General features: G+C 75.6%; 51 protein-coding genes and 1 pseudogene (2 of these 52 running past the window's edge). 22 read left to right on the forward strand and 30 right to left on the reverse strand.

Annotated features, from left to right (window positions below; genetic code table 11):
- The 4 genes in view from BJP59_RS19155 to BJP59_RS19170 are tightly spaced (at most 32 nt apart) and all read right to left on the reverse strand, a layout consistent with a single transcriptional unit that may run on beyond the window.
- Positions 1 to 630: the 5' portion of a vWA domain-containing protein gene (locus BJP59_RS19155; RefSeq protein ID WP_194521777.1), read on the reverse strand. Its footprint begins 465 nt before the window's first position; the window shows 630 of its 1,095 coding nt (coding positions 1–630); it begins with the start codon at positions 628 to 630; its stop codon lies off the left edge, out of view.
- Complete coding sequence (locus BJP59_RS19160; RefSeq protein WP_194521778.1) at positions 624 to 1,127, reverse strand: hypothetical protein; 504 nt, start codon at positions 1,125 to 1,127, stop codon at positions 624 to 626. Before BJP59_RS19160 ends, BJP59_RS19155 begins: the two co-directional genes overlap by 7 nt.
- Positions 1,114 to 2,001, reverse strand: a complete 888-nt coding sequence (locus BJP59_RS19165; RefSeq protein ID WP_076403835.1) for a DUF58 domain-containing protein — start codon at positions 1,999 to 2,001, stop codon at positions 1,114 to 1,116. Before BJP59_RS19165 ends, BJP59_RS19160 begins: the two co-directional genes overlap by 14 nt.
- A gap of 32 nt (positions 2,002 to 2,033) precedes the next feature.
- Entirely contained in the window at positions 2,034 to 3,032 is a 999-nt protein-coding gene (locus tag BJP59_RS19170) for an AAA family ATPase (RefSeq protein WP_021483297.1), read from the reverse strand.
- Positions 3,033 to 3,329: 297 nt separating this feature from the next.
- Between BJP59_RS19170 and BJP59_RS19175 the strand changes: the two are divergent.
- The 4 genes and pseudogenes from BJP59_RS19175 to BJP59_RS19190 all read left to right on the forward strand — a co-directional run.
- Positions 3,330 to 3,746 (forward strand): annotated as a pseudogene (locus BJP59_RS19175) (PPOX class F420-dependent oxidoreductase); the annotation flags it as partial.
- Positions 3,747 to 3,787: 41 nt separating this feature from the next.
- On the forward strand, positions 3,788 to 5,896 hold the full coding sequence (locus tag BJP59_RS19180) for a cytochrome c oxidase assembly protein (RefSeq protein ID WP_194521779.1): 2,109 nt from the start codon (positions 3,788 to 3,790) through the stop codon (positions 5,894 to 5,896).
- 224 nt (positions 5,897 to 6,120) lie between these two features.
- Positions 6,121 to 7,062 carry a type IV toxin-antitoxin system AbiEi family antitoxin domain-containing protein gene (locus BJP59_RS19185; RefSeq protein ID WP_194521780.1) on the forward strand — a complete coding sequence of 314 codons (942 nt, stop codon included), beginning with the start codon at positions 6,121 to 6,123 and terminating at the stop codon, positions 7,060 to 7,062.
- 139 nt (positions 7,063 to 7,201) lie between these two features.
- Entirely contained in the window at positions 7,202 to 9,565 is a 2,364-nt protein-coding gene (locus tag BJP59_RS19190) for a prolyl oligopeptidase family serine peptidase (protein ID WP_442861556.1), read from the forward strand.
- Positions 9,566 to 9,644: 79 nt separating this feature from the next.
- Here the strand turns inward: BJP59_RS19190 and BJP59_RS19195 are convergent, their stop codons facing one another.
- Together BJP59_RS19195 and BJP59_RS19200 are read right to left on the reverse strand one after the other, a co-directional pair.
- The gene (locus BJP59_RS19195; protein WP_061267027.1) at positions 9,645 to 9,851 is read right to left on the reverse strand and encodes a hypothetical protein; all 207 of its coding nucleotides are present in this window, start codon (positions 9,849 to 9,851) and stop codon (positions 9,645 to 9,647) included.
- 130 nt (positions 9,852 to 9,981) lie between these two features.
- Complete coding sequence (locus BJP59_RS19200; protein ID WP_194521781.1) at positions 9,982 to 10,719, reverse strand: alpha/beta fold hydrolase; 738 nt, start codon at positions 10,717 to 10,719, stop codon at positions 9,982 to 9,984.
- 50 nt (positions 10,720 to 10,769) lie between these two features.
- On the opposite strand from BJP59_RS19200, the gene BJP59_RS20075 reads away from it, so the two are divergent.
- Positions 10,770 to 11,675 (forward strand): helix-turn-helix transcriptional regulator, encoded by a 906-nt coding sequence (locus BJP59_RS20075; RefSeq protein ID WP_228485193.1) that lies wholly within the window; start codon positions 10,770 to 10,772, stop codon positions 11,673 to 11,675.
- Between the two features lie 10 nt (positions 11,676 to 11,685).
- On the opposite strand, the gene BJP59_RS19215 is transcribed toward BJP59_RS20075, so the two are convergent.
- Both BJP59_RS19215 and BJP59_RS20080 read right to left on the reverse strand, forming a co-directional pair.
- A complete protein-coding gene (locus tag BJP59_RS19215) occupies positions 11,686 to 12,051 on the reverse strand; it encodes a VOC family protein (protein ID WP_074804981.1) in 366 nt (121 codons plus the stop codon).
- A 41-nt stretch (positions 12,052 to 12,092) separates the two neighbouring features.
- Positions 12,093 to 12,794: a TetR/AcrR family transcriptional regulator gene (locus BJP59_RS20080; protein ID WP_228485194.1), complete on the reverse strand. Its 702-nt coding sequence runs from the start codon at positions 12,792 to 12,794 to the stop codon at positions 12,093 to 12,095.
- Between the two features lie 129 nt (positions 12,795 to 12,923).
- Here BJP59_RS20080 and BJP59_RS19225 point away from each other — a divergent pair, with 129 nt between their 5' ends.
- The 4 genes from BJP59_RS19225 (at position 12,924) to BJP59_RS19240 (ending at position 20,035) form a co-directional block, all read left to right on the forward strand.
- The gene (locus BJP59_RS19225) at positions 12,924 to 16,031 is read left to right on the forward strand and encodes an MMPL family transporter (protein ID WP_194521782.1); all 3,108 of its coding nucleotides are present in this window, start codon (positions 12,924 to 12,926) and stop codon (positions 16,029 to 16,031) included.
- Positions 16,028 to 18,457 carry a YhgE/Pip domain-containing protein gene (locus tag BJP59_RS19230; RefSeq protein WP_194521783.1) on the forward strand — a complete coding sequence of 810 codons (2,430 nt, stop codon included), beginning with the start codon at positions 16,028 to 16,030 and terminating at the stop codon, positions 18,455 to 18,457. Before BJP59_RS19225 ends, BJP59_RS19230 begins: the two co-directional genes overlap by 4 nt.
- Positions 18,458 to 18,563: 106 nt before the next feature.
- A complete protein-coding gene (locus BJP59_RS19235; protein ID WP_194521784.1) occupies positions 18,564 to 19,652 on the forward strand; it encodes a hypothetical protein in 1,089 nt (362 codons plus the stop codon).
- Positions 19,653 to 19,774: 122 nt separating this feature from the next.
- Positions 19,775 to 20,035 (forward strand): hypothetical protein, encoded by a 261-nt coding sequence (locus tag BJP59_RS19240; RefSeq protein ID WP_228485195.1) that lies wholly within the window; start codon positions 19,775 to 19,777, stop codon positions 20,033 to 20,035.
- Positions 20,036 to 20,147: 112 nt separating this feature from the next.
- Here BJP59_RS19240 and BJP59_RS19245 read toward each other — a convergent pair whose 3' ends face one another.
- From BJP59_RS19245 to BJP59_RS19260, 4 genes are read right to left on the reverse strand one after another with little or no spacing between them, the layout of a single operon-like run.
- Positions 20,148 to 20,435 carry a hypothetical protein gene (locus tag BJP59_RS19245; protein ID WP_194523157.1) on the reverse strand — a complete coding sequence of 96 codons (288 nt, stop codon included), beginning with the start codon at positions 20,433 to 20,435 and terminating at the stop codon, positions 20,148 to 20,150.
- A gap of 38 nt (positions 20,436 to 20,473) precedes the next feature.
- Entirely contained in the window at positions 20,474 to 22,792 is a 2,319-nt protein-coding gene (locus tag BJP59_RS19250; protein WP_194521785.1) for a heavy metal translocating P-type ATPase, read from the reverse strand.
- A gap of 46 nt (positions 22,793 to 22,838) precedes the next feature.
- A complete protein-coding gene (locus BJP59_RS19255; RefSeq protein ID WP_194521786.1) occupies positions 22,839 to 23,810 on the reverse strand; it encodes a heavy-metal-associated domain-containing protein in 972 nt (323 codons plus the stop codon).
- On the reverse strand, positions 23,807 to 24,019 hold the full coding sequence (locus BJP59_RS19260) for a heavy-metal-associated domain-containing protein (RefSeq protein ID WP_085951370.1): 213 nt from the start codon (positions 24,017 to 24,019) through the stop codon (positions 23,807 to 23,809). Before BJP59_RS19260 ends, BJP59_RS19255 begins: the two co-directional genes overlap by 4 nt.
- A 96-nt stretch (positions 24,020 to 24,115) precedes the next feature.
- On the opposite strand from BJP59_RS19260, the gene BJP59_RS19265 reads away from it, so the two are divergent.
- Together BJP59_RS19265 and BJP59_RS19270 are read left to right on the forward strand one after the other, a co-directional pair.
- Entirely contained in the window at positions 24,116 to 24,640 is a 525-nt protein-coding gene (locus tag BJP59_RS19265) for an FAD-dependent oxidoreductase (protein ID WP_194521787.1), read from the forward strand.
- Entirely contained in the window at positions 24,637 to 26,667 is a 2,031-nt protein-coding gene (locus tag BJP59_RS19270) for an NHL domain-containing thioredoxin family protein (protein ID WP_194521788.1), read from the forward strand. The genes BJP59_RS19265 and BJP59_RS19270 overlap by 4 nt, the downstream gene beginning before the upstream one ends.
- Positions 26,668 to 26,748: 81 nt before the next feature.
- Here the strand turns inward: BJP59_RS19270 and BJP59_RS19275 are convergent, their stop codons facing one another.
- The 5 genes from BJP59_RS19275 to BJP59_RS19295 all read right to left on the reverse strand — a co-directional run bounded on the left by BJP59_RS19275 (position 26,749) and on the right by BJP59_RS19295 (position 29,064).
- Complete coding sequence (locus BJP59_RS19275; RefSeq protein ID WP_021482232.1) at positions 26,749 to 26,997, reverse strand: hypothetical protein; 249 nt, start codon at positions 26,995 to 26,997, stop codon at positions 26,749 to 26,751.
- A gap of 149 nt (positions 26,998 to 27,146) precedes the next feature.
- Positions 27,147 to 27,611 carry a PTS sugar transporter subunit IIA gene (locus BJP59_RS19280; protein WP_061267011.1) on the reverse strand — a complete coding sequence of 155 codons (465 nt, stop codon included), beginning with the start codon at positions 27,609 to 27,611 and terminating at the stop codon, positions 27,147 to 27,149.
- Complete coding sequence (locus BJP59_RS19285; protein ID WP_061267010.1) at positions 27,611 to 27,841, reverse strand: PTS transporter subunit EIIB; 231 nt, start codon at positions 27,839 to 27,841, stop codon at positions 27,611 to 27,613. Before BJP59_RS19285 ends, BJP59_RS19280 begins: the two co-directional genes overlap by 1 nt.
- 126 nt (positions 27,842 to 27,967) lie before the next feature.
- Positions 27,968 to 28,213 carry a glucose PTS transporter subunit EIIB gene (locus tag BJP59_RS19290; protein ID WP_021482555.1) on the reverse strand — a complete coding sequence of 82 codons (246 nt, stop codon included), beginning with the start codon at positions 28,211 to 28,213 and terminating at the stop codon, positions 27,968 to 27,970.
- Entirely contained in the window at positions 28,210 to 29,064 is an 855-nt protein-coding gene (locus BJP59_RS19295) for a GntR family transcriptional regulator (RefSeq protein ID WP_086149368.1), read from the reverse strand. Before BJP59_RS19295 ends, BJP59_RS19290 begins: the two co-directional genes overlap by 4 nt.
- A gap of 360 nt (positions 29,065 to 29,424) precedes the next feature.
- On the opposite strand from BJP59_RS19295, the gene BJP59_RS19300 reads away from it, so the two are divergent.
- Together BJP59_RS19300 and ptsP are read left to right on the forward strand one after the other, a co-directional pair.
- Positions 29,425 to 30,819, forward strand: a complete 1,395-nt coding sequence (locus tag BJP59_RS19300) for a PTS transporter subunit EIIC (RefSeq protein WP_194521789.1) — start codon at positions 29,425 to 29,427, stop codon at positions 30,817 to 30,819.
- A 101-nt stretch (positions 30,820 to 30,920) separates the two neighbouring features.
- Entirely contained in the window at positions 30,921 to 32,549 is a 1,629-nt protein-coding gene (ptsP, locus tag BJP59_RS19305; protein ID WP_255541898.1) for a phosphoenolpyruvate--protein phosphotransferase, read from the forward strand.
- Positions 32,550 to 32,590: 41 nt separating this feature from the next.
- Here the strand turns inward: ptsP and BJP59_RS19310 are convergent, their stop codons facing one another.
- On the reverse strand, positions 32,591 to 32,860 hold the full coding sequence (locus tag BJP59_RS19310; RefSeq protein ID WP_034650738.1) for an HPr family phosphocarrier protein: 270 nt from the start codon (positions 32,858 to 32,860) through the stop codon (positions 32,591 to 32,593).
- Positions 32,861 to 33,014: 154 nt separating this feature from the next.
- On the opposite strand from BJP59_RS19310, the gene BJP59_RS19315 reads away from it, so the two are divergent.
- Genes BJP59_RS19315 through BJP59_RS19330 form a run of 4 tightly spaced genes read left to right on the forward strand, consistent with a single transcriptional unit; the run spans position 33,015 to position 36,902 of the window.
- Positions 33,015 to 33,983, forward strand: coding sequence for a sugar phosphate isomerase/epimerase family protein (locus tag BJP59_RS19315; protein WP_194521790.1), 969 nt, complete (start codon positions 33,015 to 33,017; stop codon positions 33,981 to 33,983).
- A 16-nt stretch (positions 33,984 to 33,999) separates the two neighbouring features.
- Entirely contained in the window at positions 34,000 to 35,331 is a 1,332-nt protein-coding gene (locus tag BJP59_RS19320) for an MFS transporter (protein ID WP_194521791.1), read from the forward strand.
- A gap of 42 nt (positions 35,332 to 35,373) precedes the next feature.
- Positions 35,374 to 36,042 carry a pentapeptide repeat-containing protein gene (locus BJP59_RS19325; RefSeq protein ID WP_086149365.1) on the forward strand — a complete coding sequence of 223 codons (669 nt, stop codon included), beginning with the start codon at positions 35,374 to 35,376 and terminating at the stop codon, positions 36,040 to 36,042.
- Complete coding sequence (locus tag BJP59_RS19330) at positions 36,039 to 36,902, forward strand: carbohydrate kinase family protein (protein ID WP_194521792.1); 864 nt, start codon at positions 36,039 to 36,041, stop codon at positions 36,900 to 36,902. The genes BJP59_RS19325 and BJP59_RS19330 overlap by 4 nt, the downstream gene beginning before the upstream one ends.
- A 172-nt stretch (positions 36,903 to 37,074) precedes the next feature.
- Here the strand turns inward: BJP59_RS19330 and BJP59_RS19335 are convergent, their stop codons facing one another.
- Entirely contained in the window at positions 37,075 to 37,815 is a 741-nt protein-coding gene (locus tag BJP59_RS19335) for a response regulator (protein WP_194521793.1), read from the reverse strand.
- Entirely contained in the window at positions 37,812 to 39,188 is a 1,377-nt protein-coding gene (locus BJP59_RS19340; RefSeq protein WP_194521794.1) for a sensor histidine kinase, read from the reverse strand. Before BJP59_RS19340 ends, BJP59_RS19335 begins: the two co-directional genes overlap by 4 nt.
- 170 nt (positions 39,189 to 39,358) lie before the next feature.
- On the opposite strand from BJP59_RS19340, the gene BJP59_RS19345 reads away from it, so the two are divergent.
- On the forward strand, positions 39,359 to 40,255 hold the full coding sequence (locus BJP59_RS19345) for a GAP family protein (protein ID WP_194521795.1): 897 nt from the start codon (positions 39,359 to 39,361) through the stop codon (positions 40,253 to 40,255).
- A 94-nt stretch (positions 40,256 to 40,349) separates the two neighbouring features.
- Here BJP59_RS19345 and BJP59_RS19350 read toward each other — a convergent pair whose 3' ends face one another.
- The 7 genes from BJP59_RS19350 to BJP59_RS19380 all read right to left on the reverse strand — a co-directional run bounded on the left by BJP59_RS19350 (position 40,350) and on the right by BJP59_RS19380 (position 49,247).
- Positions 40,350 to 41,819 (reverse strand): flotillin family protein, encoded by a 1,470-nt coding sequence (locus tag BJP59_RS19350; protein ID WP_034652746.1) that lies wholly within the window; start codon positions 41,817 to 41,819, stop codon positions 40,350 to 40,352.
- A gap of 120 nt (positions 41,820 to 41,939) precedes the next feature.
- Positions 41,940 to 42,410: an NfeD family protein gene (locus BJP59_RS19355; protein ID WP_021482495.1), complete on the reverse strand. Its 471-nt coding sequence runs from the start codon at positions 42,408 to 42,410 to the stop codon at positions 41,940 to 41,942.
- Between the two features lie 144 nt (positions 42,411 to 42,554).
- Complete coding sequence (locus tag BJP59_RS19360; protein WP_086149360.1) at positions 42,555 to 43,574, reverse strand: phosphotransferase family protein; 1,020 nt, start codon at positions 43,572 to 43,574, stop codon at positions 42,555 to 42,557.
- Between the two features lie 65 nt (positions 43,575 to 43,639).
- Entirely contained in the window at positions 43,640 to 45,262 is a 1,623-nt protein-coding gene (locus tag BJP59_RS19365; RefSeq protein ID WP_194521796.1) for a RecQ family ATP-dependent DNA helicase, read from the reverse strand.
- A complete protein-coding gene (locus tag BJP59_RS19370; protein ID WP_051028717.1) occupies positions 45,259 to 47,067 on the reverse strand; it encodes a pyruvate dehydrogenase in 1,809 nt (602 codons plus the stop codon). The genes BJP59_RS19365 and BJP59_RS19370 overlap by 4 nt, the downstream gene beginning before the upstream one ends.
- 155 nt (positions 47,068 to 47,222) lie before the next feature.
- Positions 47,223 to 48,209 (reverse strand): NAD(P)/FAD-dependent oxidoreductase, encoded by a 987-nt coding sequence (locus BJP59_RS19375; RefSeq protein WP_194521797.1) that lies wholly within the window; start codon positions 48,207 to 48,209, stop codon positions 47,223 to 47,225.
- Between the two features lie 87 nt (positions 48,210 to 48,296).
- A complete protein-coding gene (locus BJP59_RS19380) occupies positions 48,297 to 49,247 on the reverse strand; it encodes a class I SAM-dependent methyltransferase (protein WP_194521798.1) in 951 nt (316 codons plus the stop codon).
- A gap of 47 nt (positions 49,248 to 49,294) precedes the next feature.
- Here BJP59_RS19380 and BJP59_RS19385 point away from each other — a divergent pair, with 47 nt between their 5' ends.
- Positions 49,295 to 49,870 (forward strand): helix-turn-helix domain-containing protein, encoded by a 576-nt coding sequence (locus BJP59_RS19385; RefSeq protein WP_194521799.1) that lies wholly within the window; start codon positions 49,295 to 49,297, stop codon positions 49,868 to 49,870.
- A gap of 67 nt (positions 49,871 to 49,937) precedes the next feature.
- On the opposite strand, the gene BJP59_RS19390 is transcribed toward BJP59_RS19385, so the two are convergent.
- Positions 49,938 to 51,140, reverse strand: coding sequence for an MFS transporter (locus tag BJP59_RS19390; RefSeq protein ID WP_228485465.1), 1,203 nt, complete (start codon positions 51,138 to 51,140; stop codon positions 49,938 to 49,940).
- A 265-nt stretch (positions 51,141 to 51,405) separates the two neighbouring features.
- Between BJP59_RS19390 and BJP59_RS19395 the strand changes: the two genes are divergently transcribed.
- Positions 51,406 to 51,711 carry a GNAT family N-acetyltransferase gene (locus BJP59_RS19395; RefSeq protein WP_194521801.1) on the forward strand — a complete coding sequence of 102 codons (306 nt, stop codon included), beginning with the start codon at positions 51,406 to 51,408 and terminating at the stop codon, positions 51,709 to 51,711.
- Between the two features lie 57 nt (positions 51,712 to 51,768).
- On the opposite strand, the gene BJP59_RS19400 is transcribed toward BJP59_RS19395, so the two are convergent.
- Entirely contained in the window at positions 51,769 to 52,497 is a 729-nt protein-coding gene (locus BJP59_RS19400; protein WP_194521802.1) for a hypothetical protein, read from the reverse strand.
- 81 nt (positions 52,498 to 52,578) lie between these two features.
- Here BJP59_RS19400 and BJP59_RS19405 point away from each other — a divergent pair, with 81 nt between their 5' ends.
- Both BJP59_RS19405 and BJP59_RS19410 read left to right on the forward strand, forming a co-directional pair.
- Positions 52,579 to 54,591 carry an FAD-binding protein gene (locus BJP59_RS19405; protein ID WP_194521803.1) on the forward strand — a complete coding sequence of 671 codons (2,013 nt, stop codon included), beginning with the start codon at positions 52,579 to 52,581 and terminating at the stop codon, positions 54,589 to 54,591.
- The gene (locus BJP59_RS19410; RefSeq protein ID WP_194521804.1) at positions 54,588 to 55,460 is read left to right on the forward strand and encodes a 2Fe-2S iron-sulfur cluster-binding protein; all 873 of its coding nucleotides are present in this window, start codon (positions 54,588 to 54,590) and stop codon (positions 55,458 to 55,460) included. Before BJP59_RS19405 ends, BJP59_RS19410 begins: the two co-directional genes overlap by 4 nt.
- A gap of 119 nt (positions 55,461 to 55,579) precedes the next feature.
- Here the strand turns inward: BJP59_RS19410 and pgm are convergent, their stop codons facing one another.
- A protein-coding gene (pgm, locus tag BJP59_RS19415; protein WP_194521805.1) for a phosphoglucomutase (alpha-D-glucose-1,6-bisphosphate-dependent) crosses the window boundary here: on the reverse strand, positions 55,580 to 56,392 show its 3' portion. 882 nt of this gene lie beyond the right edge of the window; 813 of the gene's 1,695 nt are visible here — the last part of the coding sequence; the start codon falls outside the window, past its right edge; it ends in the stop codon at positions 55,580 to 55,582.

The raw sequence follows: 56,392 nt of genomic DNA on the forward strand, positions 1-56,392 counted from the left end.
CGTGAACTGCGCGTACTCGAGGATCTCCGCGTCGTCGGTGCCGCCCGTGTAGTCGAACGTCGCCGGGTCCTGGTCGAGCGCGGCGATCCCGGCCTGGAGCTCCTCCTGGACGAGCGTGTAGTCGTCCGTGAGCGGGAAGACCGTGCGCGACGACGAGTTGAAGATCGACAGCGCGATCCGCTCGCCCTCGAAGTTGTCCACGAGCTCCTGGAAGACCTTGAGCACCGCGCCGTCGTACTCGATCATCGACCCCGACACGTCGAGGCACAGCACGATGTCGCGCGTGCCGAGGCGGTCGACGACGACGTCCGTCTCCACCGGGCGGGCGGCGACCGCTCCCGCGCCGACGACCGCCACGAGCAGCCCCGCCGCGGTGAGGCCCTGCAGCACGCGGTAGCGGCGCACCCACGCGGCGAACGCCGGGACGCGCGCGAGGTAGTCGGAGTTCGCGACCCAGAGCACGCCCGCGTCAGCGTCGCGCGCCCGGCGCCGCCGCGCGAGCCACCACGCCACCGCCGCCGCCGCGAGCACCGCGACGACGAGGACGACCCACAGCCACGGCCACAGGATCGACGGGCCCTGCGGCCCCGGGACGACGGCGGTGCTCGCCGCGACGGGACGCGTCACCATCCGCGCACCACCGCCCGGGCGCGGTCGATCGAGTCCTCGCCGTCCGTCGAGCGCGCCGCCGGGTCGTTGTCGTGGTCCGCGAACGACGGCCGGTAGTAGCGCGCGATGAGCTGCGTGAGCCGCCCGGCCTCGGCGAGCTGCTGGATCTCCGAGAGCGTCATGGACGACGCGTCCTGGCCGAGCCGTCCGGTCGCGAAGCCGCGCATCTCCGCCGAGAGGGCGAGGTGCAGGGTGCGCTCGTCGAGCTCGCCCGCGCGGAACCGCTCGGCGACGGCGTCGAGACGTCGCTCGTACTCCGCCCGCAGCGACGCGTACGGGTCGTGCGGGCCGGTGGGGAGCAGCGGAGCGGCGCGCGGGGCATTCTTCTCCTCCGCGCTCGCGCGCGTCAGCCAGATCACCAGGAACACGACCGCGGCGGCCGCGAGGACCAGGACGATCCCCAGGGCCGTCCACCACCCCGAGTAGCCGACGGGGTCGACGAGCTCATCGACGGGCACGCTTCTGCCTCCCCAGGAGCTCGACGAACCGCTGCAGCACGTCGTCGGACCCCTCGACGAGCACGCCCTCGACCTGGAGGGCGCGCAGCCGCTCGGCCACCTCGGCGCGCCGCGCGGCCAGCGCCTCGGCGGCCGGCGCCGCGAGCGCGGCCCGGCCGCGCAGGAACGGCGGCAGGCGCAGCGTCCCGTCGACGTCGGCCACCTCCCCGGTCCCGGCGCCCACCGGCGAGAGGTCCGCGACCTGCACGACCATCACCTCGTGACGCACGCGCAGCGAGCGCAGCAGCTGCTCGTGCTCGGCAGCCGGGCGGGCCTCGTCGGTGACGACGACCACGAGCGATCGGCGCCGGAACGCCGTCTGCGCGCGGTCGAGCGGCCGGGACAGGTCGCTCCCGGGGGCGTCCGGGCGCCACAGCCCCTCCACGGTGCGCAGCAGCACCTCGAGGTCGCGCGTGCTCGCGCGCGGCGGGAGCTGGACCAGGCGCTCGGCGTCGCCCGCGACGAGCGCGACGCGGTCGCCCCGGTCGCGGGCGAGGTAGGCGACGAGCGCGCAGCAGAAGCTCGCGATCTCCGCCTTCGTCTCCCCGCTCGGCGCCGTCGCGCCCATGGTGCGCCCCGTGTCCACGACGAGCACGAGGTTGAGGTTCGACTCGCGCACGAACCGGCGGATGATCGGCAGCCCGGCGCGCGCCGAGGACTTCCAGTCGATGTCGCCGACGTCCTCGCCCGGCGCGTACAGGTGCAGGTCGTCGAAGTCCTGTCCGTGCCCCTTGAACACCGAGCGGTGCCGGCCCTCGAGCAGGCCGGACGCCCGGCGCGCGACCGGCAGGTCGAGCCGGGCCCGGACCTGGGCGAGACGGGAGACGTCGGGCACGTGGTGCTCTCTCGGGACGGTGGGCGGACCGGTCAGGGCGTGGGGACGGCGTCGAACACCGCGTCCACGAGCTGCTCCGGCGGCACGTTGTTGGCGAGCGCGTCGAACGTGCGCACGAGGCGGTGGCGCAGCACCGAGTACCGCACCGCCTTGATGTCGTCCGGGATGACGTACGCCCGGCCCGCGAGGATCGCGAGCGCCTGGCCCACGCGCATGAGCGCGATGCCGCCGCGCGGCGACGCACCCACGCGCACGTGGCGGTCCAGGCCCGGCACCGGGCGCGGGCCCGAGAACCGCGTCGTGTTGATGAGGTCGACGACGTAGCGCTTGATCGAGTCGTCCACGTACACGTCGTCGACGAGGCCGCGCAGGAAGCGCACGTCGTCGAGCGAGATCGGCTGCGCCGTGAGGGGGCGCGTCATCTGCCCGGTCGCGATGCGCTGGAGGATCTCGAGCTCCTGCGGCGGCGTCGGGTACGTGAGCACCTCCTTCATGAGGAAGCGGTCCATCTGGGCCTCGGGGAGCACGTACGTGCCCTCCTCCTCGATGGGGTTCTGCGTCGCGAGCACCATGAACGGGTCGGGGAGCGCGTAGTTCTCGCCACCGATCGACGTCTGCTTCTCCTGCATCGCCTCGAGCATCGCCGACTGCGTCTTGGCCGACGAGCGGTTGATCTCGTCGAGCAGGACGACGTTCGCGTGCACCGGGCCGAGCTGGGTCGTGAACTGGCCGGTCGCGTAGTTGAAGATCTGCGTGCCGACGATGTCGTTCGGCATGAGGTCCGGCGTGCACTGGATGCGGTGGAACGAGCCGTCGACCGCCGCGGCGAGCGTCTGCGCCGCGGTCGTCTTGGCGAGGCCCGGGACCGACTCGAGCAGGATGTGCCCGCCCGCGAGCAGCGTGCTCACGAGCGCGGTGCGCAGGGCCTCCTGCCCGACGACGCGCTGGTCGAAGACCTGGCCGACGCGCTTGAGCAGGTGGCTCGCGCGGTCGAGGTCCTGCGTCGAGATGCTGCCGTGCCCTGCGGCCATCGGTCGTCCTCCGGGTGGTGCGGGTGGTGTGGTCCCGTGCGCGGCCGGAGGGCGGACGGAGCCTCGCGAGCCCCCGGCGAACCCGGCCCAGTATGCCAGCGCGGACCCCGCCGGACCGGGCGTCGTCCACAGGTCCGGGTGGGGAGAGGTCCCCACCGTGCGGTGCGCCGGGAATGCCCCGCGGGCCGGCGACGGTTGCCCCGGCATGAGCACCGACGCCCGTGACATCTCCCGTGACACCGCCCGCGACGCCCCCGGCCGCGCGCCGCGCGCCCCGCTCGGGACCCCGCGCTCCTCGACCTCGTCGCCGCGCGCCGCCAGGGCGTCCTCGCGACCGTGAAGAAGGACGGGCGGCCCCAGCTCTCCAACGTGCTCTACGTCTGGGACCCGGAGGACGGGCTCGCGCGCGTCTCCGTCACCGCCGACCGCGCGAAGACCCGCAACGCGGCGCGCGACCCGCGCGTCTCGCTCCACGTGAGCGCGGAGGACTTCGCGGGCTACGCCGTCGTCGAGGGCGACGCCGAGCTGAGCGCCGTCGCGGTCGACCCCCACGACGCCGCCGCCGACGAGCTCGTCGCGACCTACCGTGCGGCCACCGGGGGCGAGCACCCGGACTGGGAGGAGTTCCGGCGCGCCATGGTTGCGGACCGCCGCCAGGTGCTGCGCGTGCGCGCGACGAAGGTCTACGGGATGGCCCGCCTGTCCCGGCCCTGAGCCGTGACCGGAGGGGCCCGCGCGGTCGATACCCTGGTGGGGTGACCACCACTGCCCTGCGCCGCGCGCCCTCGGACGCCCGACCCGCGAACCCGTGGTGGCTCGTCGTCGCCGGGCCGTTCGCCGTCGTCGTCGCGGTCGTCGCCGTGCTCGCCGCCGGCGCGTTCTCGGCCGCGTTCACCGTCCCCGCCGGCTTCCCGGACCCGGGCGCCCTCGCGCGCCTCGGCACCCCGGTCGTCACGGTGCTCACCGAGCTCGCCGTCGCGCTCACGCTCGGCTCGCTCGTCCTCGCGGCGTGCGTGCTGCCCGCCGGGACGCCCGTGCGCAAGGCGCTCGGCGTCGCGGGGGCGGCGTCGGCCACGTGGGCGGTGCTCACCGTCCTGCAGGTCGTGCTGCGCTACTCCTCCATCTCGAGCACGCCGGTCACCAACCCGACGTTCGGCGACCAGCTCGGCCTCTTCGTCTCGCAGGTCAGCCTCGGCCGGAACTACCTCGCGATCGTCGTCGTCGCGGCCCTTACGTCCGCCGTCGCGCTCGCCGTGCGCAGCGCGACCGGGGCGATGTGGACCGCGGCCCTCGCCCTCGTCGCCCTCGCGATGCAGGCCAACACCGGCCACGCGGCCGGCGCGGTGAGCCACGAGCTCGCCGTCTCCTCGATGTTCCTGCACCTGGCCGGCGCCGCGCTGTGGGTCGGCGGGCTCGGGACGCTCGCCGTCGTGCGCGTGCGCGGCGGCCTGGGCCGCGCGGACTTCGCGTCGTCCGTCGCGCGGTACTCCGCGATCGCGCTGTGGTGCTACGTCGCCGTCGCCGTGTCGGGCATCGCGAACGCGAGCATCCGGGTCGACTCCCTCGCCGGGCTGACCACCGACTACGGCATCCTCCTGCTCACCAAGCTCGCGCTCCTGCTCGTCCTCGGCGCGGTCGGCTTCGCGCACCGGGAGCTCGTCGTGCGCCGCCTCGCCGGCCCGACGGCGGCCGCTCGCCCGGCCGGGGACGGCGCCCCGGCGAGCGATGCCGGGACGGGAGGGGCGTCGTCGTCCACGGGCGCACGGGCCGCGGCCGCCGAGGGGACGCGCTGGCTGTTCTGGCGCCTCGTCGCGGTCGAGCTCGCGATCATGGGCGCCGTGTCCGGCGTCGCGGTCGCGCTCGGGTCCACCGCCCCGCCCGTGCCGCAGGAGGAGCCGCTCGACACCTCCGCCGCGTACCAGGTGACGGGGCACGCGCTCCCGCCGGAGCCGACGCTCGCCCGCTGGTTCACCGAGTGGCGCTGGGACCTGCTGCCCGCGTTCGCGTGCGTCGCGGCGATCGTCGTGTACCTGCGCTGGGTGCGCCGTCTCGCGCGGCGCGGCGACTCGTGGTCGGTGGGGCGCACCGTCTCCTGGTGCCTCGGGATCCTCGTCCTGTTCTGGGTCACGTCCGGCGGCCCGGCGATGTACGGCCACGTGTTGTTCAGCGCGCACATGGTCCAGCACATGATCCTCGCGATGGTCGTACCGATCTTCCTCGTGCTCGCCGCCCCCGTGACGCTCCTGGTGCGCGCGGTGCCGCCGCGCAAGGACGGGTCGCGGGGACCGCGCGAGTGGGTGCTCGCCCTCGTCACGTCGCGCGTGGGCCAGTTCTTCGCGAACCCGATCGTCGCGGCGGTGAACTTCGCAGGCTCGATGATCGTCTTCTACTACACGCCCGCGTTCGAGTACGCGCTCACGACGTACGCCGGCCACCTCGTCATGCTGGTGCACTTCACGCTCGCGGGGTACCTGTTCGCGAACGCGCTCGTCGGGATCGACCCCGGCCCGCACCGCCCGCCCTACCCGCAGCGTCTGCTCCTGCTGTTCGCGACCATGGCGTTCCACGCGTTCTTCGGTGTCGCGCTCACGTCGGGCGAGGAGCTGCTCGTGCCCGAGTGGTTCGGCCTCCTCGGCCGCGAGTGGGGCCCGAGCGCCATCGCCGACCAGCAGCGCGGCGGCGCCGTCGCGTGGGGCATCGGCGAGCTGCCGACCCTCATCCTCGCGATCGTCGTCGCCGTCATGTGGACGCGCTCCGACGAGCGCGAGGCCAAGCGCCGCGACCGCCAGGCCGACCGCGACGGCGACGCCGAGCTCCAGGAGTACAACGACATGCTCGCCGAGATGTCGAAGCGGAACGACTGACCGACCCTGCCCCCTCCCTCCCCGACCCCCGTTCCTCGCCCCCTCTCCCGACGAACACGGGGTTGTCGACCGAGAATCCGTGATTTCGGTCGCTGATCGCGTGCTCGCGGGGCGGTGATGGGGGGCGACTCTTGTTGTGCACAGGGTCGGTGCCGGGCCGGGTGTCCACAGGGGGCGAAGGCTCGTGCCGCAGTGGACGAGGGTGTCGTGGTGCCATGCCGGCCATGGCGTTCTCTCCGGAGCTGGACCGGCTCGTCGCTGCGCAGGCCGGGCTCGTGTCGATCGACCAGCTGCTCGCCGCAGGGGTCTCCTCGCGCGTCGCTCGTCGTCGCGTCGACTCGGGTGCCTGGGCGCGCGTCACGCGTGGTGTCTACGACGTCCGGCCGCCGGCCGGTCAGCGCCGGAACTGGGACGATCGACGGCGGAGATCGGCGTGGGCGGGCCTGCTCGCGTTCGGCCCGGAGGCCATCGCCGTCGGTACGACGGCGCTCGTGCTGCACGGCGTGCAGGGGATCCCCGTCGGGGTCGCCCCGGAGGTCGCCCTGCCCCGTGCGAGCGACCGCACCACGCGTGACGGCATCCGCCTGCGGCAGTTCGACGACGGGATGACGACCGTCCAGATCGGTGGGCGAGCCGTAGCGACCGTCGAGCGCGCCCTCGCCCAGGCGGTGCCCGAGCTGCCTCGCGCGCACGCGCTGGCCGTCCTGGACTCCGCGCTGCACCGGCGGTCGACCGACCCCGACGGGCTCGCGAGGGCGCACGACCTGGCACGAGGGCGTCGTGGCGTCGCCGCCACGCACGCGCTCTGGGGAATGGCAGACGGCCGCGCGGAGTCGCCGTTGGAGTCCTTCGGGCGGCTCGACTGCGTGGATGCGGGCGTGCCGCCCGACGTGCTCCAGCTGCCGGTGCTCGACGCGGACGGTCGCGTCGTCGCGCGGGGAGACATGGGTTGGCGCCTCGGTGGCGGGCGGTGGCTGGTGGCGGAGATGGACGGAGCGGACGTGCACTCCGACCCCCAGGCCGTGTACGCCGACCGCACGCGCCAGAACCGTCTCGCCGCCTCGGGCGCGATCGAGCTCCTCCGGTTCACGGGTCGCGACGTGCCGGGCGGCGTCGGCCCCGCGGTACGAACGTTCCTCGGCCACCGCGGCGCCCTCCCCGCGTGACAGAGGGCCCGAACACGGGAAAGGCGACCGTTGAGAACGGGGATGGCGACCCGAATCCGCGGATTCCGGTCTCGGACCCCGTGTTCGGCGGGAGCCCGTTTCCGGGGGAGGGGCGTGATAGGACGTACGGGTGAGCAATCTGGCTGGCACGCCCGGTACACCCGACCCGACCGTGGGACCGTTCCACGATCTCGACCGATATCTCGCGATCCCGCGCGTCGGGGGCCTCGCGCTCTCGCCCGACGGGACGCGCCTCGTCACGACCGTCCAGACGCTCGACCCGCAGCGCACCGGGTACCGGGCGGCGCTGTGGGAGGTCGACCCGGCGGGCCAGGCGCCCGCGCGTCGGCTGACGCGCAGCACGAAGGGCGAGTCGAGCGCGACGTTCACCGGCGCGGGCGACGTGCTGTTCACGTCGGCGCGGCCCGACCCGGACGGCGGCGCCGACGACGACGCGACGGCGGCGCTGTGGCTGCTGCCGGCGTCGGGCGGGGAGGCGCGCGTGGTCGCCACGGCGCCCGCGGGCGTGAGCGGGCCGCTCGCGGCGACGGACGCGCCGGTCGTGTCGGTCGCGGCGTCGGTGCTGCCGAGCGCGCGCGACCTCGCGCACGACGCCGAGCTCCGGTCGGCGCGCAAGGACGCGAAGGTCGCGGCGATCCTGCACAGCGCCTACCCGGTGCGGCAGTGGGACCACGACCGCGGTCCCGACGAGGCGCACCGGTTCGTCGGCGACCTCACGACACTGGTCGACGCGCCCGCGCAGCCCCTCCCGGCTCCGACCGCCCCGACCGACGCGCCGGCGGGCTCGGGCAGCACCGCGCCGCTCGCCGCCGCGCCGCACGCCGCAGGGACGCAGGGCACTGCCGGGGAGAACTCCGCCGCCGAGCACGACGCGCGGCTGCTCGACCTTCGCGACGTGAGCCGCGGCGTCGGGCACGACGGCACGGCGCCGGGGCGCGCGCTGCACGAGCACTCGGCGGACCTGTCCGCCGACGGCACGACACTCGTCACGACGTGGCAGGTGCCGGGCCCCGGCCCGCAGGTGCGCAGCACGCTCGTCGCGATCGACACGGCGACGGGCGCGCGCCGCACGCTCGTCGACGAGCCGCGCGCGGAGGCGCACTCGCCCCGCATCTCGCCTGACGGCGCGTGGGTCGCGTTCGTGCGCGAGACCATCTCGACGCCGCACCAGGCGCCGGAGGAGAGCCTCGCCGTCGTGCCGCTGCACGCGCCGGACGGGCCCGCCGGGACCGCGGAGGGCCACGACGACTCGGCGACGACGCGCGCCGAGAACCACGCGTCGCCGCGCACGCTCGTGCCGCACTGGGACCGCTGGCCGACGTCGCTGCGCTGGCTGCCCGACGGCTCGGGCCTGCTCGTCACCGCGGACGACGACGGCCGCGGCCCGGTCTTCCTCGTCCCCTTCGACCCCGCGGGCAACGGCGCGGCCGAGCACGGCACGGCGGAGCGTGTGACGAGCGACGACGCGACGTTCACGGACGTGCAGGTCGCGCCCGGCGGCCGGACGCTCTACGCGCTGCGGACGAGCTACCTGGAGCCGGCGCACCCGGTGCGCGTCGACCTCGGGGCGTTCCTCGACTCCGGCACGCCGGGCGGCCGCACGCCGGTGCCCGCGACGCCGCTGCGCGGCCCGGTCGCGACGCCCGACCTGCCGGGCACGCTCGTCGACGTCGAGACGGCGGCGGGGGACGACGTGCGCGTGCGGGGCTGGCTCGCGCTGCCGCACGGTGCGTCCGCGGAGGACCCGGCACCGCTGCTGCTGTGGATCCACGGCGGCCCGCTCGGGTCGTGGAACGCGTGGAGCTGGCGCTGGAACCCGTGGCTGATGGTCGCGCAGGGCTACGCGGTGCTGCTGCCGGACCCGGCGCTGTCGACCGGGTACGGGCAGGACTTCGTGCAGCGCGGGTGGGGCGCGTGGGGCAAGGCCCCGTACACGGACCTGCTCGCGATCACGGACGCCGTGGAGGCACGCCCGGAGATCGACGCGACCCGGACGGCCGCGATGGGCGGGTCCTTCGGCGGGTACATGGCGAACTGGGTCGCGGGCCACACGGACCGCTTCCGCGCGATCGTCACGCACGCGAGCCTGTGGGCGCTCGACCAGTTCGGCCCGACGACCGACCACGCGTACTACTGGGCGCGCGAGATGACGGACGAGATGGCGCTGGAGAACAGCCCGCACCGGTTCGTCCAGGACATCGTGACGCCGATGCTCGTCATCCACGGCGACAAGGACTACCGCGTGCCGATCGGCGAGGGTCTGCGGCTCTGGTACGAGCTGCTCGCGTCGTCCGGGCTGCCCGCCGGCCCGGACGGCGACACGGTGCACCGGTTCCTCTTCTACCCGGACGAGAACCACTGGATCCTCCAGCCGCAGCACGCGAAGGTCTGGTACCAGGTGGTGCTGGCCTTCCTCGCGGAGCACGTGCTGGGGGCCGCCCCGGGCGAGGGCGACGCCGCGCTGCCGACGACGCTCGGCTGACCGGGGCCGCCGCCCGCGGGCGGCGGCCCGCAGGGCTCCCACCGACCAGCGTCAGCTGACCGGCGTCAGGCAACCGCCGTCAGGCGACGGTCGACGGGAGCCCTGCGGCCGCCGCGCGCCAGCGCCGCACGAGGCGCCGGTCGGCGGCGCCGCGCGCGGCCGCCCACAGGCAGTGCTGGGTCGTCTCGCGGTGCTCGAGGAGCGCGTCGCGGTCGTTCTCGAGCGCCCAGAGCAGGGCGGTGCGCACCTCGGTGCGCGAGGGGGCGGAGGGCAGGGTGTCGTGCATGGTCCGTCTCGTCGTCCGTCGTTCTGCGGCGGCCGGTCGGCCGTCCACACGAGGAGACGGCAGAAGTCTCCGTCTGTGACGCGACTTCGGAGACTTTTTTCCGGAACGTGCACGATGTCTCACCCGGGGGTCAGGAGACGGCGTCGACGATCACGGCCGCGAGGTCCCGGGGGCGCGAGAGCATCGGCCAGTGGCCGGTCGGGAGGTCGACGTAGGTGACGTCCTCGACCTCGCCCAGCTCGGTGTGCAGGGGCGGCCCCGGGTGCGCCATCTCGGCGAGGACGGCGGACGGGATCGACGAGCACACGGCGGTCGCGGGCACCTTCAGGCGACCAGGGTCCGACACCCGCACCGCCCCCCGCGCGACGGGTCCCGGGGTGGCCACCGCCCGCTCGCGGAACCGCGCCAGCGCGGCCTCGTCCAGCCCGTCGAGGCTCGACCCGGCCTCGGCGAGCTCCTCCCACGTCGGGAGCGGGACCTCCGCGGCGTCGGCCGGGAGGCCCGGCGACAGCGCCGCGCCGTCGACGAGCGGGCCCGTGTCGACGTAGACGACGCGCTCGATGCGCGCGGGGTCCCGGTCGAGGGCCTCCTGCACGACCGGCCCGCCGCCGCTGTGCCCCACGAGCACGACGCGGCCGTCGAGCCCGTCCACGAGATCCGTGACCGCGGCGACGTGGTCCGCGCGCGTGACGTGCGCGCGGTCGGCCGCGGTCGCGCCGGGCTCCAGGCCCGGCAAGGTCACCGGGTGGGGGACGAGGCCGGCGGCCTCGAGGTGGGGGACGACGTCGTCCCAGGCCCACGCGCCCAGCCAGAAGCCGGGGACGAGGACGACGTGGACGGGCTGCTCGGGCGTTCCGTGGGTGCTCATGCAGCCACCCTCGCAGGGTGTCGGTGACACCTGTCTGTCACCATTCTGGGGTGAACAGGACGGAGCGCCTCTACGCGCTCGCGGAGGAGCTGCGCCGCGCGGGCCGGACGGGCACGACGGGGCCGCGCCTCGCCGCGGCGCTCGAGGTGAGCGAGCGGACGATCAAGCGCGACGTCGCCGCGCTCCAGCAGGCCGGGCTCACGATCTGGGCGCAGGCGGGGCCCGGGGGCGGGTACGTGCTCGACCCGAGCGCGTCGCTCCCGCCGGTGAACTTCACGCCCGGCCAGGCCGTCGCCGTGGCCGTCGCGCTCGCGACGCTCCCGCCCGGGAGCCCGTTCGCGGTCGACGCCCTCGCCGCCCGCGGCAAGGTGTGGGACGCGCTCGGCGCGGGCGACCGCGCACGGGCCGAGGCGCTCGCCGCGCGCGTGTGGGTCCGTCACGCCGTGCCGGACCCGGACCGGCCCGACGCCGTCCCGCCCGCGAGCCCGCCCGACGCCGTCCCGCCCGCAGCAGGCCCGCCCGCCGCCCCGGCCGACGCCGTCCCGCCCGCGAGCCCGCCCGACGCCGTCCCGCCCGCCGCCGTCCACCCGGGAGAGCCGTACGGCGACACGACCCCGCCGGGCCGGGGTGACGTCGTCGGGCGCGCGCGGACCCACCTCGGGGTGCTGCGCGCGGTCGAGCAGTCGATCGCGGGCGGGCGCGTGCTGGCGATCCGGTACCGGGACGGGCGCGGGGCGACGTCGACGCGTCGCGTCGAGCCCGTGCTGCTCGCGCACACCGACGGCCGCTGGTACCTCGTCGCGTGGTGCCGCACGCGCGAGGCGATCCGCTGGTTCCGGCTCTCGCGCGTCGAGCGCGCGGACCTCACCGCGGAGGCGTACGACCCGCGCCCCGTCGCGGACGTGGGGGAGCCGCCCCCGGGCTCGGCCGCGGTGTACCGCCCCGGCCCCGCCTGACGCGGAGGGGTCAGTCGCCCCGCAGGACGCAGAACTCGTTGCCCTCGACGTCCGCCAGGACGACGAACGTCTCGTGCTCGCCCTGCCCGACGTCGACGCGGCGTGCGCCGAGCCCTTCGAGCCGTGCGACGTCGGCGGCCTGGGTCGACGACGAGAAGTCGAGGTGGAGGCGGTTCTTCACCGTCTTGCCCTCGGGGACGCGCTGGAAGACGAGGCTCGGCGGCCCGAGGATCGTCTCGCCGTCGCGCGGGAAGAGCACGGCCTCGCCGTGCGGCCCGGTCTCGCGCCCCGTCCACCCGAGCGCGGCCTGCCAGAAGTCCGCCACGACGGCGGGGTCGGCGCAGTCGACCACGGCGCCGCTGAAGGTGAGTGTCATGCCGCCAGTGTGACGTGCGCCACCCACACCGGGGGCGGTTCTCAGTCCGCGGCGGGCAGCGGCTCGACGAGCCGGCCGACGAGCGCCGGGAGCCAGTCCGCGCTCTGGGCGCGCTGCACGGCGTCGTCGCCCGCGGGGCTGAGGAACGCGTCGCGCGCGGCGCACGTGTACGCGCTGATGAGCACGCGCGTCGCGGCGGCCGGGTCGATCGCGAACCGCATGCCGACCTCGGTGAGCACGCGGGTGAGGATGCCCGCGAGCTCGGCGCGGAAGGACTCCTCCTGCTCCGCGAACCGCGCCGCGACCTGCGGGTCGCGCAGCGCGAGCAGCTCGAGCTCCGCGCTCATGAGGCACCAGCGGCGCTCGTCGCGCGGGTCGGCCATGACGGCCGCGACGATCGCGGCGATCGTGTCGGGCGCGATGACGCCGTCGCGGACCGGGTCGTCGGGCAGGTGCTCGACGGCGGCCTCGAGGTTGCGCATGCGCGTCCGGATCTCGCGCTCCGTGAGGGCGAGGAACAGCGACTCCTTCGACTCGAAGTTCGAGTAGAACGCGCCGCGGGTGAAGCCCGCGGCCTCGCACACCGCCTCGATCGAGGTGCCGTTGATGCCGTGCTCGGCGAAGAGGCCGTAGGCGGCGTCGAGCAGGCGCTCGCGCGTGCGCTCGCGGCGCCGCGAGAGCGGCGCGTCGCTCTCCGCGCGGTCGACTCGGGTCGGGTCGAGGTCCGTCGTCACGCCGGACATGCTCCCACTGTCGGACGGCGCCGCCCGAACCGGGCGGCCTTGCGATGCACGAGTGTATCCGATACGTTCGCGCATCGGATACAGCGGCGTATCCTCGAATCCGTCTGCACTCTCCCCGGGAGGCCGCTCGTGTCCTCAGCGCTGTACTCGCTCGGCCGTTGGGCGGTCGGGGCGCGCCGGCTCGTCCTCGTGGCCTGGATCGGCATCCTCGTGCTGGCCGGAGGGCTCGCCGGGCTCGTCGGCCAGGGCCTCGACGACGAGGTGACCATCCCCGGCACCGAGTCGCAGGCCGCGCTCGACCGTCTCGCCGCCACGTTCCCGCAGGTCAGCGGGGCGTCCGCGCAGGTCGTCGTCGTCGCTCCTGACGGCTCGACCATCGAGGACGACGCCGTCCGCGGCCCCGTGGAGGACGCCGTCACCGCGCTCGGCGACGTCGACGGCGTCGCCGCCGTCACCTCCCCCTACGACGACACCATGCCGGCGTCCGTCAGCGACGACGACGTCGCGACCCTCATGACCGTCCAGCTCGACGAGGGCCAGAGCGAGGTCACCGACGCCACGAAGGACGCGCTCGGCGACGTCGTCGACGACCTCGCCGCGGCCCTGCCCGACGGCGCGCAGGCCGCGCTCGGCGGGCAGCTCTTCAGCACCGAGTTCCCGACCCTCACCGTCACCGAGGCGCTCGGCCTCCTCGTCGCGCTCGTCGTGCTCGTGCTCACGTTCGGCTCGTTCGTCGCGGCCGGGCTGCCGCTCCTCAACGCCGTCGTCGGGGTCGGCGTGAGCATGGGGCTCCTGTTCGCCGCGACCGCCGTCGCGCAGATCAACTCCACGACCCCGATGCTCGCCGTGATGCTCGGCCTCGCCGTCGGCATCGACTACGCGCTGTTCATCGTGTCCCGGCAGCGCGACGAGCTCGCGACCGGCCTCAGCGTCGAGGAGGCCACGGCGCGGGCCGTCGCGACCGCCGGCTCGGCCGTCATCTTCGCGGGCCTCACCGTCATGATCGCGCTCGTCGGCCTCGGCGTCGCCGGCATCCCGTTCCTCACCGTCATGGGCGTCGCCGCCGCCGTCGGGGTCGGGCTCGCCGTCCTCGTCTCGATCACGCTGCTGCCCGCCATGCTGGGCTTCGCGGGCGAGCGCCTCCGCCCCAAGGCGCCGCGCCGTCGCGGGCGTGGGCGACGGCGTGCGGCCGCGGGAGCGGACAGCGGAAGGTCGACCGGGGCGACCGGGGCGACCGGGGCGACCGGGGCGACCGGGGCGACCGGGGCGACCGGGGCGACCGAGGCGACCGGGGCGACCGGGTCGCGCGGGCGACGGACCGGACGAGCGGTGGGGGCGGCCTCGGATGCGAGAGGGCGTCAAGCCGCGCTCGTGAACCCCCGCCCGGACGACCAGGGTGACGGCGCGGCAGCCCCGAGCACCGAGGGCGCCCCCACCGCGGACCCGACCAGGGACCTCTCCGACCCGACCCGGGACGACTCCGACCCGACCACGACCGCGCACCGCAACCGGTTCTTCGCGGGGTGGGTGCGCGCCGTCACGCGGATCCCGCTGCTGACCATCGGGCTCGTCGTCGCCGCGATCGTGCTGCTCACGCTGCCGGCGCGCGACCTGCAGCTCGCGCTTCCCGACGCGGGGACGCTGCCCGAGGACAACCAGGCGCGCGTCACGTACGACCTGGTGTCGGAGCACTTCGGCCCGGGCTTCAACGGGCCGCTCATCGTCACGGGCACGATCGTCACGTCGACGGACCCCGTCGGTCTCATGAACGACCTGGGCGACGAGATCGCGGACCTCCCGGGCGTCGCGGACGTGCCGCTCGCGACGCCCAACCTCACGGCGGACACGGGCATCGTGCAGGTCGTCCCGACCGGCGCGCCGGACTCGGAGGAGACGAAGGACCTCGTCACGGAGATCCGCGCGCAGCACGACCACTTCCTCGACGAGTACGGCGTCGACCTCGCGGTCACGGGCTTCACGGCGGTCGGGATCGACGTCTCGGCGAAGCTCGGAGCGGCGCTGCTGCCGTTCGCGTTCGTCGTCGTCGGCCTGTCCCTCGTGCTGCTGACGATGGTGTTCCGGTCGGTCGCGGTGCCGATCAAGGCGACGCTCGGCTACCTGTTCTCGGTCGGCGCGGCGTTCGGCGTCGTCACGCTCGTGTTCGAGCACGGGTTCCTCGCGGACGCGCTGCACGTGACACGGCTCGGGCCGGTCATCTCGTTCATGCCGATCGTCCTCATGGGCGTGCTGTTCGGCCTCGCGATGGACTACGAGGTGTTCCTCGTGGCGCGCATCCGCGAGGACTACGTGCACTCGGGGCAGGCCCGGCGGTCGATCTTCACCGGGTTCCAGGCGTCGGCGAAGGTCGTCACCGCGGCCGCGGTCATCATGTTCGCCGTGTTCGTGGCGTTCGTGCCCGAGGGCGACATGAGCCTCAAACCCATCGCGCTCGGCCTCGCGGTCGGCGTGCTCGTCGACGCGTTCGTCGTGCGCATGACGCTCGTCCCGGCCGTGCTCGCCCTGCTCGGCGACAAGGCGTGGTGGATGCCGCGCTGGCTCGACCGGGTGCTGCCGTCGTTCGACGTCGAGGGCGAGGGGCTGTCGAAGGAGCTCGCGCTCGCGGACTGGCCGGAGCCGGGCAGCACGGACGCGGTCGTCGCGCACGACCTCGTCGTCGCCGGCGCGCGCGGCCCGCTGGCCGAGCCGGTCACGGTCCGGGTGCCCGACGGCGGGTCGCTCGTCGTGCACGGGGAGTCGCCCGCGGCGGTGTCCGGGGTCGTGCTGGCGCTCGCGGGGCGCCTGCGCCCGACGAGCGGGGCGCTCAAGGTCACGGGCCTGGTGCTGCCGGAGCGTGCGCTGACCGTGCGGCGCCGCGTCGCGCTCGTGGACCTCGCGGCGGACGTCGCCGCGCTCCCCGGAGACGCCCCGGCGCCCGCGGCGCACCGCGTGCCGGCGGCGGCGAGCGTCGCCGCGGTCCTGCGCGAGCGGCCCCGGCTCCTGGCCGTCGTCGGGACCGACGCCGTCACGTCGCCCGCCGAGCGGGCCGCGCTGGCCGAGGTGCTCGCCGACGCGGCGGGGCGCGGCACGGCGGTGGTGCTCGGCGCCGTCGGCCCGGCACCCACGGACCTCGCCCCGCCCGGGACGCCCGTGCTCGACCTGCACGACCCGCACGACCCTGACCGCACCGTCCCCGCCGCGCCCGTCGTCGGCCCGCGCACCGAGGAGGTGCCCGCATGAGCGTCTTCCCGCCCGAGCCGGTCCCGACCGACCCGACCGCCGACCCGACGTCCCCAGGGGCAACGACCGGTGGGGCGCGTCCCCGCCGCGTCGACGCCCGGCGCGCGTGGACCGTGGCCGCCGCGGTCGCGCTGCCGCTCGCCGTCCTCGGCCTGCTCCTGTGGGCGCTGTGGAACCCGCAGGAGCGGCTGGACACGGTCAAGGCCGCGGTCGTGAACCTCGACGAGCCGGTCGAGGTGGACGGCCAGACCGTCCCGCTCGGCCGGCAGCTCACCGCCGGGCTCGTCAGCGGCGGCGCCGCCTCGACCGACACCGGCGCGGTCGCCGTGCAGCCCGACCCGGGGACGACGAACTACGACTGGGTCATCACCGACGCGGACGACGCCGCGGCCGGGCTCGCCGACGGCACGTACGCGGCCGTGGTGACGATCCCGGAGAACTTCTCCGCGGCGGCCACGTCGTTCGGCGGCGACCCGTCGGCCGCGACGCAGGCCACGCTGTCCGTCGAGACGACGCCCGGCGGGCGGGTCGTCGACGAGGCGCTCGCGCGCATCGTCACCACGACCGCGACGTCGGTGCTCGGCACGACGCTCACCGAGAACTACGTGGACGGCGTCCTCACCGGCTTCACGACGCTCCACGACCAGCTCGGCGAGGCGGCCGACGGCGCGGACCAGCTCGCCGACGGCGCCGCCCAGGCGAGCGACGGGGCGACGCAGCTCGCGTCGGGCGCGGGCGAGGTCGCCACCGGGGCGGGCGCGCTCGCGTCCGGCGTCGGCGAGCTCGGCACGGGCGCCGACGGCCTGGCCGCCGGGGTCGGGGAGCTCGGCAGCGGCGCGGACCAGCTCGCGTCGGGCGCGCAGGGCGTCGCGAGCGGCGCCCAGGGTCTTGCCGCGGGGTCGCGGCAGGTGGCGGACGGCGTCGGCCAGAGCGCCGCGGGCGCGGGGCAGCTGGCCTCCGGGGCGCAGAGCCTCGCGGGCGGCGTGGGTGCGCTGTCCACCGGGGCGTCGGACCTCGCGAGCGGGCTCGGCGCGCTCGACGCCTCGATCGCGGACGTGCGGCTGCCCGACGGCACGTCGACGGGCCGGTCGCTCCCGGAGACCGCGACCGCGCTCGCGACGGGCTCGCGCGACGTGGCGGGCGGCCTCGCGCAGGTCGTCGCCGGTCTCGAGCAGCAGAAGGTCGCTGCCGGGTGCGCGCAGGACCCGGCGAGCCCGACGTGCCAGGCGCTCGACCAGCAGCTCGCCGCGCTGCGCCCGCTCGCCGCGGGCGCGGCGGGCGTCGCCGCGGGGAACGAGGCTCTGGCGGGCTCGCCGTCGGGCCAGGGTGGCGCCCCGACCGGCCTGTACGCGCTCGCGGCGGGCGTCGACCGGCTCGCCACGGGTGCCGACGACCTCGCCGCGGGCGCGGCGCAGGCGTCGACCGGGGCCGCCGGCGTGGCCCAGGGCGCGGCCGCGCTCTCCGCCGGGCTCGGGCAGCTCGCGCCCGGGGCGGACCAGGTCGCGGACGGCGCGGCGCAGCTCTCCGGCGGCGCGGGCCAGCTGTCCACCGGGGCCGACGGCCTGGCCGCCGGGGTCGGGGCGCTCGGCAGCGGCGCCGTCCGGCTCGCCGACGGCGTCGGCGCCCTCGGGACCGGCGCGGACCAGCTCGCGACCGGCACCCAGGAGCTGGCGACGGGCGCGGGCGACCTCGCGGGCGGCGTCGGGCAGCTCGCGGGCGGCACGTCCGACCTCGCCGACGGTCTGGGCGAGGCGACCGGGCAGATCCCCTCGTACACCGACGCGGAGCGCGAGAACCTCGCGAGCGTCGTGGCCGACCCCGTGGCCGCGCCCGGCGTCGACGACCTCGGGACCGGCTCGACCGGCCCGCTGTTCGCGGTGCTCGCGCTGTGGCTGGGCGCGCTCGCGATCTTCGTCGCGTTCCCGCCGGTCCCGGCACGGCTCCTCGGGTCGACGCGCGGCCCCGGCCGGCTCGCGCTCGCGGCCCTCGCGCTCCCGGCCGGGATCGCCGCGGCGACCGGTCTCGTGGTCGGCGGCGTGCTCGCCGCGGTCGAGGGGGCGAGCGTGGGCGGCTGGATCGGTCTGCTCGCGTCCGGGGCGCTCGCGTCGGTCGTGTTCGTCGCGCTCAACCAGGCGCTCGCCGCGCTCCTCGGGAACGTGGGGCGCGCGATCGGCCTGCTCGTCGCGGTGCTGCTCGTCGCGACCGGCATCGTCGCGACCGTCCCGGCCGCGCTCACGAGCCTGCGGGACGTCCTGCCGGTGGGCTCGGCGCCCCGCCTGCTCACGTCGATCGTCGACCCCGGCGCGGCCGGGGGAGCGGGCGACGCCGTGGCCCTGGTCCTGTGGGGCCTCGTGTCCGTCGCGGTGACGACGCTCGTCGTCGCGCGCCGCCGGTCCGTCCGGGTGGAGCAGCTCCTGCGCGCCTGACGCGGGTGCGGCGCGCCGCGGTGCGCGTGTGGGCGGCTGCCGCCAGACTCGCTCGGCAGGACGCGGGCGGCGGGAGCCGTCCGCCGGGCGAGGGGACGGTGCACCGATGGACCAGCAGAAGGCACGGGAGATCAAGTCGCAGCTCGCGGACTACGCGCGCGAGCTCGCCGAGCGGTCGGGCCTGCCGGGCCGGTCGGACACGGCGATCGAGGCGCGCGACGTGCCCGACGCCGCGGAGGCGGTGCGCGCCCCCACGCTCGCGATCGGGCTCGCCCCGCACGACGACGGCGGGTACGCGATCGCGGTCCGGTACCGCCTCGGGGTGCCCACCGCGCGCAGCATCGCGCGCAAGGTCGCCTCGGAGGCGGGCGACACGGTGGACGTGCGGCGCACGGGACGCATCCGTCCGCTCGCCGCCGCGCCGGGCGCCGGGCGTGCCCGCGGCGACGGCCCGGGCGTGCGCCCGCCCGTCGTCACCGCGTACGCGACCGGCGAGACGGGCCGCGTCCGGCCGCTGCGGCCCGGGGTCTCCGTCGCGCACGTCGACGTCACCGCAGGGACGCTCGGGGCGTTCGTGCGCGTCGCGCCGCCCGCGGTCGACGGCGCCGACGAGGCCTCGGTCTACGCGCTGTCCAACTGGCACGTGCTCGTCGGCTCGCCGGCCGCGCGGGTGGGGGACGTCGTCGTGCAGCCCGGCCCGGCCGACGGCGGTCGCGCGCCCGACGACCGCGTGGGCACCCTCGCCGGGCTGGTTCCGCTGGAGGCGGGGGTCACCCAGACCGTGGACGCTGCGGTCGCGCTGCTCGACGACCCGGAGGTCGACCCGGAGTACCCGGTCGGCCGGATCACGACGACGGCGGTCGCGCTGGGCGGTGAGGTCGTGGGCAAGTCGGGCCGGACCACGGGCGTCACCGCGGGCCGGGTCACGGCGATCGAGCTCGACGACGTCGTCGTCGGGTACGGCGACGGGCTCGGCGCGCTGCGCTTCGACGACCAGATCGAGGTCGAGTCCACGGGAGACGGGCCCTTCTCGCGCGGCGGCGACTCCGGGTCGCTGGTGTACCGCGAGGACGGCGTGGCGCTGGGGCTGCTGTTCGCGGGGTCGGAGACCGGCGGCGCGAACGGCACGGGGCTCACGTACTGCAACCCGATCGGGACCGTGCTCGATCGGCTGGGTGCGACGCTGCTCGGCTGAGCCGGCGCGACGCTGCCCGGGCCGTCCGGACGGGTCTGCTCGCCCGACCCCTCGGGGGCGGGACGCTCGGCCCTGCCTTCCGGCCGCCGTCGGGCGCACAATGGGTGCGGGAGGTGGTTGCCGTGGCGACCCTCGAACGAGCCCGGGAGGCCAAGGCCGCGCTGCGCGACGAGCTCGCGGGCCTCGACGGCGTGACCGGCGTCGGCATCGCGCGCGCCGATCTGACCGGCGCCCCGGTGCGCGGTGCGGGGACGTCCGGCGTCGGCGACGACTGGCTGCTGCGCGTGAACGTGACGTCCGACGACGTCGCGGTCCCCGAGACCGTGGACGGCGTCGACGTGGAGGTGCGCGTCGTCGGCGACGTGACGGCGTCGCGCGCCTGAGCCTCTGCCGCACGACCCGTCCGTCGCACGACGCGTGCCCGGCACCGCACCGGGAGGGTGCGGCACCGGGCACGAGGGCGCCGGGACGACGCGCGGCCGGTGATCCGTGCGGTCAGGCGGCGCGCGCGTACCGTGCCGGGTCGGCGTCGAACAGCGGGCCGCACGACGAGCAGCACAGCCAGTAGCGCACGCCCTCGTGGTCGCGCACGAGCCCGGCCGCCTCGGCGTGGGCCTTGGCGACCATGCTCCCGCGCATCACGGGGCACTCGGCGAGGTCGTCGTCCGCCGCCTCACCCGTCGCAGGCGCGACCCCCGCGGCGGTCGCGGGCGCGTGGTGGTGCGCCGCGTCGTGCGGGTGGTCGTCGTGGCCGGGGTGCGTGTCGTCGTGGTGCTGGCACATACGGGGTCCTCCTGGAGGGTCGTCAGTCGGGGTCGGGGTCAGACGCCGGCGAGCCGGGCCGTCGGCGCGGTCGGGGCGGGCGTGCCGGGCTGCGTGCCGGTCGCGCGGCTGGAGAACGAGCGCAGCCTCAGGCTGTTGCCCACCACGAAGACGCTCGAGAACGCCATCGCGGCGCCGGCGAGCATGGGGTTGAGCAGGCCGAGCGCGGCGAGCGGGATCGCGGCGACGTTGTAGGCGAAGGCCCAGAAGAGGTTCACCTTGATCGTCCCGAGCGTCCGGCGCGCGAGCCGGATCGCGTCGGCCGCGGAGCGGAGGTCGCCCCGCACGAGCGTGATGTCGGCGGCCTCGATCGCGACGTCCGTGCCCGTCCCCATGGCGAGGCCCAGGTCCGCCTGGGCCAGCGCGGCGGCGTCGTTCACGCCGTCGCCGACCATCGCGACGACCTTGCCCTCGCCCTGGAGCCGGCTGACGACGTCGACCTTGTCGCGCGGCATGACCTCCGCGATCACCTCGTCGATGCCGACCTCGGCCGCGATCCGTCGCGCGACGGTCGCGTTGTCCCCGGTGAGGAGCACCGGGGTGAGGCCGAGGGCGCGGAGCTGACGGATCGCCTCGGCGCTCGTGGGCTTGACCGCGTCGGCCACCACGAGGATGCCGCGGGCCTGCCCGTCCCAGCCGACGACGACGGCCGTGCCGCCCTGCTCCTCGGCGCGCGCCTTGGCGTCGGCGAGCTCGCGCGGGAGGTGCTGCGCCCACTCGGCGAGGAGCGACTCGCGGCCGACGAGCACGGCGTGCCCGTCCACGACGCCCTGCACGCCCTTGCCCTCGACGTTGGTGAACTCCGTGGGCACGGGCAGCGGGCCGACCTCCTGGACCGCGCCGCGGGCGATCGCCCGGGCGACGGGGTGCTCGGAGGCGTCCTCGAGCGCGCCCGCGAGGCGCAGGAGCTCCGCGCGGTCGGTGCCCGTCCCGGTGACGACGTCGGTGAGCGTCATGACGCCCGTCGTCACGGTGCCCGTCTTGTCGAGCACGACGGTGTCCACGGAGCGCGTCGACTCCAGGACCTCCGGCCCCTTGATGAGGACGCCCATCTGCGCGCCGCGTCCCGTCCCGACGAGCAGCGCCGTCGGGGTCGCGAGGCCCAGGGCGCACGGGCACGCGATGATGAGGACCGCGACGGCGGCGGTGAACGCCGCCGAGGCCGGGGCGCCCGCCCCGAGCCACGCGCCCAGCGCGCCGACGGCGATCGCGATGGCGATGGGGACGAAGATCGCGGAGACCCGGTCGGCGAGGCGCTGGACCTGCGCCTTGCCGGACTGCGCGTCCTCGACGAGGCGCGCCATCTGCGCGAGCTGGGTGTCGCCGCCGACGCGCGTCGCGCGCACGACGAGCCGCCCGCCGGCGTTGACGGTCGCCCCGGTGACGGCGTCGCCCTCCCCGACCTCGACGGGCACGGACTCGCCCGTGAGCATCGAGGCGTCGACGGCGGACGTGCCGGCCACGACCGTGCCGTCCGTCGCGATCTTCTCGCCCGGGCGCACGACGAACTCGTCGCCCACGGCGAGGTCGGTGATCGGGATGCGGGTCTCCGCGCCGTCGCGCAGCACCGCGACGTCCTTCGCGCCGAGCTCGAGCAGGGCGCGCAGCGCGGCGCCCGCCTGCCGCTTGGACCGCTTCTCGAAGTAGCGGCCCGCGAGGATGAACGTCGTGACGCCCGCGGCGACCTCGAGGTAGATGTTCGCCGCGCCGTCGGTCCGGGCGACCGAGAGCGTGAACGGGTGCGTCATGCCCGGCTCCCCGGCCGTGCCGAGGAAGAGCGCGTACAGCGACCAGAGGAACGCGGCGCTGGTCCCGACGGAGATCAGGGTGTCCATGGTGGCCGCGCCGTGGCGCAGGTTGGTCCACGCGGCGCGGTGGAACGGCCACGCCGCCCACACCACGACGGGCGCGGTGAGCACGAGGCTCGCCCACTGCCAGTACGTGAACTGGAGCGCGGGGACCATCGCCATGGCGATGACCGGGACCGACAGCACGACGGCGCCGATCAGCCGGTGCCGCAGCGCGGTGAGCTCGGGGTCGTCCGCGTCCGTCCCCGCGTCCTCTTCGGAGGTGGGGGCCTCGGCGCGCGGGACCTGCGCCGTGTAGCCCGTCTTCTCGACCTCCGCGATGAGCGTGGCCGTGTCGACGCCGTCCGGGACGGTGACCTTCGCCTTCTCGGTCGCGTAGTTCACGGTCGCGGTGACGCCGTCGAGCCGGTTGAGCTTCTTCTCGATCCGCATGGCGCACGAGGCGCAGGTCATCCCCCCGATCTCGAGCTCGACGAACGTCCCCGGCGACGGGGCAGCCGATGCCGTCATGAGGTTCTCCTTCCGGCCGGGCAGCGGGCTGCCCGGTGCAGGGTGGTCAGTGGTCGTCGTGCGCGGCGGGGTCGTCGTCGGCCGGGGCGTCGGCCGGGGCCTCGTCCGGGGTCGACGTGGCGCCGGTGGCCTCGACGGTGAAGACCGCGGTGCGCACCTGGCCCTCGACCTGGAAGTCGAGGTACAGGAGGTACCGGCCCGCGGTGGGTGCCTCGACGGCGAACGCCACGGTCGGGCCGGACACCTCGCCCGGCGCGGCCTCCGCGCCCTCGGGGTGGGCGTGCAGGTAGGCGAGGTCGCCGTCGCGGAGCGCGACGAGGTGGCCGAACGCGCCGAGGTACGGCTCGAGCGTCGTGACCGGCTCGCCGTCCCGCGTGACCTCGAGCGTCAGGTGCGAGGCCGTGCCGACCTGGAGGCTCCCGTCGAGCGTGACGTCGTACCCGTCGACGGACGCCGTGGTCGTGGGGGCTCCCGCCCGGACGGGCACGACGTCGCCCGCGACCTCGACGGTGCGGCTCAGGGTGAGCGGGTCGCCGCCGGTGGGGACGGCGTCGGCGTACACGCGGTAGGTGCCCGCGGCGTCCCACGTCCAGGGCACCGACCAGCGGCCGGCGTCGTCCAGCTCGGGGTGGGCGTGGCGGTAGTGCGCCCCGTCGGAGCGCACGACGACGAGGTGCAGGCGCTGCTCGTGCGCGACGGCGAAGTCGGTCACCGGCGCGCCCGCGGGGTCGGTCAGGGTGAAGGCGAGCTCGCCGGGCGTGCCCGGCGACTGCGGCGCCTCGATCTCGCCGAGCGTGTAGCCGCCCTGCTCCATGGACGGTCCGCCGACCATGTCCGCTCCTCTCGTGGTCTCCTGCGGGGGGTCGTCGTTCGTGGCGGCGTGCTGCTCCGGCGCGTGCGCGGCGGGCGGCTCCGACAGCGCCCCCTCGGGAACGACGGCGCCCGCGACCGCGGCCGAGGCCACGAACACGACCCCGAGCCCGGCGACGTAGAGCGCGATCCGGGCGGGGGCTCTCATCGCGTCCGCTCCGCCGTGTAGCCGGCCTCGTCGACGGCGGCGAGGACCGCGGCGTCGTCGAGGGGCTGGTCGGCCGTGACGACCAGCCGACCGGTGGTCGCGCTCACGTCGATCGCGGTGACGCCGGGCACCTGCCCGACCTCCTCGCGCACCGACATCTCGCAGTGGCCGCACGTCATCCCGGTCACCTGGTACTCGATCTCGACGATGCTCACGACGCTCCTCCTCGGTGTGCTGATACCCCCGTGGGGTATGGCTAGGATGGCGAATATACCCACAGGGGGTATCGAGGTCAAGGAGGGGAGATGGGCGACCTGGACAGGCCGGACGTGGTGGTGGTCGGCGGCGGAGCAGCCGGGCACGCCGCCGTGACGACGCTGCTCGGCGAGGGGTTCGACGGTCGCGTCGTCCTCGTGCACGGCGAGGCGGGGGAGCCGTACCTGCGCACCCTCGTCGACAAGGCGATCCTCCAGGGTCTGCTCACCGCGGAGCAGGCCGCCCTACCCGTGCCGCCCGACGTCGAGCTCGTGCGGGCGCGCGCGACCGGCCTGGACCCCGCGCGGCGGGCCGTCGTCCTCGCGGACGGGCGCGAGCTCACCGCCGCCGCCGTCGTCCTCGCGACGGGCGCGGTCCCTCGGCCCGGCCCGGCCGTGGACCGCGTGCCGGCGCTCGCGGGCGCCGACGGCGGGGAGTCCCACGTGGTGCACCTGCACACCGCGCGTGGTCGGCCTCGGCGCGACGCGGGAGCTCCACGCGCTGCGCCGAGACCTGCGCCGCCCCTGAGGCGTCGTCGGTCCACAGCGCGCCGGCGCGCGAGAATGGTCGCGTGACCACCGAGCGACTTCCCCGTGTCCGCGCGTCCGAGCTCGTCGGGCGCGGCTGGCTCAACACCGGGGGCCGCGACCTGACCCTGGCCGACCTGCGCGGCAAGATCGTCCTGGTCGACTTCTGGACCTTCTGCTGCGTCAACTGCCTGCACGTCCTCGACGAGCTGCGCGAGCTCGAGGAGCGGCACCGCGACGTGCTGGTCGTCGTCGGCGTGCACTCGCCGAAGTTCGAGCACGAGGCGGACCCGGCGGCGCTCGCGGCCGCGGTCGAGCGGTACGAGGTCCACCATCCCGTGCTCGACGACCCGGAGCTCGTCACCTGGTCCGCGTACGCGGCGCGCGCCTGGCCGACGCTCGTGGTCGTCGACCCCGAGGGCTACGTCGTCGCGCAGATGGCGGGGGAGGGGCACGCGTCCGCGATCGCCGCGCTCGTCGAGGAGCTCGTCGCGGAGCACGACGCGAAGGGCACGCTGCACCGGGGCGACGGCCCGTACGTGGCGCCCGAGCCGTCGTCGGGCACGCTGCGCTTCCCCGCGAAGGCGATCGAGCTGCCCGGCGGCAACCTCCTCGTCGCGAACGCCGGGCACCACGCGCTCGCCGAGCTCCTGCCCGACGGCGAGACCCTCGTCCGGCGCATCGGGTCCGGCGAGCGCGGGCTCGCCGACGGCGGCCCCGAGGACGCGCGGTTCGCCGAGCCGAACGGGCTGTGCCTCGTCCCGGAGCGCGAGCGTGCGACGTACGGGTTCGACGTCCTGGTGGCGGACACCGCGAACCATGCGCTCCGCGGGGTACGGCTCGCCGACGGGCACGTGACGACGGTCGCGGGCACGGGCGACCAGTTCATGGTGGGCGGGGTCGAGAACGTCGTGGTCCCTGACGACGAGGGCACGCCCCGGTTCGGACCGTTCGATCCGGGCTCCACCTACGACCCGCGCGACGTGCGGCTCTCCTCGCCGTGGGACGTCGCCTGGTCGGACGAGCTGGCCGGCTTCGTCGTGGCGATGGCGGGCCATCACACGTTGTGGGCCTTCGACGGGTGGAAGCTCGGGCTGCTGGCCGGGACGATGAACGAGGGTCTGGAGGACGGGCCGGGAGCGTCGGCCTGGTTCGCCCAGCCGTCCGGGCTGGCCGTCGCACCCGACGGTGCCGTCTGGGTCGCCGACGCCGAGACGTCGGCGCTGCGCCGCGTGTCCGGGCTGGGCGGTGGCGTCGCCGTGGTGCCCGAGGGCGTCGAGGTGCGGACCGCCGTCGGGCAGGGGCTGTTCGACTTCGGCCACCGCGACGGCCCGGCCGAGCAGGCGCTGATGCAGCACCCGCTCGGGGTCGCGACGCTGCCCGACGGGAGCGTCGTCGTCGCCGACACCTACGACGGCGCGCTGCGCCGGTTCGCGCCCGCGGCCGGTGACGCCGGGAGCGTCGGGGACGACGCGGAAGGGACGCGGCTCGCGGGCGAGGTCACGACCCTGGCGACGGGCCTCGCGGAGCCGAGCGGCGTCGTCGTGCAGGTGGGCGAGGGGCCGGACGGCGAGCCGCAGGTCCACCTGCTCGTCGTGGAGTCCGCGGCGCACCGCCTGACGCGCGTCGCGCTCCCGGCGTCGCTCGCGGGCGAGGTGCTCGACGGCGGCGCGCACCGCACGCAGCGCCCCGTCACCGACATCGGGGCCGGGCCGCTGTGGCTCGACGTGCCGTTCGTCCCGGCGCCGGGGCAGAAGCTCGACGACCGGTTCGGCCCGTCGACGGAGCTGCGCGTGAGCGCGACGCCGCCCGAGCTCCTGCTGTCCGGGGAGGGCGTCGGCGTCGAGCTCGGCCGCGACCTGGTCATCAACCCCGCGGTCGGGGAGGGCGTGCTGCACGTGACGGCCCGGGCGGCGTCGTGCGACGTCGTCCCCCTCGGCCCGGACGGCGAGCCCGACCCGGACGTGTTCCCCGCGTGCCACCTCGCGCAGCAGGACTGGGGCGTGCCGGTCCGCGTGGTCGACCGCGGCGAGCCGGGGGACGTCCCGTCCCTCACGCTCCCGCTGCGCGGCTAGACCACGGTCCGCACCGGGGCCGTCGGTGGACGTGCGCGGGGTCGGGCTCCGACGGAGCCCGACCCCGGTGACGCATGATCGTCAGCAGGCGGTCCAGGAGTGGCCGAGGATGTGGCCCGCGGTGCTGAAGGTCTTGGACTGCCCGCCCAGGAGCCGGTAGGTGGCCGTCGTCTTCGCCCCGCCGGCGTTGGCGTAGGAGATCACGAGGACCCGGCAGCTGCCGAACGTGTTGGTGTACGTCCGCGTCTCCGCCGCGTTCGCGACGGTCGGCGTGGCGAGGGCCAGCGCCGCAGCGGCGGCGACGACGGCGACGAGCTTCTTGAACTTCATCGTTCCCCCTTCATCGGGTGTGATGCGCGAGCATCCTGACGCCGTGCTCGCCCCCTGTGGACGTGGCGTCAGTATCGAAGCCTCGCATATGGAAGGGGTCCGCACAATCGCTCGCCGCGGCCCTCCCGGCCGATCGGGGGCCCGACGCATCAGCCCCAGGTGAGCAGCTCCTCGCCGTGGGCGGCCCACGCCCCGACCTCGGCGAGCGAGGTCACGTCGTCGGGCGCCGCCTCGAGCGCGACGACCGGGCACACGGCCGAGCGGCCGCCGGCGCGCACGGCCTTCGGGTCCCACGTGACGAGCACCGTGCCGCGCTGGACGTGGTCGCCCTGCGCGACGTGCGTCGTGAAGCCCTCGCCGCCGAGCTGGACGGTGTTGATGCCGAGGTGGACGAGGACCGCGCGGCCGTCGTCGTGCTGGACGACGAACGCGTGCGGGTGCAGCTTGACGACCGTGCCTGTGATGGGTGCGACGGCCTCGCCGCCCTGCGCGTCGTCGGGCTCGACCGCGAGCCCGGGACCGACGAGCCCGGCGGAGAAGACGGGGTCGTCGACGTCGCCGACGTCCACGACCGTGCCCGTGACGGGGACGAGCACCGTGAGCGGCGCCGCCATCAGCGGAGGTCCTCGATGTCGGAGGCGATGTTGTCCGCCTCGGGGCCGACGATGACCTGGATCGCGGCGCCCGACCGCACGACGGCGATCGCCCCGGCCGCGGTCAGCGTGGCGTCGTCGACGAGCGCCGGGTCCTCGACCTCGACGCGCAGGCGCGTGATGCACGCCTCCAGGTCGAGGACGTTCGCGTCGCCGCCGAGGCCTCGGAGGATCTGCTCTGCCTTGCTCACGGGTGCTCCTCGTGGTCGGGGTCCGGCCGGGGCCGGGTCGGGGGCCCGGCCGGCAGCCGTGCCGGTCGGGGTGCGCGGGGTGCGCGGAGAAGGGCGGTGGCCCGGGTCGCGCCCGGGCCGGGTTCCTCACATGAGGTCGGCGAGGTCCGACGCGATGGTGTCGACCTGCGGGCCGACCACCACCTGCACGACCCGCCCGTTCACCATGACGCCGAACGCGCCGGCGCGGCGCAGGAGCGCGGCGTCGACGAGCGCGGGGTCCTTGACGAGCGACCGGAGCCGCGTGGTGCACGGGTCGATCTCCTCGATGTTCCCCACCCCGCCGAGGCCGGCGAGGATCGTCGCGGCGCGTTCCGCGTCGGACTGTGTCATCGGTCGTTCCCTTCGGTCGCCCGTGCCGGCACCGGCACGGGGGCGAGCTGGTCGGTCGGCGCGTCGTCGGTGACGGCGCCCCCGTCCGCGGCGGCGTCGTCGGCGGTGGTGCTGCGCGGCACGAGCGTCGGGCGCGCCTCGCGGAGCGGGACGAAGACGCTGTACCGGTCGCCGCGGTAGCTGGAGCGGGAGTACATGAGGGGCGAGTCGCCCGCGAACGTGCGCCGCACGGTGCGCATGACGGCCCGCGAGGCGCGGAGCCCGAGGAGCTTCTGCTCCTGGACGGTGGCGTCGGACGCGGTGATCGTGTCCTCGCCCCATGTCGGCGCGAGGCCGCGCTCGCGCAGGGCGCCGTACAGGCTCTCGGGCACGCCGTCGTCGAGCAGGTCGGGGGCGAGGTCCACGGGGATCCAGGCCTCCTCGACGCTCATGGGCGACCCGTCCGCGGTGCGCAGGCGCACGACGTGGTGCATCGGGTCGCCGGTCGCGCGGCCGAGCGACTCGGCGACGGACGCGGGCGCGGGGACGGTCCCGACCTCCAGCACCTCGGTGCCCGGCTCCATGCCGCGCCGTCGTGCCTCCTCACCGAACGTCGTGAGGCGCATCTCGAAGTCGGCGCGCGGCGGCGCGACGAAGGTGCCCCGCCCCTGCGCGCGCTCCAGCACGCCCTCCGTGACGAGCGCGTCGACGGCCTGGCGCACGGTCATGCGCGAGACGCCGAACTTCTCGGTGAGGCTGCGCTCGGACGGCACGGCGTCGCCGACGGAGAGCTCGCTCGCCACGAGGTCGGCGAGGTAGGCACGCACCGTGAGGTACTTGTGCTCGCTCGCCTGCGATCGTGACCTGCTCATCGTCGTGCCGCGCCCTCGTCCTCGTGCCGTCCCTGGTCCCGGTCGTCCCCGACCGCCCTGCTCCGGTGCCGCGTTCTCCACGGCTGCATTGTCGTCGCCCGGCCGTCGTGCGACCTGCGACGACGCGCCCCGCGGGGCCCGCCGTGTGTCCCGGGTCACCCTCGGGGGTTGACACATCATGAGGTCTAGACCACTCTTCCTGCAAGTGGTCCAGACAACCTGGACCGACAGCCCGGGCACGACGACCCCAGGTCTTCTCGTCGCGCCTCGGGACCGGCAACGACGCCGCACGACGTCGCGCCACAGCCGCCGCTCGACGCACCTCGCCTGCGCCCCAGGCCCGCCCAGGAGGAGAAGGACATGACGACCGTCGCCGAACCGACGAGGACCAAGAGGGGGGTTCCCGGCTTCGCGCAGCTCCAGCGCGTCGGGCGCTCGCTCATGCTGCCCATCGCGTCGCTGCCCGCCGCCGCGCTGCTGATGCGTCTCGGTCAGCCGGACATGCTCGGAGCCCAGGGCGCCGCCGGGACCTTCGCGTGGATGCAGCCCGTCGCCGACGTCCTCGGCGCCGCGGGGAACGCGCTCTTCAGCAACCTGCCGATCATCTTCGCCCTCGGCGTCGCGGTCGGGTACGCCAAGAAGGCCGACGGGACCACGGGTCTCGCGGCCCTCATCGGCTACCTCGTGTTCTCCGGCGTCACCGACTCGCTCTCGCCCTACGTGCTCGGCGAGGCGGCGGAGGGCGAGACGCAGGCGCTCATCAACTACGGCGTGCTCGGGGGCATCGTCATCGGCCTGACGGCCGCGCTGCTGTACCAGAAGTACTACCGGATCAAGCTGCCGCCGTACCTCGCGTTCTTCGGCGGGCGACGGTTCGTGCCGATCGTCACGGCGGGCGTCTCGGTGCTCATCGCCGTGGTGGCCGCGCTGATCTACCCCGCGTTCGACTGGCTCATCAACGAGCAGATCGGCGGGTTCGTCACGGGCTCGACCATCCTCGGCGCGTTCGTCTTCGGCACGCTCAACCGCCTCCTCGTGCCCATCGGCCTGCACCACCTGCTCAACTCGCTGCCGTGGTTCCAGTTCGGCGAGTACACCGCCGCCGACGGCACGGTCGCGCAGGGCGACATCTTCCGGTTCCTCGCGGGCGACCCCACCGCGGGCACCTTCCTCACCGGGTTCTTCCCCATCATGATGTTCGCGCTCCCGGCCGCCGCGCTCGCGATCGTCCACACCGCCAAGCCGGCGCAGCGCAAGGTCGTCGCGGGCATCATGGGCTCGGCCGCGCTCGTCTCGTTCGTCACGGGCGTCACCGAGCCGCTCGAGTTCGCGTTCGTGTTCGTCGCCTACCCGCTGTACGTCATCCACGCGGTGCTCACCGGCACGTCGATGGCGCTCGTCAACGCGCTCGGCATCCGCGACGGGTTCGGGTTCTCCGCGGGCGCGATCGACTACCTGCTGAACTTCCGGATCGCCGAGATGCCGCTGCTCCTCATCCCCATCGGGCTCGGGTACGCGGTGCTCTACTACGTCCTCTTCCGCTTCGTCATCACCCGCTGGAACCTGCGGACGCCGGGTCGTGAGGACGACGACGCGGAGGGTGCCGTCCAGGCGACCGGCGCCGTCGACACCACCGAGGACGCGCGGACCGACGCCTCGGCGGCGGAGGTCTCGCCGGTGCGACGCGACGCCGACGCGGCGGAGGCGGGCGCCCCGAGCCGGACGGGTGCGTCCGGCAGCGGGGGCACGGCGTGACGCTCGCCGACGACGCGACGCGCGCCCCGGCGCAGGCCGCCGACCCGGGGCTGACCGGTGTGCCGGTCAGCCCCGGGCGGGCGGCAGGACCGGTGGCCCGGATGCCCGGCTCGGTCGCGGAGCCGGACCCGGCGCCGCTGCCCGCCGACGCGTCGGACGCCGACGTCGACCTCGCGGTGACGCAGGTCCTCGCGGCGGTGACGACGGTCCAGGAGGACCTCACGGCCCGCGCCGCGCGGGCCGAGGGCACCGCGGCGGAGGTCCTGGGCGCGACCGCCGCGATGGCGGCGGACCCCGCCCTGGCGCGCGACGCCGTCGGGCGGGTGCGCGAGCAGCGGGCGACCCCGGCCCGGGCCGTGTGGGACGCGGCGGGGGTCGTCGTCGGGCGGCTCGAGGCGCTGGGCGGCCTCCTCGCCGAGCGGGCGCGCGACGTGCGGGACGTGCGCGGCCGGATCGTCGCGACCCTGCTCGGCCTGCCGGTGCCGGGCGTGCCCGACCCGGGCCACCCGTTCGTGCTCGTGGCGGACGACCTCGCGCCCGCGGACACGGCGCAGCTCGATCCCGAGCGCGTGCTCGCGGTCGTCACGCGCGGCGGCGGGCCGACGTCGCACACCGCGATCCTCGCGCGCGCCCTGGGCATCCCGGCCGTCGTCGCGGTCGAGGGCGCGCTCGCGCTGCGCGACGGCGAGACCGTGCTCGTGGACGGCGGCCTCGGCACGGTGGAGCGCGACCCGTCGGAGCGCGACGTGGCGGCGGTCGTCGCGGCCCGGGGTGCGCGCCGCGCCCGGCGGCGCCTCGACGGCCCGGGGCGGACGGCGGACGGCCGCCGCGTGGAGCTGCTCGCCAACGTCGCGGACGGCGCGGACGCGCGCGCCGCCGCCGAGGCGGGCGCGGAGGGTGTCGGGTTGTTCCGCACCGAGGTCTGCTTCCTCGGCCGGACCGTCGAGCCGACGGTCGACGAGCAGGTCGCGGCCTACCGCGAGGTGCTCGCCGCGTTCCCGGGCCGCAAGGTCGTCGTGCGCACGCTCGACGCGGGCGCCGACAAGCCGCTCCCGTTCGTCACGCCCGACGCCGAGCCGAACCCGGCGCTCGGGGTGCGCGGCCTGCGGACCGCGCGCCGTCACCCCGACGTGCTCGACCGCCAGCTCACGGCGGTCGCGCGCGCGGCGGAGGCGGAGGCGGCGGACGTGTGGGTCATGGCGCCGATGATCGCGACGCCGGACGAGGCGGAGTCGTTCGTCGCGCTGTGCGCGGACCACGGCCTCGCGACGGCGGGCGTGATGATCGAGGTGCCGGCCGCGGCCCTCGGCGCGCGCTGGGTGCTGGCCAGGGCGGCGTTCGCGAGCATCGGCACGAACGACCTCACGCAGTACACGATGGCGGCCGACCGCGAGGTCTCCGACCTCGCGCGCCTGTCCACCGCGTGGCAGCCGACGGTCCTCGCGCTCGTCGGGGCCACGGGCTCGGGCGCGGCGCTCAACGGGCGACCGCTCGGCGTGTGCGGGGAGGCCGCGGCCGACCCGGTGCTCGCCCCGGTGCTCGTCGGGCTCGGCGTGACGTCGTTGTCCATGACGCCGCGCGCGCTCCCGGACGTCGCCGCGGTGCTGGCCGCGACGACGTCGCAGGAGTGCGAGGAGCTCGCGTTCCTCGCGCTGCAGCAGCCCACGCCCGACGCCGCGCGCGCGGCGGTGCGCGCCCGGCTCCCCGTGCTCGACGAGCTGGGCCTGTGACGAGCGCCGTGCCCGGCCCCGCGACGGGGCCGGGCACGGCGTCAGGCGACCTCGGTCTGCTCCAGGAAGGCGACGAGCGCGTCGATCGAGGCGCTCGCGTCGTCGCCGTCGGCGTCGGTCGAGAGCACGACCTCGTCCCCGGCCGAGACGCCGAGCGTCATGACCCCGAGGATGCTCGCCGCCTCGACGGCGTCGCCGCCGGGCTTGGCGATGCGCACGGGCGCGGGCTGGGCGGCGGCGGTCTTGACGAAGAGCGCGGCCGGGCGGGCGTGCAGGCCCTCGGTGATCGCGACGACGACGGCACGGTCCATGGTGTTCCTCCGGCAGACAAGTGGTCTGGACCAGTGCATCCTAGGCGATCCGGCCCGGAAAGGGGAGGGTCGGAAGCCCTCGGCGCGGCGCGGCGTCGTCGGCGCCGACCGCCCGCTGGTGTGGGCCACAGCGGACGGGTCTAGGGTGACCGGCATGTCAGACGCGACGACGCCGCGAGAGGCCCCACCGTCACCGGGGGAGCAGCCGCGCATCCACGTCACGCTGTCCACGGCGAGCGTCTACCCGCGCAAGGCCCAGTACGCCTTCGAGGCGGCGGCCGACCTCGGGTACGACGGCGTCGAGGTCATGGTGTGGTCCGACGAGACGACGCAGGACGCCGCGGCGCTGCGCCGGCTCTCCGCCGAGCACGACGTGCCGATCCGCAGCATCCACGCACCCACGCTCCTCGTGAGCCAGCGCGTGTGGGGACGGTCGCCGGGCCCCAAGCTGCGGCGCAGCGTCGAGCTGGCTCAGGAGGTCGGGGCGAGCACCGTCGTCGTGCACCCGCCGTTCCGCTGGCAGTACCGGTACGCGCGCGAGTTCGAGGACCTCGTCGGCGAGCTCGACGAGACCGAGGGCGTCACCATCGCGGTCGAGAACATGTACCCGTGGCGCAGCCGCAAGCGCGAGATGCAGGCGTACCTGCCCGGCTGGGACCCGTCCGAGCACGGCTACGAGCACGTCACGCTCGACCTGTCGCACGCCGCCGTCGCGCAGCAGGACGCGCTCGCGCTGCTCGACGTGTTCGACGGCCGCCTCGCGCACGTGCACCTCGCGGACGGGTCGTCGTCCATCACGGACGAGCACCTCGTCCCCGGGCGCGGCGACCAGCCGTGCGACCTCGTCCTCGCCGAGCTCGTGCGCCGCGGCTGGGAGGGGGACGTCGTCGTCGAGATCTCGACGCGGCGCGCCCGCACCGCGGCCGAGCGGCGCGAGGACCTCGCCGCCTCGCTGTTCTTCGCGCGCACCTACCTCACGCCCGGGCCGCACCCCGGGTACTCGCCGCCGCCCGGACCTCCGCACCGCCACGTCGACGCGTGGGGCGAGGCGGAGGCGCGCGACAGCGCCCTCGCGGACGCGGACGAGCCCGGCACCACGAGGACGGGCCCACCCGCCGGCTGACGTAGGCTCGGCGGTCGTGGCTCGAGTCAACGGTCTTCTCGCCGACACGACCCCGCTGCGCATCTCCCCGCCGTTCCGCCGCCTGTGGTGGGGGCTCGGCATCTCCAACCTCGGCTCGCAGCTCACGGTCGTCGCCGTCGGCCTGCAGGTGTACGCGCTCACGGGCTCGTCGCTCGCGGTCGGCGTGCTCGGCCTCTGCGCGCTCGTGCCGCTCGTGGTGCTCGGGCTCTACGGCGGCGCGCTCGTCGACGCGTACGACCGCCGCAAGGTCGCGCTCGCGGCCTCGACGGCGCTGTGGGTGGTCACCGCGCTCATCGCCGTCCAGGCGTGGCTGCACCTGAACTCCGTCGGCGTGCTCTACGCGCTCGTCGCGGCGCAGTCCGCGGCGTTCGCGATCAACAACCCGGCGCGCTCCGCGATCATCCCGCGCCTCGTCGAGCCCCGGCTCCTCCCCGCGGCGAACGCGCTCCAGACGATCGCGTGGAACGTCGCGCTCACCGTCGGCCCGCTGGGCGGTGCGTTCCTCGTCGCGCTGTGGGGCTACCAGGTCGCGTACACGATCGACGCCGTCCTGTTCACGGCCGCGCTCTGGGCCGTGTGGCGGCTCCCCGACATCCCGCCGCTGCCCGCCGGGCCCGGCGCCCCGGCCGCGGTCGCCGCCGCCCCCGCGGGGCGCCGGCGCCGCGTCGTGGGGTGGCGGTCCGTCGTGGACGGCCTGCGGTACCTCGCGACCCAGCCCAACGTCCGCACGACGTTCCTCGTCGACCTCGCCGCGATGGTGCTCGCCTCGCCGCGCGTGCTCCTGCCCGCCGCCGGGGTCGTGTTCCTCGGGGGCGGCGAGGCGACGACGGTCGTCCTCACCGCGGCGTTCGCCGTCGGGGCCGTGCTCGCGGGCGTGTTCTCCGGCGGCCTGTCGCGCGTGCGGTGGCAGGGCCGGGTCATCGTGTGGGCGATCACGGCCTACGGGCTGTCGATCGTGCTGTTCGGCGTCGTGCTCCTCGGCGTGGGCGCGACCACCCCGACGACCGTCCTCGTGGGCGGCGTCGTCGCGGCGAGCGTCGCGCTGGCGCTCGCGGGCGCGTCCGACGCCGTGAGCGCGGTGTTCCGCCAGACGATCCTCCAGACCGCGACGCCCGACGACATGCGCGGCCGCCTCCAGGGCGTGTTCATCGTCGTCGTCGCGGGCGGGCCCCGCCTCGGCGAGCTCGTGCTCGGGGCGCAGGCCACCTGGGTGGGGGAGGCGTGGGCCGCCGTCGCGGGCGGTGTCGCGTGCGTCGTCGTGCTGTGGCTCGTCGTGCGGGCCCAGCGCCGGTTCTGGCGCTACGACGCCCTGCACCCGGAGCCCTGAGCCGCTCCTCGCCGCGTGGGCGGCCCGGCCTAGGCTCGGGGCGTGCCCCCGAAGAAGCCGACGACCGAACCACCCGCGATCGACCCGGTCGTCCTGGACGACCTCCAGCCCGGTGACGCCTACGACCTCGAGGCGGAGGCCGACCTCGAGGGGTTCGAGATCACGGACCTCCGTCTCGACCGGCTCGACCTGCACGGCGCGACCGTGTTCTCCACGCGGCTCGACCAGGTGCGCGCCGACGAGGCCGACCTGGGGGCGGTGACGCTCACGGAGGTCGTGCTGGGGCGCCTCGACGTCCCGGTGGTGCGCGGGACGCGCGGCCGGTGGCGCGAGGTCGAGGTGCGGGGCGCGCGCCTCGGGTCCGCCGAGCTCTACGAGTCGTCGTGGGCCGGGGTGCGGTTCGTCGGCTGCAAGCTCGGGTTCGTCAACCTGCGGGGCGCGTCGCTGCGCGACGTGGTGTTCACCGACTGCACGATCGACGAGCTCGACCTCGTCGCGTCCGACGCGCTGCGCGTCGCGTTCGAGGGCACGCGCGTCCGCCGGCTCGACGTGCAGGGCGCCACGCTCGCCCACGTGGACCTGCGCGGTGCCGAGATCGACGAGCTCGGCGGCATCGAGTCGCTGCGCGGATCGACCATCGACTCGATGCAGCTCGCCCGCCTGGCCGCGACGTTCGCCCACAGCCTCGGCATCACGGTGACGGACCGATGACGCCCCCGCAGGCCGAGGTCCTCGTGGCCGGGCCGGCGTCGTGGAACCTCCTCGTCCAGCTCGACGAGCTGCCCGCTCCCACGCCGCACACCGTGTTCGCGCGGTCGCACCGGCACACGGTCGGCGGCACGTCCGCGGGCAAGGCGCTCAACCTCGCGCGCCTCGGCCGGTCGGTGCTCCTGCGCACGGTGCTCGGGACGGACGACGACGGCGCGCGCGTCCGGTCCGTGCTCGAGGGCGCGGGCGTGCGGGTGCTCGCGGAGCCGTCGCCCGACGGCCGCACCGAGAGCCACCTCAACCTCATGGACGACGACGGCGGCCGTGTCTCGGTCTACCTGCGTGCACCAGGCGAGGTCCCGGCCCAGGGCGAGGCCTGGGACGCCACGGTCGCGGCGCTCGACGCGGCGCGGGCCGTCGTCGTCGACCTCGCGGTGCCCGCGCTCCCGGTGCTCGACCTCGCCGTGGCGCGCGGTCGCGACGTCTGGGTCGACCTGCACGACCACGACGGCGAGTCCGCGTTCCACCGACCCTGGGTCGACGCGGGCACGCACGTGTTCCTCAGCGGGGACCGGCTCGACGACTGGCGCGGCTTCATGGCCGCCCGGGTCGCGGCGGGCGCGCGCCTGGTGGTCTGCACGCACGGCTCGCGCGGCGCGGTCGCGCTCACGCCGGAGGGCGGCTTCGTCGAGGTCCCGGCACAGCCCGTGCCGCACGTCGTCGACACGAACGGCGCCGGCGACGGCTTCTTCGCCGGGTTCCTCGACGCGCACCTGCGCGGGGCAGGCGTCGAGGAGGCGATGCGCGCGGGCGCCCGGCATGCCGCCCTCGTCGTGCAGAGCCCGGACCTCGCCCCGGCCTGACCCCGGCTGACCTGGCCTGCCCGCGGCCCCCGGCCAACCCCCCGCCCACCCGGCGAGCACGGGGTCGGCGACCGGATCGGGCGGGTTCCGGTCGGTGACCCCGTGGTCGACGGGGGCTGGGCGACGGGGGCTGGGCGGCGGGCGCGTGGTCGGCGGTCGGGTGCAGGGGGGGTCAGGCGAGGCCGCAGTCCCGCGCGACGATCGCCGCCTGCATGCGAGTCGCGACGCCGAGCTTCGCGAGCACGCGCGAGACGTGCGTCTTGGCCGTGGCCTCGGTGATGTAGAGGTCGGTCGCGATGCCCTGGTTGGACAGGCCGCGGCCGAGCGCCGCGAGCACGTCGACCTCGCGCGGCGTGAGGTCGGCGAGCCGGGGGTCGGGCCGGTCGTCGACGACGCCCCCGCCGCCCGACGCCGCGGGGTCCCCGGGACCGTCCGTGCCGCCCGGGCGCGATCCCGCGGGGAGCCGGGCGGCGTCGGGAACGGGGTCGCGCGCGAACGCGGCGAGGAGCCGACGGGTGACCTCGGGCGCGAGGACGCCGTCTCCGTCGGCGACGCGACGCACGGCGTCGATCAGCGCGGCGGGCTCGGCGGACTTGAGCAGGAACCCCGCGGCCCCGGCGCGCAGCGCGCCGTCCACGTACTCGTCGAGGTCGAACGTCGTGAGCACGAGGACCTCGGCGAGGCGCTCGCCGGTGATGACGCGCGTCGCCTCGATGCCGTCGACGCCCGGCATCCGCAGGTCCATGAGCACGACGTCGGGCCGCAGCGCCCGGGCGTTCGTGACGGCGGCGGTGCCGTCCGCGGCCTCGCCGACCACCTCGACGTCGGGCGCGGCGTCGAGCAGCAGGCGCAGGCCCGCCCGGATGGCGGCGTGGTCGTCGGCGAGGAGCACCCGGACCGGTCGTCGCGTCATGCGTCCTGCCTCTCGACCGGGAGCCCGGCCACGGGGATCTCGGCGCGCACGGACCACCCGCCCGCGGGCAGCGGGCCGGCGCTGCACGTGCCGCCGAGACCGTCGGCGCGCTCGCGCATCGTGAGCAGGCCGGTGCCGGCGCTCAGCGGCGCCTCGACCGTCCCGGAACCGGGGGCGCCGTCGTCGCGCACCTCCAGCACGACGGCCGCCCCGTGCCGGGAGAGCTCGACGACGACCGGGGCGCCCGGCGCGTGCTTGAGCGCGTTCGTCACGGCCTCCTGCGCGATGCGGAACAGCGCCTGGTCCGCCGCCGCGGGCAGGGGCGACGCCGCGACGCCGTCCGGGTCGCGGAGCGTGACGGTCGTCGTCGCGCGCGCGGCGTCGAGGAGAGTGTCGAGGCCGGCGAGGCGGCCGGGGGCGACGACGGCGTCGGATGCGCCGCCGTCCTCGCGTCGCCCCTCCGTGCGCAGCAGCAGGATCATGGACCGCATCTCGTCGAGCGACGCGACGGCGCTCGCGCGCACCTGCTCGAGCGCGGCGCGGTCCTTCGCGGCGTCGGGCGGGAGGGCGAGCGCGGCGCCGGAGTGGATGGCGATGGTCGACAGGTGCGACGCGATGACGTCGTGCAGGTCGCGCGCCATCGCGGCCCGCTCCGCACGGACGGCCTCGTGCCGGTCGAGCTGCGCGATGCGCTCGAGGTCGCTCGCGCGCTGGCGCTCCAGGTCGGCCGTGCGGGCCGAGGCCTCGGCCTCGCGCGCGGCGAGGTCGGCGCGCTCGCTCGCGACCTCGGCGAGCTCGCTCGTGGTGCGCACGTTGGTGGCCCACCACATCGGCACGAGGAGCAGCGCGCTGAGCTGCAGCCCCATGTAGACGAACTCCCGCACGTCCCGCGTGGCCTCGCCCGCCCCGACGGCGCCCACCGCCACGACCGTCGCCGCGACGCCCCAGAGCCATGCGCGCGCCCGGGGCCGCGACCAGAGGGCCGCGGCGTAGAGCAGGTCCCAGAGGACGAGCATGAGGGCGAGGCTCCCGCCCCACCGCAGGTCGACGGCGGTGACGACGACCCCGCCGAGGAGCGCGAGGATCGGGTGCGCGCGCTTGACGAGGATGAGGAGGCACCCGACGCCGAGCAGCGCGACCCGCCACCAGGCGTGCGGGGGCTCGACGACGAACGACGCGCGGACGATGCCGACGAGCCCGACCTCGAGGAGCACCCACCCGAGGACGAACGTCGTCACGGCGGAGAACAGGTCGTTGCGCCGGTCCTCGATGCGCCACACGCCGCGCAGGGAACCGGCCGCCGCGCGCCAGCGCCCGGTGCGCCCGGGCGCGGCCGCGCGCGCGTCCTGCGTCCCGCCGTCGTGCGTGCTCACGCCTCCATCCCAGCACAGCGCGCCCGGAGACGGATCGGTCGAACGGTGTACGACGCCCGCGTCCGTCCCCGGCACCACGCCCCCTCGCGCCTCCGCGGCCCCGCGACGGGGCGCACGGATCGGTCGTTCGCCGGACGACGCGCCGGTCGCCGGACGGGAGGCTCGGGGGCATGGACCTCCCTCTCGACCTCGACGCCGTCGGCGGTCCGGGCCTCGGCCTGGCCGCCATGGCCGGCGTGCTCGTCGTGCTGGCGCTCATCGACTCCACGAGCTTCGGCACGCTGCTCATCCCCGTGTGGCTCCTGCTCGCGCCCGGGCGGCTGCGTGCGGGGCGCGTGCTCGTGTACCTCGGCACGGTGGCGGGGTTCTACCTCGCCGTCGGGATCGTCGTGCTGCTCGGCGCGGGCGCGTTCCTCGACCGGTTCGGCGACGCGCTCGACACACGAGCCGCCGCGATCGTGCAGCTCCTCCTGGGCATCGCGCTCTTCGCGCTGAGCTTCCGGTTCGACAGCAAGCGCGCGGCGCGCAAGGCCGCGCAGTCCGACGCCGCCCCGTCCGCCGCCGGCCGGCCCGACGCCGTGGGGGCCAGCCCGTGGACCGGTGCCGGTGCCGCGACCGCCGGGCCGGGCGCGCCGTCGGCGACCCCGCGCCCGGGGAGGCTCTCGCGGTGGCGCGAGCGTGCGCTCGGGATCGAGGCGGACGCCGTCGGGACCGGGGTGGTCCGGACGCGCTCGTCGGTGCTGCCGCTCATGGGGCTGGCCCTCGGTGCCGTCGCGATCGAGGTAGGGACGATGCTGCCGTACCTCGCCGCGATCGGGATCGTCACGACGTCCGACGTCGGCTGGCCTGGGAACGCTGCGATCCTCGCCGCGTACTGCGTCGTCATGGTCGCTCCCGCGCTCCTGCTGCTGCTCGGCCGGCTCGTCGCGGCGCGTGCGGTCGACCCGGTGCTGCACCGTCTCGACCGGTGGCTCACGAAGAACGCGACGGACATGACGGGCTGGGTGCTCGGGGCGCTGGGCGTGCTGCTCGCGCTCAACGCGTTCGGGCGCCTCGGCTGGGCCTGACCGGCCCCGGTTATGCCGGCCGGCTCGCCGACCATGCGGCTGTGGCCCGCCCGGAGGTCCGGACGGGCCACGGCCGCATGCTCGGCGGGGTGGGTCAGTGCGACGTGCCGTTGGTCGGCGCGTCGCCCGAGCCCGCGAGCTGCGTGCCCGCGAGGTTGGCGATGAGCTGGTTGATGTCGACGCCGGTGAGCTGCTTGATGACGCCCTGGCCCTCGCCCAGGACGGACGCGACGTTCTTCGTGAGCGCGGACGCGCCGTCGGTCGAGACGACGGTCATGCCCTGGATGTTGCCGATCGGCTCGGCCGCGGCCCGCACGATCTCGGGCAGGCGCTCGATGAGCTCCTGGACGAGCGCCGCCTCGCCGTACTTCTGGAGCGCGTCGGCCTTGGCGTCGGTCGCCGCCGCCTCGGCGCGACCCTCGGCCTCGATCGCCGCGGCGCGGGCCTCACCCTCGGCCCGGATACCGGCCGCGAGGGCGACCTGGCGGTCGCGCTCGGCCTCACCGGCACGACGCACGGCCTGCGCGGACGCCTCGGCGTCCTGGATGGCCGCGGTCTTGTTCGCCTCGGCGATGACGGTGCGCTTGTACGCGTCGGCCTCGGTGGCGGCGTTCGCGGCGTCACGACGCGCGTTGGCCTCCTGGACCTCCGCGTACGCCTTGGCCTCGGCGGGCTTGCGGACCTCGATGTCGAGGCGCTCCTGCGTCACGCGCGCCTGCTCGGCGAGCGCCTCGCGCTCCTGCTGCGCGACGAGGCGGTCCTGCTCGGCGCGCGCGAGCTGGCCCGCGGCCTCGGCCTCGGCGTTGGCGCGGTCGGTGTCGGCCTTGATCGCGGCGCGCTTGAGGTCGAGGGCCTTCTGGCGCTCGGCGATCTGCTCGGCCGCCTCGATGACGGCGAACTCCGACGCGCGCTGGGCCTCGGCCTCGGAGACCTCGGCGACCTGGCGGGCGCGGGCCGACTCGGCGCGGCCGAGGTTCGCGAGGTAGTCCGACCCGGGCGTCGAGATGTCGGAGATGTTGAGCAGGTCGACCTGGAGGCCCTGCTCCGAGAGGTCGGCCTTCGTGGACTCGACGACGCGGTCGGACAGGCCCTTGCGGTCGGAGATGATCTGCTCGATCGTCATGTCGCCGACGATGGAGCGCAGCGAGCCCTCGAGCGACTCCTTGATGATCTCGGTGAGCGTGCCCTGCTGGGAGAGGAAGCGCTGGGCCGCGCGGCGCACGCCCTCCTCGTCGCCCCGCACCTTGAAGTTGATCGACGCCTTGATGGCGATCTTGATGCGGTTCTTGTCCACGCCCTCGACCGTGATGCCGATCTGGCGCTGCTCGAGCGAGATGGAGAAGCCCTGCTGGAGGATCGGCCAGACGAACGTGCGGCCGCCGACGACGACCTTCTGCCCGCTGCCCCCGGCCTCCTTGCGGCCTGCGCCGCGGCCGACGATGACCAGGGCCTCGTTCGGCGGGACGCGGCGGATGCGCTTGCTGATGAAGATGACCACCGCGAAGAACGCGATGACCAGGGCGACGATCGCCAGGGTCGTGATGAGGTTCGTGTCGTCGAACATGGTCCGCGCCGGGGCGCGTCTCCTTCCGTGGGTGCGGGCAGGTCAGGACGTGCGGCAGTCGTGCGGGTGCGCGGCACCCACGGGACGACGCGCGGGGCGTCGTGGTCGGTCCGTCGGACCTCAGTCGTTGGGGTAGTGCCGCTGGACGCGCACGCGGCTCCCGGACTGCTCGAGCACGACGACGCGCGCGCCCTCCGGGATCGGTTCGTCGGACCACGCGAGGCGGCGCTCGAGCTCGTGCGCCGCGTCGAGCGAGACCTCGCCGCGCGCGGGGTCGATCGCGGTGGTCGCGGTGCCCTGGACGCCCACGAGGGACACGGGGACGCCGTCCTCCGACGCGCGCAGGTTCTTGACCAGCAGCTGGACGAGCACCATGACGACGAGCGCCACGACGAGGGACCCGACGTACGCGAGCCACGTCGGCAGGTCGTTGGACGCCACGATCACGCCGACGGCGCCGAACACCACGCCACCGACGCCGAGCGTCGTCCCCGACACCGCGCCGTCACCCAGGTCGACGATCTCGCCGACGAGCAGCGAGAGGAGCAGGAGGGCGAGTCCGGCGATGCCGATGACGATGAACGCGATCATGCGAGGTCCCCTCGGACGGGTGGCCACGGCGCGGGAGTGGCGTGTGGAGTTGTCGTGAACGTACGCACACCTTACCGTGACTCGACCATGCCGTGGGGCGATCAGGAGGTACGTCACATGGGGAGGACTCCCCACGCGGGAGTCTCAGACGCCCAGCTCGTCCAGCATCCGCAGCAGGTTGGCGCGGGCGGTGCCGGCGTACCCCTCGACCCAGTCGCCCTCGTACCCCCGCGGCACCACCTCGACGGCGAGGAGGCACGACAGGTAGGTGCGGTACAGGCGCAGGCGCGTCCACGCGGCGGGGTCACCGCTGCCGGGCGTGCCGTCGCCGAGCCCCAGGTCGCCGCCCTCGGCGGCGTAGCCCGCGAGGAGGTCCGCGTCGACGGGGCCGGACCCGAGCTGGTCGGCCCCCGCGAGCTCGAACAGCGGGTCGCCCCAGAGGGACCGCTCGGCGTCGAGCACGCCGACGATCCGCGGGGCGTCCGGGGCGAGCAGCACGTTCCCCGGCCACAGGTCCGCGTGCACGAGCCGGGGGACCTCGACGCGGGCGAGGACGTCGCGGTGCCGCGCGACGGCGTCACGCACCCGGGCCTCCGGGAGCTCGACCTCCCACGTGCGCGCGTCGTCGAGCACGGCGTCGACCATGCGCGTGAGCGCGTCGGGCCAGGTCGCCGCCGCGAGGCCCGACGCGGGCGCCGGGTAGCCGAACCGGTCGCCCGCGATCCGGTGCAGCCGCGCCATGAACGACCCGAGCCCGCGGCGGACGGCGGCGGACTCCGCCGCGTCGGCCTCGCGCGCGCTCCACAGGGTCCCGTCGAGGAACGTCACGACGAGCGCGTCGCCGTCCACGTGCTCGCGCGTGAGGTCGGCGTGCAGCACCTCCGGGACGGGCAGGCCCGCGGCGTGGGCGGCCCGGTAGGCCGCCGCCTCGGTGCCGGGGATGCCGTGCTCGTAGCGCAGGAGCCGGGACGTGTCGGCGCCCGTGACCTTGACGACGACGCGGCCCGGGACGTCGTCGGGCGTCGCGCCGGGCCGCGGGGCGAGGTCGACCGCGAAGACGCTCGCGAACATCCCGCCGCTCAGCGGCTCGGACCGCAGCGCCTCGCCGAGCGGCGCCACGAGCGCCGCGAGCTGGTCGTCCGTGACCGTCGTCCTGGTGAGCACGCGGCGATGCTACCGGCCGGGGCGGCGGCGCCGGACGCGCGCCCGCGCCGGCCGCCGGCGGCGGGTCAGGACGCCGTGAGCAGGCCCTGGTCCGTCACCGCGTCGAGGCTCAGGGTCCGGTACCCGTGCGTCTCGAAGAGCACCGTCACGCGGTCGTCGCCCTCGTAGCCCATGACGGTCCCCTCGCCGAACTCCGGGTGCCGCACCGTCGTGCCCGTCGACCACGGCGCGGACGCGTCGTCGGCCACCCTCTCCTCCGCGGTGCCGGCCCAGCAGGTGTCGCAGCGCCCGCACGGCTCGGGCAGCTCTTCGCCGAGGTAGGCGAGCAGGAACTGGCGGCGGCACTGCGGGGTCTCGGCGTACGCGCGCATCATCTGCAGGCGCGAGTCGTCGACCCGGCGTCGGGCCTCCGCGAGCTCGTGCGCGACGTCGGCCACCGCACCCGGGCGCGCGTCCTCACCGGCGAGCGCCCGCGCGTCCTCCACGAGCGCGCGCAGGCGTGCGAGACGCCGCGGCAGCCGGGCCCGCCCTCCTGACGACGACGTGCCCGACGCCGGGCCGCCCCGGCCCAGGGCGCGCGCGACCTCGCGGAGGTCGTCGCGGTCGGGCACGCCGACCGCGAAGTAGCGCTGCAGGCCCAGGTCCTCCGGCCGGTAGAACAGCACCGCGACGGCGGGCTCACCGTCGCGGCCCGCGCGGCCGACCTCCTGGTAGTAGGAGTCCGGGGAACCGGGGACGTCCGCGTGCACGACGAACCGCACGTCCGGCTTGTCGATGCCCATGCCGAACGCGGACGTCGCGACGACGACGTCCACCTCGTCGTCGGTGAACCTCCGCTGGGCCTCGTCGCGCTCGGCCCTCCGCAGCCCGCCGTGGTAGGCCGCGGTGCGCAGGCCCGCCTCCGCGAGCGCGTCGGCGACCTCGGTCGTGCGACGCCGCGTGCCCACGTAGACGATCCCGACGCCGTGCTCGGCCTCCGCGCGGACGCGCTCGACGACCGCGCGGTCCTTGTCCGCCGCCTCGACGGTGCGCACGACCTCCAGCGCGATCCCCGGGCGGGCGAACCCGCGGACGATCACCGCGGCGTCGCGCAGGTGCAGGCGCTCGGCGACGTCCTCGCGCACGGGCGGGGACGCCGTCGCGGTGAGCGCGAGCACGGGCGGTCGCGGGTCGAGCGTGTCGAGGCGCTCGCCGACGCGCAGGTACTCGGGCCGGAAGTCGTGCCCCCAGGTCGAGACGCAGTGCGCCTCGTCGACCGCGACGAGGCTGGGCCGGGCCGCGCGGACGGCGTCGAGCACCTCCTCGTTGGCGAGCTGCTCGGGCGAGAGGAAGAGGAACTCCAGCTCGCCCGCGGCGGCGGCCTCGAGCGCGGCGCGGCGCTCGGCTGCGGGCACGGCCGAGCTCACGGCGGCGGCCCGCGCGTCGTCGTCGCCGAGCTCGAGGAGGGAGCGCACCTGGTCCTGCTGGAGTGCGATGAGCGGCGAGACGACGAGCGTCGGCCCGGGCAGCTCGAGGCCGGGGAGCTGGTAGACCGCGGACTTGCCGGCCCCCGTGGGCAGCACGAGCAGGACGTCGCGGCCGTCGAGGAGCGCGGTGATCGCCTCGCGCTGCCCGGGGCGCAGGTCGCGGTAGCCGAAGACCTCCCGGGCGGTGTCGCGGACGTCGGCGAGGGTGGGCTCGTCGGTCACGGGCGGGGCACGTTGCGCAGGTTGGCGCGGGCCATCGAGACGACCTCGCCCATGCCGCCGCCGAGGACCTCCTTGCTCATCGCGACCGCGAACCCGCGGACCTGGCCCGCGGTGATGTTCGGCGGGATCGAGAGCGCCCGGGGGTCGGTGACGACGTCGACGAGCGCCGGGCCGGGCCGGTTCAGCGCCTCCTGGAGCGCGCGGCGCAGATCCTTCGGCTTCTCGACGCGCACCGCCGGGATGCCGATCGCGTTCGCGACCGCGGCGTAGTCCACGGGCGGCGACTCGGTGCCGAACATCGGCAGCCCGTCGACGAGCATCTCGAGGCGCACCATGCCGAGGCTCGCGTTGTCGAACAGGACGACCTTGACCGGCAGGTCGTAGTGCTTGAGCGTCACGAGCTCGCCGAGCAGCATCGAGAGGCCGCCGTCGCCGGCCATGGCGACGACCTGGCGTTCGCGGCCCCCTGCACGCCCGGCGGCCGCGGCGCCGATGGCGTGGGGGAGCGCGTTGGCCATCGAGCCGTGGATGAACGACCCGATGACGCGGCGCTTCCCGTTGGGCGTGATGTACCGCGCGGCCCACACGTTGCACATGCCCGTGTCGACGGTGAACACCGCGTCGTCGGCGGCGACCTGGTCAAGCGTGTCGGCGACGAACTCGGGGTGGATCGGCGTCGTGCGCTCGACCTTCTTCGTGTACGCCCCGACGACGCCGGTCATCGCCTTCTCGTGCTTGGCGACCATCGAGTCGAGGAACTTGCGCGAGCGCGCCTTCTTCACGAGCGGCAGGAGCGCGCGCACCGTCTCGCCGACGTCGCCCACGACGGCGAGGTCCAGGCGTGTGCGCCGGCCGAGGTGGGTCGGGTCGACGTCGACCTGCGCCGTACGGACCGACTCCGGGAGGAACTGGTCGTACGGGAAGTCGGTGCCGAGCAGCACCAGGAGGTCGCAGTCGTGCATGGCGTCGAACGCGGCGCCGTAGCCGAGGAGGCCGGACATGCCGACGTCGAACGGGTTGTCGTACTGGATGAACTCCTTGCCGCGCAGTGAGTGGCCCACGGGCGCGGCGATCTTGTCGGCGAGCGCGATCACGTCGTCGTGCGCGCCGCGCACCCCCGCGCCGGCGAAGATCGTGACCTTCTTCGCGGCGTCGATCGCGTCCGCGAGCTGCTGGACGGCGGTCGCGTCGGGGACGACGCGCGGGGGAGCGGGCCGGCACGCGACGTCGGGCACGGCGGCCGGGGCGTCGAGGTCGGCGACGTCGCCCGGGAGCGTGAGGACGGAGACGCCGCGGGCGCCGTACGCGTGGTGGATCGCGGAGTTGATGACGCGCGGCGCCTGCTCGGCGCTCGAGATCATCTCCGAGTAGACGGAGCACTCGGTGAACAGACGGTCGGGGTGGGTCTCCTGGAAGAACCCGGTGCCGATCTGCTTGCTCGGGATGTGGCTCGCGATGGCGAGCACCGGCACGCGCGACCGGTTGGCGTCGTACAGGCCGTTGATGAGGTGGAGGTTCCCCGGCCCGCACGACCCCGCGCACACCGCGAGGCTGCCCGTGACCTCGGCCTCGGCAGCCGCGGCGAACGCGGCGGCCTCCTCGTGGCGCACGTGGATCCACTCGATCCCCTTGCCTGCGTTCTCGCCCGCGTTGGACCGGTGCACGGCGTCCACCACGGGATTGAGGCTGTCGCCGACGATGCCGTAGATCCGGCGCACCCCCGCCTCGATGAGCTGCGCGACGAGCAGGTCGGCGACCGTGCGGTTGCGCTTGTCCTGCGGGGAGCGACCGATTCCGAACGGCATGACGTACCTCCACGGTGGGCTGGGGTCGTCCTCCATCGTGCGACGGGCCGCCCGGCCGCGCAGCGCGAGCGGGCGTCTCGTGCGTCACCCTCCGCGCGGCCGGGCCCGCGGTCGTTCCCGGCCGCGGGCCCGGTCCGGTGCCTCGGGCCGACGCCTCAGACCGCGGGCTCGGCGTGTGCCGCGAACGGCGTCCGGCGGTGTGCGACGGCCGCCGCCGCGTCGGCCTGCGCGAGCTCCCCGTGGATCCCCGCGCCGGCCATGACCCCGGCCGCCGCCGACGCGCCGACCTGCGCCATGAGGTCGCTGGAGTTGCCCGCGGCCCACACGCCCGGCACGGCGGTCGCGCCGCGCGGGTCGGCGGGCACGAACCGGCCCGCCGGGTGGTCTTCCAGGGTCCCGCCGAGCTGCTCGAACAGCTCGCCGCGCGCGACGAACCGCGGCCCGACGACGACCGCGTCCACGGGGAACGACGTCCCGTCGGCGAGCACGACCGCCCGCACCGACCGGCCGTCGACGTCGAGCCGCGCGACCTCCCCCTCGACCACGCGCACGCCGAGCGCCGAGAGCTGCTCCCACGTGGCGTCGTCGGGCTCGGGGGCGGTGTGCTGGAACAGCGTGACGTGCGGGGTGAGCTGGCGGAACAGCAGCACCTGGTGCGCCGCCGCGGGCCCGGTCGCGAGCACCGCGATCCGCTGCCCGCGGACCTCCCACCCGTGGCAGAACGGGCAGTGCAGCACGCTCGACCCCCAGCCCTGGCGGACCCCGGGGACGTCGGGCAGCTCGTCGACGAGGCCGGTCGCGAGCAGCACGCGGCGCGCGCGGACCGTCCCGCCGTCGTCGAGCGTGAGCGTGAAGCCGGACCCGGCGTCGCCGTCGGCGCGGGCGACGCGCGCGTCGCGGACCTCGGCGCCGTAGCCCTCGGCCTCGGCGCGGCCGGTGGCCAGCAGCTCGCGCGGCGGCACTCCCTCGCGCCCGAGCAGGTTGTGCGCGCCCTCCGCGGGCGCGTTGCGGGGCTCGCCGGCGTCGAGCACGACGACGGACCGCAGCGACCGCGCGAGCGTGACCGCCGCGCTCAGCCCGGCGGGCCCGCCGCCGACGATCGCGACGTCGTAGGGGGCGTTCTTCTCGGTGGGGGTGTCCATGACTCTCCTCGGCAGGGGACGGGGGTCCACCGCTGAGTGCGTGAAACAGTCGCGGGGATCGGCCCGGACGGCGACTGTTCGATGCACTCAGCGGGGGCGGCGGGCGGCCCAGACGACGCGGCCGCCCCGGGCGCGGACGGTGTGGTCGGTGGTGCCGGGCGCGGTCGCGGCGAGCACGGCGTCGAGCGCGGCGAGGTCGGCGGGCTCCAGCTGGTCCGCCAGGTGCTCGCGCTGGCGCAGCGCGGTGGCGTGCGCCCAGCGGGACGTGTCCGGCCCCGGCGGCACGACGGCGCTTGGCTCGCGCCGGTCCACCACCTCCAGCCCGGCGTCGGTCAGGTACGGGGTCCAGTCGGGGTAGCGGTTCCAGCCGGCGTGCGCCATGGCGCTCTCGAGGTGCGCGGCGAGGTCGGTGTGGTCCGCGCCGTCGGGCAGGACGGGCGACGTCGCGGTCATCTCGACGACGACGAGCAGGCCGCCCGGGGCGAGCGCGTCGCGGGCGTCGTGCAGGACGCGCACCGGGTCGGTGACGTGGTGCAGCGAGGCCGACGCCCACACGACGTCCGCGACGCCGACGGGCGGCCACCCGGCGTCGAGGTCGGCCTCGACGGTGCGCACGCGGTCCGCGAGACCGGTCCCGGCGAGCCGGGCGCGCAGGCGGTCGAGCATCGCGGCGTCCGCGTCGACGGCGGCGACCTCGGCCTCCGGGAACGCCCGCGCGAGCGCCCGGGTGCCGGTGCCGGTCCCCGCGCCGAGGTCGACGACGGCGCACGTCGGGGCCGGGGCGTGCCCGACGGCGACCGCCACGGCCTCGTCGAGGAGATGCCCGAAGACGAGCGCGTCGAGCTCGAGCAGCTCGGCCAGCCCGGCGCCGTCGTGCGGGCCGTGGGCGTGGGTGTGGCCGTGCCCGGGCGCGTCGCCGGGGGTGTGACCGTGCTCAGCGGGGTGCCCGGGGGCGTGACCGGCGCGCTGCGGGGAGCCCGAGCCCGTGGCGGCGGCGTCGGGGGTGGGCGCGGAGCGCCCGGGGGCGGGGAGGTCCATGGCTCCACCGTAGGACGGCCGTGCGCGCTGAGCATAGGATTTTGCTCATGACGCAAGAACCGGACCTCGACGCCGTCGTGCGGCAGCGCATCCGCGGGCTGCGGCTCGCGCGCGGCTGGACGCTCGACGCGCTCGCCGCGCGCTGCTTCCTCAGCCCGTCCACGCTCAGCCGGATCGAGACCGGGAACCGGCGCATCGCGCTCGACCAGCTCGTGCCGATCGCCCGCGCGCTCGGCACGACCCTCGACCAGCTCGTCGAGCCCGTCGACGACGAGGACGTCGTGATCCGGCCCGAGCCGCAGCGCCGCCCGGGGGAGACCACGTGGCTGCTGTCGCGCGAGCGGACCGGGACGATGGTCGCGAAGATGCGCCTGACGCCCGAGCGCGCCGTCGGGCCGGAGCACCAGCGCGTCCACCCGGGGCACGAGTGGTTCACCGTGCTGTCCGGGACGGCCGTCGTCTACCTCGCGGACCGCCGGATCCTCGTCCACGAGGGCCAGGCGGCGGAGTTCTCGACGATGGTGCCGCACTCGTTCGGCGCGCACGACGGCCCGGTCGAGATCCTCACGATCTTCGACCAGGAGGGCGAGCGGGCCCACCTCTCGGGCGCCGACCCGGCCTGAGCGTCGCGCCGGCCGTGGCCGGACCGATACCCGGTCGATGCTCCCCCGGCGCGATCCGGCGCCCCCGTCAGTGGGCCGGCGTGCCGTCCGCGACGTCCTCGCGGTCGGCGCTGCGTCGCAGGGACCGCAGGGCCACGAGCACCAGCACGACGGCGAGCGCGGCCGCCGCGACGACGACCTCGAACCCGGCGTGCGCGCCGCCCGCGTCGATGCGCGACCCGGCGACGGACGACCCGATCGACACCCCGACGCCGAGCGATGTCCCGACCCATGCGAGGCCCTCGGTGAGCTGGGTCGGGGCCACGAGGTTCTGCACGAGGTTGTTGCCGTTGATGAGCGTCGGCGCGATGGCGAACCCGGTGACGAACATGACCGCCGCGAGGACGGGGATCGACGTGACGAAGAAGAACAGCGAGACGCCCGCGGCGAGCGCGACGATCCCGATGACGAACCGGCGCCACAGCGGGGACACCCAGTGGCGGGCGCCGTAGACGAGGCCGGAGATGAGCGATCCCAGGGCGAACACGGCGAGGATGACGCCGGCGGCGCCCTTCTGGCCCTCCTCCTCGGCGAACGCGATGGTCGAGACGTCGGTCGCGCCGAACACGATGCCCATCGCCACGAAGATCACGGCGAGCACGACCATCCCCGTCGACCGCATGGCCGAGCGCTGCTTGACGCCGGCCTCGGGCACGACCACGGGCGGCTCGGTCGCGCGCTGGGACAGGAACCACAGCCCGCCCACGACCGCCGCGACCAGGGGGACGATCAGGCCGGCCGACGGCGACACGCTCGTCGCGAGCACGGTCGCGAGCACGGGCCCGACGACGAACACGAGCTCGTCGAGCGCGGACTCGAGCGAGTACGCGGTGTGCAGGCGCCGCGCGTCGGGCACGACGTGCGTCCAGCGCGCGCGGACCATCGAGCCGTACGACCCCTGCGTCGCGCCGGAGACGGCGGCGAACACGTAGAGCGTCCACTCGGGCGCGCGGAGCACGGCGCACAGGATGAGCCCGCCGAGCCCGAGCGTCGCGGCGGCGAGCAGCGGCAGCATGACGACGCGCTGCCCCGTGCGGTCCACGAGGCGCGCGATCTGCGGCGACACGACCGCCTGCGCCACGACGAGCGCGGCCGCGACGCGTCCCGCGAGCGCGTACTCGCCGTAGATGCCCTGGATCATGAGGATCGTGCCGATGCCGACCATCGACATCGGCAGGCGCGCGACGAGCGCCGCGGCGGAGAACCGCCACGCGCCGGGCAGCGTGAGCACGGCGCGGTAGGGGTTGCGGGAGGCCCGGACGGGGGCCTCGGGCGCGGTGCCCGACGTCGTCCCCTCGGTCGTCAGGTCGTCCCGCCGGTGCTCGGGGTTCTCGGGGTCGTCAGCGCGCGACGGGGAATCCTGGACCACCGTCCCAGTGTCGCACCCGGAAGCCGTCCGGCCGGTAGCGAATTCGCGTCGCGACGCCCGACGTGACGGCCGTCTCAGGCGTCGCGCCGCGGTTGTCCGGGGGCGCCGGGCCGACGACGATGGCGGCATGACCGACAGCCCCGCACCCCGCACGCCCACCGTCACCGTCACCGACGAGGGCGACCGCTTCGAGGCCCGCACCGACGACGGTGTCGTCGCCGGCTTCGCCGCCTACGTGCGGGAGCCGGGCGCGGTGATCTTCACGCACACCGAGGTCGACCCCGCGTTCGAGGGGCGCGGGGTCGGGTCCGCGCTCGCCGCGGGCGCGCTCGACAGCGTGCGGGAGTCGGGCGAGCGCGTCGTCGCGCTGTGCCCCTTCATCCGCGCGTACGTCGAGCGGTACCCGGAGTACGAGGACCTGACCCGGCGCTGAGCGCACGAGAGCCCCGGTCCGTCGGGACCGGGGCTCTCGCGGCAGGCGCGGGCGGCGTCAGGAGATCGTGCCGCTGCCCTCGCCCTCGATGCGCTCGTCGTGCAGGAGCTCGCCCTCCGCGTCCACGGGCGTGATCACGGCGTCGAACGTGATCGGCGAGCCGGGCTGGTAGCGGAAGTTCGTGGCGTACGAGTACGACTGGCCCGTCGCGAACGGGTACACCGACGGCTCGCGGTACGCCTGGTTGTGCATCGCGTCGTCGTGCACGCCCTGCGCCTCGTACAGCGCGTCGTCGACGATCGTGTCCATGCCCTGCATGTACGGCCAGTCGTCGTAGCGCTCGTCGATGCTCACGAGGCTCGAGCCGAGGTCGATCGGGTCGCCCTCGTTCGTGATGACGTAGTTGATGAAGACGATGTCGTCGCCCGCGGCGATGAGCGGCTGGTTGGTGTCGGGGTCGACGAACAGGCCGTCCTTCGAGGCCTGGGTGACGCCCACCTGGTAGACGTCGACGCGCACGTCGCCGACGTTGAACGTCGAGATCTGCTCGCCCGGCGTCGCGACGGGGTTGGCCCAGTCGGGGAGCTCGCCGTCCGAGCCGGTCTCCGCCGCCGCGTCGTCGGTCTCCTCGGCGTCCTCGGCGGGGGCGGACTCCTCCGTCGTCGTCTCCTCGGGGGCCGACGTCTTCGGGGCGTCCCCGCCGTCGACGGCGACGGTGCACGCGGTGAGGCCGAGCGCGAGCGCGGCGGCGACGGTCAGGCGGGCGGCGGTACGGGCGGGACGCATGAGTGCTCCGGTGGTTCGGGGAGGGGTTCCGCACGGACCTTACCCACAGACGGGTCGCGGGCTCGATGGGGAGCGGTGCCCATGGGGCCCCGGACCGGGACCTTCGCCTGTTGCGCTGCCCCGGCGGCGCGGGGACCCTTCCCCTATGCCTCGGCACGCTCTCCCCCCGCTCCGCCCTGCACCCCCCCGGACCGGCCGGCCCCTCCCGCACGCCCCGAGGACGCCGGTGACCGCGCTGCGCGTCGAGCGCGCGGACGTGGTCGTGGTCGGGGCGGCGCCGCCGGGCTGAGCGCCGCGCTCGCCGTCGCCGAGGCGGCAGCCCGTGACGACGGTCGCGCCCCCGTGGTCGCGCTCGTGTCGAAGGTGTACCCGATGCGCTCGCACACGGTCGCCGCCGAGGGCGGCGCGGCGGGCGTCGTGGGTGACGACGACTCGCTCGAGCAGCACGTCGCCGACACCCTCGCGGGCGGCGCCGGGCTGTGCGAGGAGGACGCCGTCCGATTCGTCGTGGAGCGCGCGGCCGGCGAGCTCTACCGGCTCGAGCGGTGGGGGCTGCCGTGGTCGCGCACCGACGCCGGCGACGTGGCCGTCCGCCGGTTCGGCGGCATGAGCCGCGCGCGCACCTGGTTCGCCGCCGACAAGACCGGCTTCCACCTCCTGCACACCCTGTTCCAGACGTCGCTGCGGCACTCCGGCCCCGACGGTCCCGTCCGCCGGTACGACGAGCACCACGTGCTCGACCTCCTGGTCGACGACCCGGGCGGGCCGGACGCGCGGGTGCGCGGCGTCGTCGTGCACGACCAGCACCGCGGCGAGCCGCTGCTCCTGGAGGCGCCCGCCGTGGTCCTCGCGACGGGTGGCTCGGCGCGCGCGTGGGGGACCAGCACGAACGCGGGCATCTGCACGGGCGACGGCACGGCGATGGCGCTGCGGGCGGGCGTGCCGCTGCGCGACATGGAGTTCCTCCAGTTCCACCCGACCGGTCTCCCGGGCAGCGGCATCCTCCTCACCGAGGCCGCGCGCGGCGAGGGCGGGGTGCTGCTCGACGCCGACGGCCGCCGCTACCTCGCCGACTACGGCCTCGGCCCCGAGTCGCCCGTCGGGGCGCCCGTGCCGCGCACCATGGAGCTCGGGCCGCGCGACCGCCTGTCGCAGGCGTTCTGGCACGCCGACCGCGACGGCCGCACGATCCCCACGCCCGACGGCGGCGTCGTCCTGCTCGACCTGCGGCACCTCGGCAAGGAGCGGCTCGCCGAGCGGCTGCCGCTCGTGACGGGCCTGGCCAAGCAGTTCGCGGGCGTCGACCCGGCGGCCGAGCCCGTCCCCGTCCGCCCGACGGCGCACTACACGATGGGCGGCATCCGCACCGACGCGCGCGGCACGACCGGCGTCGCGGGGCTGTTCGCCGCGGGGGAGTGCGCCTCCACCGGCCTGCACGGCGCCAACCGGCTCGGGTCGAACTCGCTCGTCGAGACGCTCGTCGTCGGGCGCGCGGCGGGCGAGGCGGCGCTCGCGTGGTCGCGGGAGGTCGGTCCGCCCGGGGCCGACGGCGGGCCCTCGGCCGTCCGGACGGGTCCCGCGGTCGTGGACCGGGCCGCCGAGATCGCCGACGGCTACCTCGCGATGCGCGGCCGGGGGACCGAGCCGCCCGCCGCGATCCGGGCCGAGCTCGGGCGCGTCCTCGACGCCGACGCCGGGATCTACCGCGACGCCGACGGCCTGCGGCGGGCGCTCGCGGCCGTCGAGGACCTGCGGGCTCGGTACGACGACGTGCGCGTCGCCGACACGAGCGCCGTGCTCAACACCGACTGGGCGACGACCGTCGAGCTCGGCGCGACGCTGCTCGTCGCGCACGCGACCGTCGCCGCTGCCCTCGCGCGCGAGGAGTCGCGCGGCGCCCACCAGCGACTGGACTTCCCGGTACCGGACCCGATAGCGCGCCACTCCGAGGTCCGCCTGGGCGCGGGCGGCACGATCGAGGTGGCGCACGTCCCGGTGGGCGCCGGGAGCCCCGCCGAGCACGGGGTTGCTGTCGGGAAGAGCTCGGAGACGACGACAACGTCGTTCTCGGCGGAGAAGGGAGAGGGCGCGTGAGCGAGCAGACGGTGCGGCTGGAGGTCGCGCGCACGTCGCCCGACGGCGCGAGCACCGGCGGGCGGGACGTGTTCGACGTGCCCTACGACGACCGCACGTCCGTGCTCGACGCGCTCCAGTGGGTCAAGGACCACGCCGACCCCACGCTGACGTTCCGGTGGTCGTGCAAGATGGCGGTCTGCGGGAGCTGCGGCGTCATGGTCAACGGCCGCCCGGTGCTCGGGTGCGAGACGTTCGTGCGCGGCTACCGCACGTCCGGCCTCGTCGTCGAGCCGCTCGCGCACGCCGAGGTGCTCCGCGACCTCGTCGTCGACACCGACACGTTCCTCGGCAAGCTCGCCACCGTGCAGCCCTGGCTCGTGCCCGACGGCGCCACGCGCCTCCCGCTCGTCGACTCGCCCTCGGCCGGGGTCGGGGCGGGGGCCGAGGCAGGGGCCGGCGTCGGGCGCGGGGTGGGCGAGGCCGTCGACGGCTCGCGGCTCCCGGACGGCGGCGACGTGCTGCGGGCGGTCGGGCCGGCGTCGGGCCACCGGCAGACGCCGGGCGAGCTCGCCGCCTTCAAGGGCTTCGCCGAGTGCATCGACTGCATGCTCTGCTACGCGGCGTGCCCGCAGCTCGACGTCGCGCCCGACTTCCTCGGCCCGGCCGTCGTCGCGACGGCGCGCCGCTGGGACGAGGACTCGCGCGACGCGGGCGAGCTCGACCGCGCCGACGTCCTCGACACCGAGTTCGGCGCCTGGCCGTGCATCCAGATCGGTGCGTGCACGCAGGTCTGCCCGAAGGGCGTCGACCCGGCCCGCGCGCTCCGCGACGCCCAGCGGGTCGCGACGGACACGTGGGACGCCCGCGAGCGCCGTCGGACGACGTAGCCCCTCTCGCGAGGGAGATCCCCGGTCCCGCGAGGTAGAGGCGTGGTCCCGCGAGGTAGAGCCCCGGTTTCGCGAGGTAGAGGCGTGGTCGTGACCACGCCTCTACCTCGGCGGGGTCGTCAGCTCCCGAGGGCGGCGGAGACGACGTCCTTCGCCTCGGCCTGGACCTGGGTCAGGTGCTCGGCGGAGACGAACGACTCGGCGTAGATCTTGTAGACGTTCTCCGTGCCCGACGGCCGGGCCGCGAACCACGCGTTCTCGGTCGTCACCTTGAGCCCGCCGATCGGGGCGTCGTTCCCCGGGGCGTTCGTGAGCTTCGCGGTGATCGGCTCGCCCGCGAGCTCGGTCGCGGTGACCTGCTCGGGCGAGAGCTTGCCGAGCGTCGCCTTCTCCTCGAGCGTCGCGGGCGCGTCGACGCGCGCGTACCAGGACTCGCCGTAGCGCTCGACGAGGTCGCGGTGGTGCTCGGACGGCGTGCGGCCCGTCGTCGCGATGATCTCCGACGCGAGCAGCGCGAGGAGCAGGCCGTCCTTGTCCGTGGACCAGACGCGGCCGTCCTTGCGCAGGAACGACGCCCCCGCGGACTCCTCGCCGCCGAACCCGACCGAGCCGTCGAGCAGGCCGGGCACGAACCACTTGAACCCGACGGGGACCTCGACGAGCCGACGGCTGAGCCCGCCCGCGACGCGGTCGATGAGCGCGGACGACACGAGCGTCTTGCCGATGGCGGCGTCGTCGCGCCAGCCCTCGCGCGCGCCGCCGTAGAGGTACTGGATCGCGACGGCCAGGTAGTGGTTGGGGTTCATGAGCCCGGCGTCGGGCGTGACGATCCCGTGGCGGTCGGAGTCGGCGTCGTTCCCGGTGGCGACGTCGAACGGCGCGCCGCCCTCGGCGTTCCCGGACTCCCCGGTCATGCCCGCGACGAGGGACGC

Source organism: Cellulosimicrobium sp. JZ28, assembly GCF_015327065.1.
Taxonomy (GTDB): domain Bacteria; phylum Actinomycetota; class Actinomycetes; order Actinomycetales; family Cellulomonadaceae; genus Cellulosimicrobium; species Cellulosimicrobium funkei.

Coding starts and splice junctions, on each gene's coding strand:
- BJP59_RS19370 (WP_051028717.1), bottom strand. CDS start 47,067: ATGCCGTTCGGAATCGGTCGCTCCCCGCAGGACAAGCGCAACCGCACG.
- BJP59_RS19170 (WP_021483297.1), bottom strand. CDS start 3,032: ATGGCCGCAGGGCACGGCAGCATCTCGACGCAGGACCTCGACCGCGCG.
- BJP59_RS19300 (WP_194521789.1), top strand. CDS start 29,425: ATGACGACCGTCGCCGAACCGACGAGGACCAAGAGGGGGGTTCCCGGC.
- BJP59_RS19355 (WP_021482495.1), bottom strand. CDS start 42,410: ATGATCGCGTTCATCGTCATCGGCATCGCCGGACTCGCCCTCCTGCTC.
- BJP59_RS19395 (WP_194521801.1), top strand. CDS start 51,406: ATGACCGACAGCCCCGCACCCCGCACGCCCACCGTCACCGTCACCGAC.
- BJP59_RS19250 (WP_194521785.1), bottom strand. CDS start 22,792: ATGACGGCATCGGCTGCCCCGTCGCCGGGGACGTTCGTCGAGCTCGAG.
- BJP59_RS19275 (WP_021482232.1), bottom strand. CDS start 26,997: ATGAAGTTCAAGAAGCTCGTCGCCGTCGTCGCCGCCGCTGCGGCGCTG.
- ptsP (WP_255541898.1), top strand. CDS start 30,921: ATGCCCGGCTCGGTCGCGGAGCCGGACCCGGCGCCGCTGCCCGCCGAC.
- BJP59_RS19280 (WP_061267011.1), bottom strand. CDS start 27,611: ATGGCGGCGCCGCTCACGGTGCTCGTCCCCGTCACGGGCACGGTCGTG.
- BJP59_RS19290 (WP_021482555.1), bottom strand. CDS start 28,213: ATGACACAGTCCGACGCGGAACGCGCCGCGACGATCCTCGCCGGCCTC.
- BJP59_RS19345 (WP_194521795.1), top strand. CDS start 39,359: ATGGACCTCCCTCTCGACCTCGACGCCGTCGGCGGTCCGGGCCTCGGC.
- BJP59_RS19245 (WP_194523157.1), bottom strand. CDS start 20,435: ATGTGCCAGCACCACGACGACACGCACCCCGGCCACGACGACCACCCG.
- BJP59_RS19295 (WP_086149368.1), bottom strand. CDS start 29,064: ATGAGCAGGTCACGATCGCAGGCGAGCGAGCACAAGTACCTCACGGTG.
- BJP59_RS19200 (WP_194521781.1), bottom strand. CDS start 10,719: ATGAGCACCCACGGAACGCCCGAGCAGCCCGTCCACGTCGTCCTCGTC.
- BJP59_RS19330 (WP_194521792.1), top strand. CDS start 36,039: ATGACGCCCCCGCAGGCCGAGGTCCTCGTGGCCGGGCCGGCGTCGTGG.
- BJP59_RS19315 (WP_194521790.1), top strand. CDS start 33,015: ATGTCAGACGCGACGACGCCGCGAGAGGCCCCACCGTCACCGGGGGAG.
- BJP59_RS19310 (WP_034650738.1), bottom strand. CDS start 32,860: ATGGACCGTGCCGTCGTCGTCGCGATCACCGAGGGCCTGCACGCCCGC.
- BJP59_RS19235 (WP_194521784.1), top strand. CDS start 18,564: ATGGACCAGCAGAAGGCACGGGAGATCAAGTCGCAGCTCGCGGACTAC.
- BJP59_RS19265 (WP_194521787.1), top strand. CDS start 24,116: ATGGGCGACCTGGACAGGCCGGACGTGGTGGTGGTCGGCGGCGGAGCA.
- BJP59_RS19230 (WP_194521783.1), top strand. CDS start 16,028: ATGAGCGTCTTCCCGCCCGAGCCGGTCCCGACCGACCCGACCGCCGAC.
- BJP59_RS19405 (WP_194521803.1), top strand. CDS start 52,579: ATGGGGCCCCGGACCGGGACCTTCGCCTGTTGCGCTGCCCCGGCGGCG.
- BJP59_RS19375 (WP_194521797.1), bottom strand. CDS start 48,209: ATGGACACCCCCACCGAGAAGAACGCCCCCTACGACGTCGCGATCGTC.
- BJP59_RS19335 (WP_194521793.1), bottom strand. CDS start 37,815: ATGACGCGACGACCGGTCCGGGTGCTCCTCGCCGACGACCACGCCGCC.
- BJP59_RS19385 (WP_194521799.1), top strand. CDS start 49,295: ATGACGCAAGAACCGGACCTCGACGCCGTCGTGCGGCAGCGCATCCGC.
- BJP59_RS19185 (WP_194521780.1), top strand. CDS start 6,121: ATGGCGTTCTCTCCGGAGCTGGACCGGCTCGTCGCTGCGCAGGCCGGG.
- BJP59_RS20080 (WP_228485194.1), bottom strand. CDS start 12,794: ATGTCCGGCGTGACGACGGACCTCGACCCGACCCGAGTCGACCGCGCG.
- BJP59_RS19350 (WP_034652746.1), bottom strand. CDS start 41,819: ATGTTCGACGACACGAACCTCATCACGACCCTGGCGATCGTCGCCCTG.
- BJP59_RS19195 (WP_061267027.1), bottom strand. CDS start 9,851: ATGCACGACACCCTGCCCTCCGCCCCCTCGCGCACCGAGGTGCGCACC.
- BJP59_RS19380 (WP_194521798.1), bottom strand. CDS start 49,247: ATGGACCTCCCCGCCCCCGGGCGCTCCGCGCCCACCCCCGACGCCGCC.
- BJP59_RS19255 (WP_194521786.1), bottom strand. CDS start 23,810: ATGAGAGCCCCCGCCCGGATCGCGCTCTACGTCGCCGGGCTCGGGGTC.
- BJP59_RS19215 (WP_074804981.1), bottom strand. CDS start 12,051: ATGACACTCACCTTCAGCGGCGCCGTGGTCGACTGCGCCGACCCCGCC.
- BJP59_RS19400 (WP_194521802.1), bottom strand. CDS start 52,497: ATGCGTCCCGCCCGTACCGCCGCCCGCCTGACCGTCGCCGCCGCGCTC.